This is a genomic window from Streptomyces sp. NPDC058758, from assembly GCF_042746075.1.
In the GTDB taxonomy this organism is placed as follows: Bacteria; Actinomycetota; Actinomycetes; order Streptomycetales; family Streptomycetaceae; genus Streptomyces.
In genome coordinates, this window is sequence record NZ_JBHYPS010000050.1 from 1 (window position 1) to 44084 (window position 44084).

35 protein-coding genes and 1 pseudogene are annotated in these 44084 nt (G+C 74.6%); 20 read left to right on the plus strand and 16 right to left on the minus strand.

Annotated features, from left to right (window positions below):
- Positions 1-55: 55 nt before the first annotated feature.
- From ACFW6A_RS34945 to ACFW6A_RS34955, 3 genes are all read right to left on the minus strand, one after another.
- On the minus strand, positions 56-838 hold the full coding sequence (locus tag ACFW6A_RS34945; RefSeq protein WP_386645602.1) for a nucleotidyltransferase: 783 nt from the start codon (positions 836-838) through the stop codon (positions 56-58).
- 134 nt (positions 839-972) lie between these two features.
- Positions 973-1545, minus strand: a complete 573-nt coding sequence (locus ACFW6A_RS34950; protein ID WP_386645605.1) for a hypothetical protein — start codon at positions 1543-1545, stop codon at positions 973-975.
- A 158-nt stretch (positions 1546-1703) separates the two neighbouring features.
- Entirely contained in the window at positions 1704-2354 is a 651-nt protein-coding gene (locus ACFW6A_RS34955; protein WP_351850267.1) for a CatB-related O-acetyltransferase, read from the minus strand.
- Positions 2355-2628: 274 nt separating this feature from the next.
- Between ACFW6A_RS34955 and ACFW6A_RS34960 the strand changes: the two genes are divergently transcribed.
- Positions 2629-3207 carry a TetR/AcrR family transcriptional regulator gene (locus ACFW6A_RS34960; protein WP_386645608.1) on the plus strand — a complete coding sequence of 193 codons (579 nt, stop codon included), beginning with the start codon at positions 2629-2631 and terminating at the stop codon, positions 3205-3207.
- Positions 3208-3662: 455 nt separating this feature from the next.
- Here the strand turns inward: ACFW6A_RS34960 and ACFW6A_RS34965 are convergent, their stop codons facing one another.
- Positions 3663-4703: a LacI family DNA-binding transcriptional regulator gene (locus ACFW6A_RS34965; RefSeq protein ID WP_386645611.1), complete on the minus strand. Its 1041-nt coding sequence runs from the start codon at positions 4701-4703 to the stop codon at positions 3663-3665.
- A 153-nt stretch (positions 4704-4856) separates the two neighbouring features.
- On the opposite strand from ACFW6A_RS34965, the gene ACFW6A_RS34970 reads away from it, so the two are divergent.
- The 7 genes from ACFW6A_RS34970 (at position 4857) to ACFW6A_RS35000 (ending at position 12894) form a co-directional block, all read left to right on the plus strand.
- Positions 4857-6161 carry an extracellular solute-binding protein gene (locus tag ACFW6A_RS34970; protein ID WP_351850258.1) on the plus strand — a complete coding sequence of 435 codons (1305 nt, stop codon included), beginning with the start codon at positions 4857-4859 and terminating at the stop codon, positions 6159-6161.
- On the plus strand, positions 6158-7126 hold the full coding sequence (locus ACFW6A_RS34975) for a sugar ABC transporter permease (protein WP_351850257.1): 969 nt from the start codon (positions 6158-6160) through the stop codon (positions 7124-7126). The genes ACFW6A_RS34970 and ACFW6A_RS34975 overlap by 4 nt, the downstream gene beginning before the upstream one ends.
- Complete coding sequence (locus ACFW6A_RS34980; protein WP_351850256.1) at positions 7126-7944, plus strand: carbohydrate ABC transporter permease; 819 nt, start codon at positions 7126-7128, stop codon at positions 7942-7944. The genes ACFW6A_RS34975 and ACFW6A_RS34980 overlap by 1 nt, the downstream gene beginning before the upstream one ends.
- 8 nt (positions 7945-7952) lie before the next feature.
- Positions 7953-10334: a beta-glucosidase gene (locus tag ACFW6A_RS34985; protein ID WP_386645614.1), complete on the plus strand. Its 2382-nt coding sequence runs from the start codon at positions 7953-7955 to the stop codon at positions 10332-10334.
- Between the two features lie 175 nt (positions 10335-10509).
- A complete protein-coding gene (locus ACFW6A_RS34990; RefSeq protein ID WP_351850252.1) occupies positions 10510-10854 on the plus strand; it encodes a hypothetical protein in 345 nt (114 codons plus the stop codon).
- 101 nt (positions 10855-10955) lie between these two features.
- Positions 10956-11363, plus strand: coding sequence for a type II toxin-antitoxin system PemK/MazF family toxin (locus ACFW6A_RS34995; RefSeq protein WP_386645617.1), 408 nt, complete (start codon positions 10956-10958; stop codon positions 11361-11363).
- Positions 11364-11403: 40 nt separating this feature from the next.
- A complete protein-coding gene (locus ACFW6A_RS35000; protein WP_386645623.1) occupies positions 11404-12894 on the plus strand; it encodes a hypothetical protein in 1491 nt (496 codons plus the stop codon).
- A gap of 8 nt (positions 12895-12902) precedes the next feature.
- Here ACFW6A_RS35000 and ACFW6A_RS35005 read toward each other — a convergent pair whose 3' ends face one another.
- From ACFW6A_RS35005 to ACFW6A_RS35030, 6 genes are all read right to left on the minus strand, one after another.
- Entirely contained in the window at positions 12903-13535 is a 633-nt protein-coding gene (locus ACFW6A_RS35005) for a flavin reductase family protein (RefSeq protein WP_386481320.1), read from the minus strand.
- A gap of 71 nt (positions 13536-13606) precedes the next feature.
- On the minus strand, positions 13607-15085 hold the full coding sequence (locus ACFW6A_RS35010; protein ID WP_386645626.1) for a fibronectin type III domain-containing protein: 1479 nt from the start codon (positions 15083-15085) through the stop codon (positions 13607-13609).
- Positions 15086-15209: 124 nt separating this feature from the next.
- On the minus strand, positions 15210-17180 hold the full coding sequence (locus ACFW6A_RS35015; protein WP_351850244.1) for a GAF domain-containing protein: 1971 nt from the start codon (positions 17178-17180) through the stop codon (positions 15210-15212).
- A gap of 168 nt (positions 17181-17348) precedes the next feature.
- Positions 17349-18716, minus strand: coding sequence for an MFS transporter (locus ACFW6A_RS35020; protein ID WP_351850243.1), 1368 nt, complete (start codon positions 18714-18716; stop codon positions 17349-17351).
- 90 nt (positions 18717-18806) lie between these two features.
- Complete coding sequence (locus ACFW6A_RS35025; RefSeq protein WP_351850242.1) at positions 18807-19601, minus strand: 3-hydroxybutyrate dehydrogenase; 795 nt, start codon at positions 19599-19601, stop codon at positions 18807-18809.
- A gap of 115 nt (positions 19602-19716) precedes the next feature.
- Positions 19717-21165 carry a 3-hydroxybutyrate oligomer hydrolase family protein gene (locus ACFW6A_RS35030; RefSeq protein WP_386477968.1) on the minus strand — a complete coding sequence of 483 codons (1449 nt, stop codon included), beginning with the start codon at positions 21163-21165 and terminating at the stop codon, positions 19717-19719.
- Positions 21166-21528: 363 nt separating this feature from the next.
- On the opposite strand from ACFW6A_RS35030, the gene ACFW6A_RS35035 reads away from it, so the two are divergent.
- Together ACFW6A_RS35035 and ACFW6A_RS35040 are read left to right on the plus strand one after the other, a co-directional pair.
- Positions 21529-22308 carry a CoA transferase subunit A gene (locus tag ACFW6A_RS35035; RefSeq protein WP_351850240.1) on the plus strand — a complete coding sequence of 260 codons (780 nt, stop codon included), beginning with the start codon at positions 21529-21531 and terminating at the stop codon, positions 22306-22308.
- Complete coding sequence (locus tag ACFW6A_RS35040) at positions 22308-22943, plus strand: CoA transferase subunit B (protein ID WP_386477966.1); 636 nt, start codon at positions 22308-22310, stop codon at positions 22941-22943. Before ACFW6A_RS35035 ends, ACFW6A_RS35040 begins: the two co-directional genes overlap by 1 nt.
- A 186-nt stretch (positions 22944-23129) precedes the next feature.
- Here the strand turns inward: ACFW6A_RS35040 and ACFW6A_RS35045 are convergent, their stop codons facing one another.
- Positions 23130-26120, minus strand: coding sequence for a S8 family serine peptidase (locus tag ACFW6A_RS35045; protein ID WP_386645630.1), 2991 nt, complete (start codon positions 26118-26120; stop codon positions 23130-23132).
- Between the two features lie 279 nt (positions 26121-26399).
- On the opposite strand from ACFW6A_RS35045, the gene ACFW6A_RS35050 reads away from it, so the two are divergent.
- The 3 genes from ACFW6A_RS35050 (at position 26400) to ACFW6A_RS35060 (ending at position 33325) form a co-directional block, all read left to right on the plus strand.
- Entirely contained in the window at positions 26400-27383 is a 984-nt protein-coding gene (locus ACFW6A_RS35050) for a transcriptional regulator (protein ID WP_386645633.1), read from the plus strand.
- Between the two features lie 264 nt (positions 27384-27647).
- Complete coding sequence (locus tag ACFW6A_RS35055) at positions 27648-32093, plus strand: SNF2-related protein (protein ID WP_386645636.1); 4446 nt, start codon at positions 27648-27650, stop codon at positions 32091-32093.
- On the plus strand, positions 32090-33325 hold the full coding sequence (locus ACFW6A_RS35060; protein ID WP_386477954.1) for a hypothetical protein: 1236 nt from the start codon (positions 32090-32092) through the stop codon (positions 33323-33325). Before ACFW6A_RS35055 ends, ACFW6A_RS35060 begins: the two co-directional genes overlap by 4 nt.
- 38 nt (positions 33326-33363) lie before the next feature.
- Here the strand turns inward: ACFW6A_RS35060 and ACFW6A_RS35065 are convergent, their stop codons facing one another.
- A complete protein-coding gene (locus ACFW6A_RS35065) occupies positions 33364-33738 on the minus strand; it encodes an FKBP-type peptidyl-prolyl cis-trans isomerase (RefSeq protein WP_386477951.1) in 375 nt (124 codons plus the stop codon).
- A 135-nt stretch (positions 33739-33873) separates the two neighbouring features.
- Between ACFW6A_RS35065 and ACFW6A_RS35070 the strand changes: the two genes are divergently transcribed.
- The 3 genes from ACFW6A_RS35070 to ACFW6A_RS35080 all read left to right on the plus strand — a co-directional run bounded on the left by ACFW6A_RS35070 (position 33874) and on the right by ACFW6A_RS35080 (position 36496).
- Positions 33874-34440, plus strand: a complete 567-nt coding sequence (locus ACFW6A_RS35070) for an aminoglycoside phosphotransferase family protein (protein ID WP_386477948.1) — start codon at positions 33874-33876, stop codon at positions 34438-34440.
- A gap of 235 nt (positions 34441-34675) precedes the next feature.
- Complete coding sequence (locus ACFW6A_RS35075) at positions 34676-35401, plus strand: dienelactone hydrolase family protein (protein ID WP_386477946.1); 726 nt, start codon at positions 34676-34678, stop codon at positions 35399-35401.
- Positions 35402-35539: 138 nt separating this feature from the next.
- Positions 35540-36496 carry an ankyrin repeat domain-containing protein gene (locus tag ACFW6A_RS35080; RefSeq protein WP_386645639.1) on the plus strand — a complete coding sequence of 319 codons (957 nt, stop codon included), beginning with the start codon at positions 35540-35542 and terminating at the stop codon, positions 36494-36496.
- Between the two features lie 162 nt (positions 36497-36658).
- On the opposite strand, the gene ACFW6A_RS35085 is transcribed toward ACFW6A_RS35080, so the two are convergent.
- Positions 36659-37111, minus strand: a complete 453-nt coding sequence (locus tag ACFW6A_RS35085) for an Lrp/AsnC family transcriptional regulator (RefSeq protein WP_351850230.1) — start codon at positions 37109-37111, stop codon at positions 36659-36661.
- A gap of 155 nt (positions 37112-37266) precedes the next feature.
- On the opposite strand from ACFW6A_RS35085, the gene ACFW6A_RS35090 reads away from it, so the two are divergent.
- On the plus strand, positions 37267-38181 hold the full coding sequence (locus ACFW6A_RS35090; RefSeq protein WP_386477975.1) for an SMP-30/gluconolactonase/LRE family protein: 915 nt from the start codon (positions 37267-37269) through the stop codon (positions 38179-38181).
- A gap of 36 nt (positions 38182-38217) precedes the next feature.
- Here the strand turns inward: ACFW6A_RS35090 and ACFW6A_RS35095 are convergent, their stop codons facing one another.
- Positions 38218-39174, minus strand: a complete 957-nt coding sequence (locus tag ACFW6A_RS35095; protein WP_386645642.1) for a GlxA family transcriptional regulator — start codon at positions 39172-39174, stop codon at positions 38218-38220.
- 113 nt (positions 39175-39287) lie between these two features.
- Here ACFW6A_RS35095 and ACFW6A_RS35100 point away from each other — a divergent pair, with 113 nt between their 5' ends.
- Positions 39288-40220: an NADP-dependent oxidoreductase gene (locus ACFW6A_RS35100; protein WP_386645651.1), complete on the plus strand. Its 933-nt coding sequence runs from the start codon at positions 39288-39290 to the stop codon at positions 40218-40220.
- Positions 40221-40235: 15 nt separating this feature from the next.
- Here ACFW6A_RS35100 and ACFW6A_RS35105 read toward each other — a convergent pair whose 3' ends face one another.
- Positions 40236-41741, minus strand: coding sequence for an MFS transporter (locus ACFW6A_RS35105; RefSeq protein ID WP_351850226.1), 1506 nt, complete (start codon positions 41739-41741; stop codon positions 40236-40238).
- A gap of 97 nt (positions 41742-41838) precedes the next feature.
- Here ACFW6A_RS35105 and ACFW6A_RS35110 point away from each other — a divergent pair, with 97 nt between their 5' ends.
- Positions 41839-42432 carry a helix-turn-helix domain-containing protein gene (locus ACFW6A_RS35110; protein WP_386645645.1) on the plus strand — a complete coding sequence of 198 codons (594 nt, stop codon included), beginning with the start codon at positions 41839-41841 and terminating at the stop codon, positions 42430-42432.
- A gap of 82 nt (positions 42433-42514) precedes the next feature.
- On the plus strand, positions 42515-43855 hold the full coding sequence (locus tag ACFW6A_RS35115; protein WP_386645648.1) for a hypothetical protein: 1341 nt from the start codon (positions 42515-42517) through the stop codon (positions 43853-43855).
- A gap of 148 nt (positions 43856-44003) precedes the next feature.
- Here ACFW6A_RS35115 and ACFW6A_RS35120 read toward each other — a convergent pair.
- Positions 44004-44084: pseudogene (locus ACFW6A_RS35120) on the minus strand (fasciclin domain-containing protein); the annotation flags it as partial.

Genomic DNA, 44084 nt, shown 5'->3' on the forward strand with positions numbered 1-44084 from the left:
CGCTACGACAAGACCGCCACCATCTACCTCGCCGGACTCCACATCGCCGCCATCTTCATCTGGTCGGCGAGATGATCCGAAAGAAACTTCCTAGGTCGTCGATCAGCGTGCCGAGGACCGCAGGGTCGGCCGTCGGGGTGCGGGCGGTGGCCGCGGCGAGGTACATCTGCGCGGCGCGTTCGGGGTAGTAGCGGGCGAACACCTCGGCGGACCGGGTGAGGTCGCTGGTCCAGCCGCCCCAGCGGGGCATCACCAGGGTGAGGCCGCTGCGGACGAGGCGGCGGGCGACGGCGCGGCTGAGCCTCCTGCGCCGGGCGTCGGTGGCGTCGGCGGCGTACTGTTCGCGCCAGCGCGGCAGGGCCAGGCCGAGGTCCCCGTTGGTCTCGCGGGCGAGCAGGGGGGTGGGGCGGTAGCGGGGCAGGGCGGCGGCGAGGTCGTCGCCGAGCAGCGGGGTGCACAGGCAGGCGACGAACCACCCGAGGTCGTGGCGTTCGAGGTCGCTCAGCAGGGTGCCCGTGCCGAAGAGGAGGACGCCCACGCCGTCGATCTGCCCGAACGAGGCGTCGAGCGAGGCTTCGAGCGCGTCGGCGTCCGCGCGGTCGGCACGGGTGGGCTCCCGGTGCAGGGCGAGCAGCAGGTCGAGGTCGGACACGGCGGGGATCGCGGTGCCTCGGGGGATGCTGCCGTACAGGTAGGCGCTGTGCAGCCGGTCGTCGCCGAAGGTCTCGGCGATCAGCGCCCGTGCGGCGTCCACCACGGGGGTGAACTCCTCCGGGACGCGGCTCAGGGAGCCCTCCCGGGCGATGAATCCGTCGTCGTCCAGCCCTTCAGCGGTCATGCCTGAACCCTGCCGCACCTCCCCCGCCACGGGCCAACGGGTTTCGGGGCCCCCGGAGCGGCGGGGGCGGCGGGCCGCACCGGCCGGACCCTCCCGGGTGCCGGGGGCGGCCGGGGCTCCGGCGCGCCGTGCGGTCAGTAGCGGCGGGGGTCGTAGCGGCGCAGCCGGGCGGCCAGGGCCTTCTCGGTGGCGCCGAGCGCGGCGGCGATCTCCTCGTCGGTGTGCCTCCTCGTGGCGATGCGGGTGGCGTACGGGCCGTCGGTCTCCACGACGGCGTCCAGCGCGCCGACGATCCGCAGGGCGGTGAGGGGGTCGGTGTCCTCGATGGCGTCGAGGCGCTCGCGGATCCGCGAGATGAGGCGGGCGACGTCCTCCGGGAGCGGCACCGCCGCGGCGGCGATCTCGCGGGTGTGCCTCTGCCAGTCCCCCTCCGGGCCGGAGGTGTCGTAGCGGTGGGGCTCACGGTCCGGGACCCGCTTCCAGTCGAGCGGGTACGTGCCCTCGCCGACCCAGCCGCAGGCGCACACGGCGCGCATCCGGTCCGCCAGCGGGCGGCGGTTCACGCCGTCGTAGTACCACCAGTCCGTGAAGCGGGGGACGTACGCACCGCTGCCCGCGTCGATGTACACCGGGCCCGGCACCGTGCCGTCCTCCAGCAGCACCCCGACCTTGCCCACGTGCCCTTCCGCGCCGTCCGGTTCCCACATGTCCCCGCCTCCCGTTCCGTCGGGTCGGTACGGCCGCCGCGGCTCGTCGGCCGGCGGCGGCCCCTCGCCCCTACGGTGGCGGACGGTCCCGGGCGGCCGCAGCCGATCGTCCGCATATTCCACCGGCGAGTGACAACGGTTCCGGGGGTTGGGTCGGGTCACGGGCGCGGACGGGCGGGCGCGGCCTTCTCCAGTTCGTCGACGGTGCCGGACATGAGGGTCCTCACGTGCGCGGTGATGTGCTCCGGGGGCCAGTCCCACCAGGCCAGCGCGAGCAGGCGGGCGACGTCCTCCTCGCTGTGGCGGGTGCGCAGGAGGCGGGCCGGGTTGCCGCCGACGACGCCGTAGTCGGGGACGTCCTTGGTGACCACCGAGCCGCTGGCGACGATCGCGCCGTGCCCGACGCGGACGCCGGGCATGACGGTCACGCCGTGGCCGAACCAGACGTCGTTGCCGACGACGGTGTCCCCGCGGTTCGGCAGGCCGGTGAGCAGGTCGAAGTGGTCGGCCCAGGAGCCGCCCATGGTGGGGAAGGGGAAGGTCGAGGGGCCGTCCATGCGGTGGTTGGCGCCGTTCATGAGGAACCGGACGCCCGTGCCCAGGGCGCAGAACCTGCCGATGACGAGCTTCTCGGGTCCGTAGTGGTAGAGCACATTGCGCGTCTCGAACGCGGTCGCGTCGTCGGGGTCGTCGTAGTACGTGTACTCCCCCACCTCGATCAGCGGGGACGTGACCAGGGGCTTGAGCAGGACCACCCGCGGCTGGTCGGGCAGGGGATGGAGGACGGTGGGGTCGGCGGGGACGGGCACGGCGGGCTCCCTCGTGACGGGTGACGGGTGACGAATGACGGGTGACGGGCCGGGGCACGGGGCGGAGGGGGCGTGGGCGTGGGGCGGGCTCGGGCGGGGGCCGGCGGCAGGGGTGGAGTGCGCCGCTCGGGTCCGACGGTCGCCCCGGCTTCCGCCGGTCCCGGGCTTCGACCGGACGAAACGGCACGGCACGTGCCGTTCCTTCATCCGGCAGCCTGCCCAGTTCCCGGGACCCTGTCAAGAACGGCACGTGCCGTGCCGTTAATGTGGGGGCATGAGCCCTCCCCGTCGTCGCGGCCCGGACCTCACCGAGGCCATCATGCGCACCACCCTGGAACTCGGGCAGGAGCTCGGCTACGCCAAGCTCAGCATCGAGGCGATCGCCGCCAGGGCCGGTGTCGGCAAGCACACCGTCTACCGCCGGTGGCCGTCCAAGGGCGCCCTGCTGCTCGACTCTCTGCTCTCGCGCAGCGAGTCGGCCCTGGACTATCCCGACACGGGCGATCTCCGAGCCGACCTGCGCCGGCAGGTCCACGAGGCCGTCGAGCTCCTGGGGGGCGGGCCGCTCAGCCCCCTCTTCAGGGCGCTGGTCGGCGAGGCCCAGCACGACGCCGGTGTCGCCGCCGCGCTCAACGAGCGCTTCATCGCCCCGCAGGCGGACAAGACCGTCGCCCGTCTGCGGGCGGCGCGGGAGCAGGGTCAACTGGCGCCCGACTTCGACCTGGACCTGGCGATGGCGATCCTCTCCGGACCGCTGTACTTCCGTCTGCTGATCACGCGGGAGCCCCTGACCCCCGCCTACGTCGACCGCGTCCTCGACGCCCTCTTCGCCGGAATGGGACCGCGACCGTGAGGTGCGCCGCGCCGGCCGGGAACCGCCCGTGCGACGCGCAGTCCGCGGAGCCGCGCCTTCGCGGGGCCGGCGGCGCGTTCCCCGTCGGCGTGGGCGCGGACGCACCGCAGGCGCGTGTTGAAGACCGCGACGACGCAGGGCGCCCGTTCGAGGCACCGGTCGGCCGGCGGACCGTCCGGTGAGACGAGCGGCTCCCGCGCTCCGGCCCGGCCTCACGAAGGGCTGTTCCACGCCGCTCGGAACCGGGGCGGGAAGACGGCCGAAACTCTTTCGCACGGCTTCAGGAGCCCCCGGAGACCCGACGGCCTCAGCGGCTTCGGGGGCCTCGGCTCCGAAGTGTACGCCGGGGCGTGCGCCGGAGCCCCCACCGGTCGCGGGCCGCTGAGGGCCGCCCCGCGGACGGGCGGCGGCAGCGGCGGGCCCCAGCGGGAGTCGGGCGTCGCGAGCCGGGGCCGCTAGGCGTCCGCTCCCGCCCCCGCCTCCTTCGGCGGCGGTGCCGTGCTGTTCCTGACCACGAGGCTCGTCGCGAGTTCCAGGCGGGTCACCGAGGGCTCGCCGGCGCGCAGTCGGAGCAGCATCTGGACCGCTTCCTCGCCCATCGCGCGCAGCGGCTGGTGGACCGTGGTGAGGGCGGGGCTCGACCAGCGGGCGATCATCACGTCGTCGTATCCGACGACGGAGAGGTCCTCGGGCACGCGCAGGCCGCAGACCCGGGCCGCTTCGAGGACGCCGAGGGCCTGGAGGTCGCTGCCCGCGAAGATCGCGGTGGGCCGGTCGGGGGCGCGGAGGAGTTCCATGGCGTGCCGGTAGCCGCCTTCGACGTGGAAGTCGCCGTAGCGGACGAGTGCGGCGTCGGGGGCGATGCCGGCCATGTTCAGGGCCGAGCGGTAGCCGTCGAGGCGGGCGAGGGAGCAGAGCATGTCCTTGGGGCCGGTGACGATGGCGATGCGGCGGTGGCCGAGGTCGACGAGGTGGCGGGTCGCGGCGACGCCGCCGGCCCAGTTCGCCGAGCCGACGGACGGCACGTCCGGTTCGGGGTCGCCCGCCGGGTCGACGATGACGAACGGGATGGAGCGCGCGCCGAGTTGTCGCTTGACGGCGTCGGGGAGGGAGGAGAACACCAGGACCACGCCGATGGGCCTGCGCTGGAGCACCCCCTCGATCCAGTCGGCGGCCGGGGCGTGGCGGGTGCCGCTCTCCGTGAGGACGACGCTCGCCTGGTGCGCCTTGGCGAGGTTCTCCACCCCCCGGATCAGCTCCATCGACCACGCGCTGTCGAGTTCGTGGAAGACGAGTTCGATCAGCGGCGCCTCGCCGGCCGCCCGGGTGGTCCGGCGGTAGGAGTGCGCCTCCAGGAGGCGCTCCACCTTGCCGCGGGTGACCGGTGACACGTCCTGGCGGCCGTTGAGGACTTTCGAAACTGTCGAAAGCGATACGCCGGCTTCCTGGGCGACCTCCGCGAGCGTGATCCGCCGCGTGTCCTCGTCATCTCGCATCCGAGCAGCATAAAGCACGCTCCCCACCCCCGGACCAGATCACGCTTCGATAACGCACCCCCGGAGGGTTGACCGCTTCACGGCGGCGACCCTACCGTCCCGGGCATGAAGTTTCGGAAACATCACCGAAACTCTTTCGAAAGGTGAGAGCCGATGAAGCGACCCATACAGCTGCTGAGAACCGCTGTCGTCGGTGGAGCATCGCTGGCCATGACCCTCTCCCTCGCCGCCTGCGGCGGCTCCGGCGACGCCGCGGGGGACTCCGGCACGATCCACGTGCTGGTCTACGGCGACGCGACGAACAAGGTGGAGAAGCAGCTCGTCGACACCTTCAACAAGACCTCGAAGGTCAAGGCCGTCCTCGACACCATCCCCGGCGCCGACTACCAGTCGAAGCTGCAGACGATCATCAGCGGCAAGCAGGCGCCGGACGTGTTCTTCAACTGGGGCGGCGGCAGCATCAAGCCCTACGTCGACGCGGGCCTGCTGATGCCGCTCGACGACTTCATCGCCAAGACCCCGGAGCTCAAGTCCTCCTTCCTCCCCTCCGTCTTCAACACCGCGGTCGTCGACGGCAAGCCGTACGGCGTCCCCATGCGCGGCACCCAGCCCGTCCTGCTGTTCAGCAACGAGAAGGTCCTCAAGGACGCGGGTCTGAGCGCCCCGCGCACCTGGGACGAGCTGCTGGCCGCCGTCAAGACCCTCAAGGCCAGGGGCGTCACCCCGATCGCCCTGGGCGGCGGCGACAAGTGGCCGACCCAGATGTGGTTCCAGTACCTCTACGACCGGGTGGCGGGCCCCGAGCTCTTCCAGAAGGCCGTCGGCGGCGACAAGGAGGCGTGGGCGAGCGCCGACAGCCGGAAGGCGCTGGGCATGCTCAAGGAGCTGATCGACGCCGGCGCCTTCGGCACCAACTACGACTCGGTGAAGTTCACCGACGGCGGCTCCCCCGCCCTGCTCGCCACCGGCAAGGCCGCCTTCGAGCTGATGGGCTCGTGGGAGTACTCCACCCTCCAGGACGCCCACCCGGAGTTCGTGAAGAACGACCTGGGCTACGGCGCCTTCCCGACCGTCGAGGGCGGCAAGGGCGACCCGGCCAACGTCGCCGGCAACACCAACAACTTCTACTCGGTGCTGAAGAGCACCGAACACCCCGAGGCCGTCGCCGAGTTCCTGAAGCTCATGTACTCCGACGAGTTCGTCAAGGCCCAGCTCGCGGTCGGCAACCTGCCGACCACCACCAACACCGAGAAGTTCCTGGACACTTCGGCCAACCCCGCCTACTCCACCTTCCAGTACGACCTGGTGAAGAAGGCACCCGCCTTCCAGCTCTCCTGGGACCAGGCGTTCCCGCCGGCCGCCACGACCACGATCCACCAGGCCGTCCAGCAGTTCTTCAACGGACAGACGGACGCCGACGCCTTCATCGCCGCCATGCAGAGCCTGCCCGCGGCATGACCACCGGAACGACCGCCATGACTCCTGTCACCGCCCCCGCCGCGGACGGCGCCGGGAAGCCCGGGCCCCGGAAGCGGCCGGGCCGCCCCGGCACCGGGGTGGGCCGCCCGGGCTTCGCCTGGGCGGCGCCCGCCGCCGTCTTCTTCGGCCTGTTCGCCCTCGTCCCGCTCGCCCTGGTCGTCGTGCTCTCCTTCACCCGCTGGAACGGCCTCGGCTCCCCCGAGTTCGCCGGCCTGGAGAACTGGAGCAAGCTGCTCGACGACCCCGTGATGGTCAAGAGCCTCTGGCTGAGCCTGCTCCTCACCGTCCTCGGCGTCCTCGTCCAGACCCCCCTCAGCATCCTGCTCGGCGTCTGGGCCGCCGGCCACCAGCGCAACCGGGCCGTCCTCTCCGCGATCTACTTCGTCCCGCTGCTGCTCTCCATCACCGCCGTGTCCGTCCTGTGGCGGGCCGTGCTCGACCCCAACTTCGGCGTCCCCTCCCGGGCGGCGTGGCTGTTCGGCGACGGCAACCTCTTCGGCGCGCAGGCCAGTGCCCTCGGCGTCCTGGTCTTCGTCAGCACGTGGCAGTTCACGCCCCTGCACACCCTGCTCTACCAGGGCGCCGCGCGGGCCATTCCCCAGGTCCTCTACCAGGCCGCGCAGATCGACGGCGCCGGCCGGTACCGCCAGTTCTTCCACATCACCCTGCCGCAGCTGCGCAACACCGTCATCACCTCGACGGTCCTGATGGTGGTCGGCGGGCTCACCACCTTCGACACCGTGCTGATCCTCACCCAGGGCGGACCCGGCACCGACACCACGAACAGCGCCTACTACATGTACCAGAAGGCCTTCAAGAGCTTCGACTTCGGAGGGGCCTCCGCCATCGCGCTCCTCCTCGTCCTCGTCGCCACGCTCGTCTCCCTCGTCATGGTCAAGCTGAGCGGCTACGACAAGATGCGCAGCACCATGGAGGGCGTCTGATGCGGAAGCGTCCCCACTACCTCGCCGGATTCGGCTCGCTCGTCTGGCTGTTCGTCGTCGGCCTGCCGCTGTACGTGATGCTGGTCGCCACGTTCCAGACCCGGGCGGACTACGCCGCGAACGGGCCCCTCGGGCTCCCGACGAACCTCACCCTCGACAACTACGTCAACGACCTCGACGAGGGCTTCGCGCAGTACTTCCTCAACACCGTCGTCGTCACCGTCGCCGTCGTCGCCATCGTCCTGCTCCTCGTCCCGCCGCTCGCGTACGCCATCGTCCGCAGCGACGGCAAGGCCACGGGGAGGGTCTTCCGGCTCTTCCTGCTCGGACTGGCCATCCCGTCCCAGGCCGTGATCGTGCCGATGTTCTACCTCATCAACGAGGCCGGCCTGTACGACAACCTGCTCGGCGTCATCCTGCCGACCGCCGCCTTCGCCATGCCCGTCTGCACCCTGATCCTCTCCGGTGTCATGCGGGACATCACCCCCGAGCTGTACGAGGCCATGACCGTCGACGGCGCCTCCCCCTGGAGGATCTTCCGCGGACTGGTGCTGCCCCTCTCGAAGGGCGGTCTGTCGACGATCGTCGTCTTCTCCTCGCTCCAGGCCTGGAACGGCTTCCTGTTCCCGCTCGTGCTCACCCAGTCCTCGGAGAACAAGGTCATCACCATGGGCCTGTACGACTTCCAGACCGAGCACGGCGTCGACATCCCCGGGCTCCTCGCGGCCGTCGTCCTGTCCATGCTCCCCATCCTGCTCGTCTACCTGTTCGCCCGTCGTGCCCTGGTGCAGGGCCTGATGGGGGTCGGAGGAAAGTGACCGCCACCGTGGCAACAGAGCCCCAGTCCCCGCTCCCCGCCTGGAACGACCCCCGGCTGAGCACCGAGGTCCGCGTCGACGCCCTGCTCCGGGCGATGACGCTCCGGGAGAAGGTCGCCCAGCTCTTCGGCGTCTGGGTCGGGGCGTCCGACGAGGGCGCCGAAGTCGCCCCGCACCAGCACGACATGGAGGAGGCGGTCGACCTCGACGCGCTCCTCCCCGACGGCCTCGGCCAGCTCACCCGCCCCTTCGGCACCGTCCCCGTCGACCCCGCCGTCGGCGCCCTCTCCCTCCTGCGGACCCAGCGGCGGATCGCCGCCGCGAACCGTTTCGGCATCCCCGCCGTGGCCCACGAGGAGTGCCTGGCCGGCTTCGCCGCCTGGGGGGCCACCGCCTACCCGGTCCCCCTCTCCTGGGGAGCGACCTTCGACCCCGGCCTGATCCGCGAAATGGCGGCGGCCATCGGCCGGGACATGCGCGCCGTGGGCGTGCACCAGGGCCTGGCCCCGGTCCTCGACATCGTCCGCGACGCCCGCTGGGGACGCGTCGAGGAGACCATCGGCGAGGACCCGTACCTCGTCGGCACGCTCGCCACCGCCTACGTCCAGGGCCTGGAGTCCGCCGGGATCGTCGCCACCCTCAAGCACTTCGCGGGCTACTCGGCCTCCCGCGCGGGCCGCAACCTGGCACCGGTGGGCATGGGCCGCCGCGAGCTCGCGGACGTGATCCTGCCGCCGTTCGAGATGGCGGTCCGCGAGAGCGGCGTCCGGTCGGTGATGCACGCCTACACCGACACCGACGGCGTCCCCTCCGCCGCCGACGCCGACCTGCTCACCGGGCTGCTCCGCGACACCTGGGGCTTCACCGGCACCGTCGTCGCCGACTACTTCGGCATCGCGTTCCTCAAGACCCTGCACGGCGTGGCCGGCACCTTCGGCGAGGCCGCCGAGGCCGCCCTGACCGCCGGCGTCGACGTCGAACTGCCCACCGTGAAGACCTTCGGCGCCCCGCTCCTCGACGCCGTCGAGAAGGGCGAGGTCGCCCAGGACCTCGTGGACCGCGCGGTACGCAGGGTGCTCACCCAGAAGACGGAGCTCGGCCTCCTCGACCCCGACTGGTCCCCCGTGCCCGCCGCGCTGGCAGGCACCGACACCACCGCGGACCCCGAGACGCTCCGCGGCGCCGTCGACCTCGACCCGGCCGCGAACCGGGAGCTGGCCGCCCGGGTCGCCGAGCGTGCGGTCGTCCTCCTGCGCAACGACGGCACCCTCCCCCTCGACCCCGACGCCCCCCGCCGGATCGCCCTCATCGGCCCCAACGCCGACGAGCCGACCGCGGTCCTCGGCTGCTACTCCTTCCCCGTCCACGTCGGCGGACAGCACCCGGACGTCCCCCTCGGCATCGGCCTGCCGACGCTCCGCGACGCCCTCCTGGCCGCCTTCCCGTCCGCGGACCTCGTCTCGGCCCCCGGCTGCGGCGTGGACGACCCCGACACGTCGGGGATCGCCGGCGCCGTCGCCCTCGCCCGCGGCGCCGACCTCGTGATCGCCGCGCTCGGCGACCGCGCCGGCCTCTTCGGCCGCGGCACCAGCGGCGAGGGCTGCGACGCGGAGTCCCTGGCCCTCCCCGGAGTCCAGCAGCGGCTCCTCGACGCCCTCCTCGACACCGGCACGCCGGTCGTGACGACGCTCCTGGCCGGACGCCCGTACGCGCTCGGCCGGGCGACCGGCGAGAGCGCCGCGATCCTCCAGGCGTTCTTCCCCGGCGAGGCCGGCACCACCGCCCTCGCGGCCGTCCTCAGCGGGCGGACGGAGCCGAGCGGCCGGCTGCCCGTCAGCGTGCCCCGCCACCACGGCGCCCAGCCGTCCACCTACCTGGCCGCCCGCCTCGGCCAGGCGAGCGAGGTCTCCAGCATCGACCCGACGCCGGCCTACGGCTTCGGCCACGGGCTGACCTACACCACCTTCGCCTGGACGGACCTGGCCGTGGAGAACGGGACGGCGCCCACGGACGGGGCGTTCACCCTGGCCCTCACGGTCCGCAACACCGGCGCCCGCCCCGGCACGGAACTCGTCCAGCTCTACCTCCACGACCCGGTGGCCTCCGTGGTCCAGCCCGTCCAGCGCCTCATCGGCTACCACCGGCTGGACCTCGCCCCCGGCGAGAGCAGCCGTCTGCGCGTCACCGTCCCCGCCGACCTGGCCTCCTTCACCGGCCGCGACGGAGCCCGCCGCGTCGAACCGGGCGCCCTGGAGCTCAGGCTGGCCGCCTCCAGCACCGACCCCCGCCTGACCGCCGCCGTCACCCTCACCGGCCCGGTCCGCACCCTGGACCACACCCGCCGCCTGCACGCGGTCTTCGCGCCCCTCCGGACGGAGGCCACCGCCTGACCCGACGGAACGGCCCGGCCCGGCCCGCGTCCCACGGGCGGGGCCGGGCCGTTCCCGCCGTTCGAGGGCGGACGAATCGATTCCGCAACGGCCTTACGGGTGACGGCTGGACTACCCCGCCGCCACGAGGGGCAGCGCTCGCACGTACCGCCCACCCGTGCGAACAAGGAACCCCATGCGTCTTCGCTCCGCCCTCGCCGCCGCCACCGGCGCCGCCCTCCTCCTCGTCACCGCCCCCGGACCGGCCTCCGCCGCCGACGGCCAGTTCCGCTACACGTACCGGACGTCCGACGGGTACGAGGCGGTCGGCTTCCTCAACGACCCCGAGAGCGGCACCTGCATCAACGTCCAGGGGCCCGGCTCGGAGCCCGGCTCCGCCGCCTACGCCCCGAAGAACCGCACGAACGCGACGGCCGTGGTCTTCCTGGAGGCCGACTGCTCGGGGGACGCCTTCTACAGCCTGCGCCCGGGCGGCGGCGCCTCAGATCGCCTCCTCGTCCGGTCGGTCGTCTTCTCCTGACGGACACCGGGTGCGGCCGGCCCCCGGCCGGCCGCACCCGGCGGGGCTACGCTGGGGCCTCCCGGTCCGTGTCCGCCCCACAGCCCCTGTCAGGAGGACCCATGCGTCGCGGCGAGGTCTGGTGGGCCGTGTTCGACGAGCGGCGGCCGGTGGTGCTGCTCTCGGACGAGGAGCCGTCCGGCTTCCGGGCCGTGCAGGTCGTCGCTCCGGCGGGAGTCGACCTGGGCGACCTCGGCGTCGAGGTGCCCGTGGGTCCCCCGGAGGGACTGCCCTTCGACGGCGTGCTGCGATGGGCCTTCCCCCGCCCGGGCTTCACCCCGTGCACCTGGACGACCACCGTGACCCGCGACGACCTGACCGAGCGGGCCGGCGCGCTCTCCCCCGCCAGGCTCGACGCCGCGGAGGCGGCTCTCCGGCGCGCCGCGCGGCCGACGGAGTGGACGCCGACGGCGGCGGCCGGGTTCGACGCGCTGAAGACGGCCCTCCGTCGCGGAGCGGTCGACGGCTGACCCGCCGCCACCGTCTCCGCCGAGGTGACACGATGGCGCGGTGTCCGCATCCCTCCGCCCACTGTGGCTGCGCGGCGTCGCCTTCAACCCGGCGGCGCCCTCCGACGTCCTGATACGCCTGATGGACCGGACGGCCGGTGAGACCGGCCCGGCCATGTGCCAGGGGCGCGACCTGCCCGCCGCCGCGCTCGACGCGGCACTGCGCCATCCGGACCGGACCATCCGCGGCGCCCTCGCCCGCAACCACCACGTCGACCCCCAGGCTCTCGTCCCGTTGGCGAAGGACCCGTCGGGGCTCGTCCGCGCGTGGCTCGCCGACGGCCCCCGCCCCCGGGCGCCCCGACGGGTCCGGCCGCTCCCGGACGAGATCCTCGTGACCCTGCTGACCTCCGAGGACGGCGGCGAGGACGGCCGGGTCACGGCGAACGAGATCGTCGGGGGGCTCGACGGGTCCGGCCAGGTACCCCTGTCGTTCCGCCACTCCCTGGCCGACCGCGAGCACCCCGGGCTCCGGAGGCAGGCCACCTGGGGCTGGGGTTCGCTCCCCCCGGAGCAGCGGGCGAAGCTGCTCGACGACCCGGACCCCACCGTCCGCCGGTCGGCACGGGAGCACAGCTGGGTGCTGGACCCGGAAGAGGTGGAGGCCAGGCTCCCGGGCTACGAGGCGCGCGGGTGGGGCTTCGTGTTCGGCGAATGCGCGCTGACGCCGGCGCTGGTCGAGCGGTGCTTCGGCGAGGACCTGCTGCTGTTCGCCCTGGCCGGGAACCGCCACGCCCCGCACGACGCCGTCGCCCGGCTCGCCCGCCACCCCGAGGCGAGGTTCCGCGCGCTGGTCGCCACCCGGCCCGACCTGGGGCCGGAGCTGGTCGCGGAGTTGAGAGAGGACCCGCACGAGGAGATACGCACGCGCGCACGCGTCCAGTCCTTCTCGCGCACCTGGGCGGAACACGACGTGATCGGCAGGATCGTCGGCCACGGCCGGGACTGCACCTGCCCGATCACCGAGTTCGCCCCCGAACCGCCCGCCGAGTGGTTCGCCGCCTGCGCGGCGTCCGAGGAGCCGGTGCTCCGGCGGGTCGCGGCGAGCTGGCCCGGCCTGCCCGCCGCACTCGCCGCGCCCCTCGCGCGGGACGAGGACGAGGAGGTGCGGATCCGGCTGGCCTGCCACCACCCCCTGGCCCCGCCGCGCCTCCTCCTGGACGTCTTCGTCGCCCATCCCGTCCACCGCCCGCACCTGCTGACCCTGCCCGCGTTCCCCCGCACCGGCACGGCCCACCTCGTCGGCCACCCGGATCCGCAGGTGCGGGCCGTGGCCGCGGGCGATCCCGCCCTGTCCGACCCTCCGGTGACGGACTCCGACCCGTCGGTGCGCCGGGCGGCCGCCGCCAACCCGGGGCTGTCGCCGGAGGTCCTGGAGATCCTCCTCGCCGACCCGGACACCGCGGAGGGGGCCGCGGCCAACCCGTCGCTCCCCGTCGCCCGCATGCACGCCCTCCTCGACGACTGCCTGGGCGGCACCGCCCCCGCGTGAGGCCGGAGTCAGCCGGTGCGCACGGCGGTCCCGGGGGTCTCGGAGCGGAAGCCGTGCCCGAGTTCGGGCGCGAGCCCGTGGTAGTGCCGGAAGTTGTAGATGAGCGGGCTCCACACGCCCGGGTCGACGTGCTGGGTGCCGGGGACGACGATCCGCTCGTCGGCGTGGACGCGGAGCACCTCGCACTCGACGGAGAAGAAGCTCCCCTCCCCTCCCGGGGTCAGCGCGACGGCTCTGGCCTCCAGTTGGAGGGGGGCCTCGGCGACCCTCGGAGGCCGGACGAGGTGGGAGGGCCGCGGGCTCAGTCCGGCGGCGGCGAACTTGTCGGGCTCGTACCGGTACGCCGCCCGCTTGGCCTCCGGCACCGGGTCGGCGCCGGTGAGCGGCGCCAGGCGCTCGACCCGCTCCCAGAGTTCGGGCGGGGGGAGGCTGATCACCAGCTCGGGCCGCTCCGCCAGGTTCCGCACCGTCCGGCCCTCGGAGCCGAGGCCCAGGACGACGCGCTGTCCCAGGGCCCAGGCGGAGGAGACGGGGGCGAGGTTGAACGTACCTGAGGGGTTCTCCGTGGTGAGCAGGGCCACCGGCGTGCCGAAGTAGAGGATGCTCGGGCGGATCACCCGGTGGGTGTCGGTCGTCGTCATGCGGAGAACGCTAGGCGCGGAACCCTTCGGCCGGCGCCGAAGGAACGGCGGCGGGCCGCCTCGGGGCCGGGTCAGCAGGTGACCCAGTAGCCCGGGGAGGTCTGCTTGAGGGTGCTGGTGACCAGGACGTTCCACAGGCCGAGGTTCTGCTGGGAGCCGTTGGCGTAGGTGTAGCCGCCGGACTGGTGGGCGCGGTCGGCCGTGGTGTGGGCGTAGTTGCTGGCGGTCACGCAGACGGCCGCGGCTCCGGTGGTGGTGGCGTCGACGGCGGCGCTCCTGGGGCCCGCGGTGCCGGTGGCGTCGACGGCGGCCACGGCGTAGCCGTAGGTCGTGCCGGCGGTGAGTCCGGGGTCCGTGTAGGAGGGGGTGGTGACCGGGGCGCCGTTGGCCTTGGTGCCGTCGCGGTAGACGTCGTAGGAGGCCGCGCCGGCGACCGGCGTCCAGGACAGGGAGGCGGTGGTGTCGGTGGTGCCGGTGACGGCGAGGCCGGCCGGCGCGGGGAGCGTCGGGGCCGGGGTCGTGGTGGTCGCGCCGGCGCCGAGCGCCTTGGCCATGTTCGTCACGGCCGTCATCTGCGGGCCGCTCTTCTGGGCGTAGTCGGCGGACTTGTAGCCCCACCAGTCCCAGCAGCCGCGCGGGTTGCCGGTCATGGTGGTGGTCTGCGGGTAGAGCACGACGAGGTCGTTGGTGTCGGCGTACTCGTTGAGGTACGCCTTGTCCATGAGGGCGTTGCCGACGAGGCCGAAGTACTGGTAGCAGCCGTGGAGGGTGACCATCAGCTTGCAGGAGGCGCCGTTCCGGCAGGACCGGGGGACGTAGGCGAAGCCCTCGTCGCCCATGCCGATGGCGCTCGGGTTCCCGCCGGGCGCGTACGCGCCCTGGTCGAAGCGGACCAGTTCGCCGGTGAGGGCCGCCGTGCTCGCGGGCTTCACGCTGCCGAGCAGGTGGGTCAGCATCTCCTTCACCGGGTCGCCGCCGCAGTTGTTGACGTAGGGGGAGCTGGTGGAGGTGCAGGAGTTGGGGCCGATGGGGCTGACCCAGGCGTGGCCGGACGCGGACGTGTTGCGGTAGACCACGTCGGCGCCGAGGTCGCGGTAGTAGGTGGCGAGGTCGTCGTTGACGGGCGCCTTGACCGTGCTGTCGTTGGTGCCGTGGAACAGCCAGACCTTGTCCCCGGACAGGTTGGCGACCGGGTCGACCTTGCCGGCCGCGGCCCGGTCGCGGGTCAACTGCTCCAGCTGGGCGGGGGTCTTGCGGGCCATGAAGGTGTCCATGCACCCGTACAGGGCGGTGTTGAGGTTGTTCTGCGCGCAGTCGTAGGGGCCCGCCGAGAAGATGCCGGCGCCGTCGAAGACGTCGGAGTAGGCGACGTGCAGCTGGTTGGCCATGAACCCGCCGGACGAGAGTCCGCTCACGTACGCCGCGTCGATGTCGTACTGCCGCAGCGAGCCGGTGGTCGGCTCCGGGACGGCGGCCGTCGCGCCGCCGGTCGTCGTGGCGGCGATGCCGACGGCCGCGAGCACGGCGGCGAGGAACGTCCTGATCTTCATTCGCGTCTCCAGGAGGGGTGAGGGATGGCGTCATCCTGGGGAACGACCGGGGCCGCGGCCCACGTGTCGTCCCACCACTTCCACGGGCGGGGTTGTGTCGCGCCTTGCCATGGAAGGGGAAGGATCAGGCCGTCCGGCCGGGCGCCTCCGGTGCCGGGGCGGGTGCCCCGGGGGCCGCGCGGGACAGCCGGTGGAGGCGGAGGGCGAGGTGGATCTCCAGGGCGCTGTCGGGCGTGTTCCAGTCGGGGCCGAGGAGTTGGGCGACGCGGTCGAGGCGCTGGACGACCGTGTTGACGTGGACGTGGAGGGCGTCCTTGGCGCGGGCGAGGCTCGCTCCGTGGTCGTAGTAGGCGTGCAGGGTGCGGACGAGTTCGGTGCCGCGCTCGGCGTCGTAGGCGAGGACGGGGCCGAGGACGCGGTCCACGTACGCGGCGATGTCCGCGCGGTCTCCGAGGAGGACGCCGACGAAGCCGAGGGCGGCGGCGTCGGCGCCCTCCCCGGTGCGGCCGAGGGCGTGCAGCGCCGTCAGGCACCGCACGGCCTCGGCGTGGAGGGCGGCGTGCCGGTCCGGGGCGGTGCCGGGCCCGGCCGTGCCCACGGTGACCGGTGCGCCGGTGCCCCGGGCGAGGCCGGCGGCGAGGTCGTGGGCGAGGGTACGGGCCCGGTCGCACGGCACGAGCAGGACGGTACGGCCCTGGCGCGTGCCCGCCAGTCCGCCGAGTCGGCGCGCCACGCGGCCGGCCTCCGCGGCGAGCCGGGAGCGCAGGGCGGGCTCGCAGTCGGCGACGGCGACGGCGTGGGGGCGGGCGAGGTCGACGCCGAGGCGCCGGGCGCGCAGGGTGAGGCTGCCCGGGTCCCAGCGGGCCGAGGCGGCGGGGCCCGCGAGGAGGTCGTCGAGGAGTTCGCCGCGGACCCGGTCCTCGGTCTCGGCGACCGAGCGGCGGATCAGCAGCAGCATCGCCGTGACGAGCGCCGAGCGTTCGAACAGGCGCCGGTCCGCCTCGGGCAGGTCTCCCCGGCCGGTCAGCACGATGCTGCCGAGGGGTTCGGCGCCGGCGAGGACGGCGCAGGTCCACAGGCCGTCGGCGCGCACCGCGCGGCCCTCCGTGCGCGAGGCCGCCAGGCCGGCCGGGGAGGGGGTCACCGGCGCGGTGCCGACGCGGGCGAGCTCGCTGCCGTCGGTGTCGTGGACGGCCACTCCCCCGCCGAGCAGCGCCGCGATCTCGGCGGCGACCTCGTCGGTGCCCGCTCCGCGCAGCACCAGTTTCGACAGCCGGTCGTGGGCGTCGGACGCCTGGTGGAGGGCCTCGCCGTGGGCGCGGGCGGTCGCGTTGGCGGCTTCGAGCCGGGCGAGGGCGGTGCGGGTCTCGTCGAGCCGGCGGGCGCTGTCGATGGCGACGGCGGCGTGGTCGGCGAGCGAGGCGAGGAGGGCGATGGCCTCGGGGGTGAACTCGCGGGGGGTGCGGTCGGCCGCGAACAGGACGCCGATGACCTCCCCGCCCAGCCGGAGCGGGACGCCGAGGATGCCGCGCAGCCCCTCCTCGGCGACGCCGTCGTCGATGGGGCCGGTGTGCCGGTAGCGGCGGTCGGTGCGGTAGTCCGTGCTCGCGTACGGGCGGGCGGTCTGGGCGACCAGGCCGCCGAGGCCCTCTCCCATGCCGAGGCGGAGCTGCTGGAAGGCCGCCGAGACGGACCCCTCGGTGACCCGCATGAACGTGTCGTGGGCGGCGGGGTCGTTGAGCGTCAGATAGGCGACGTCCGAGCCGAGCAGCGTACGGGCCCGCCGGACGATGGCGCGCAGCACGGCGTCGAGGTCCCGCAGCCCGGCCAGGTCCCCGGCGGTGTCGTACAGCGCGACCAGTTCCGCCTCCCGGCGCCGGTACTGGTCGAGGACCCGTCGCACCGCCAGCGCGGCCTCGCAGGTCTCCTCGATCCAGGCCGCCTCGGCCGGGGAGGCGCCTCCCGCCCGGGCCCGGGCGGGCTGCGCGGCGAGTTCCTCTCCGGGGGCGCCGGAGGCCAGGAGGTCGAGCATGCGGCGCGCGGCGGCCTCGGTGGGCGACGGTCTGCGGGTGTCGGCGCGACGGCCGGCGGTCATGGGGCCTCCTGACGGACGGGCGGTGCGGGTGGTGCGGGTGAAGACGGCGGCGCGGGTGGTGGCGGGACGACGCTGCCGGCCGCCGTCATCAGCCCGTGATGACGGCGGCCGGGAGCGGTCCGTGCGTCCGGCGCGTGCGCCGGACGCCGGGGGGCGCGTACCTCGGTGCTACGCCCGGTCGCCGGCGGCCACCGGGGCCGGCGCGGTCCGCTCCTCCCGGCCGTCGCGGGCGAGGTCGCGGCCGAGGGTCTCCCGGGTGACGGCCACCGTGAGGGTGGTGACGACGGCGGCCGCGCAGAGGTAGAGGGCGATCGGCGTGGAGCTGCCGTAGTCCTTGAGCAGCTCGACCGCGATGATCGGGGCGAGGGCGCCGGCGAGGATGGAGGCCAGCTGGGAGCCCATGGAGGCGCCCGAGTAGCGGACCTTGGTGTCGAACATCTCGGAGATGAACGCGGCCTGCGGCCCGTACATCGCGCCGTGCAGCAGCAGACCGGCCGTGACCGCCAGGGTGATCACCACGAACGACTTCGAGTCGACGAGCCCGAAGAAGACGAACGCCCACACCGCCATGCCCGCCGAGCCGATCAGCGTGACCGGGCGGCGGCCGAGCCGGTCGGAGAGCGCGCCCCACAGCGGGATGGTGACGAAGTGGACGGCCGAGCCGATCAGGACGGCGTTGAGGGCGGTGCTCTTGGGGAGTTCCAGGTGCACGGTGACGTACACGAGGAGGAAGGAGGTGAGGATGTAGTACGAGATGTTCTCGCCGAAGCGGGTGCCGATGGCGGACAGGACCTCGCGCCAGCTGCGCCGGAAGACCTCGACGACCGGCGCCTCCTCCTTGGCGCCCGCCGCCGCGGCGGCCTCCGCCCTGGCCTGGGCCTCCAGGAACACCGGGGACTCGGAGACCGAGACGCGGATCCACAGGCCGATCATGACGAGCAGTCCGGAGAGCAGGAACGGGATGCGCCAGCCCCAGGACTGGAAGGCGGCGTCCGACTGGACGGCGGCCAGCAGGGACAGGACGCCGGTGGCGAGCAGGTTGCCGCCGGGGGCGCCGGCCTGCGGCCAGGACGCCCAGAAGCCGCGGTGCTTGTCGCCGCCGTGCTCGGAGACGATCAGGACGGCCCCGCCCCACTCGCCGCCCAGGGCGAAGCCCTGGACGAGGCGCAGCACCGTCAGCAGGATCGGCGCCCACACGCCGATGGACTCGTAGGTGGGCAGCAGGCCCATCGCGAAGGTGGCGCCGCCCATCATCAGCAGGCTCAGGACCAGCAGCTTCTTGCGGCCTATCTTGTCCCCGAAGTGGCCGAAGACGATGCCGCCGAGGGGGCGGGCGGCGAACCCGATGGCGTACGTGATGAAGGCGATCAGCGTGCCCACCAGGGGGTCGGCGCTGGGGAAGAAGAGCGTGTTGAAGACGAGCGCGGCGGCCGAGCCGTAGAGGAAGAAGTCGTACCACTCGATGGTGGTGCCGATCAGGCTCGCGGCGACGATGCGGCCGATGCGGCCTCTCGGCTGGGTGGTGGTGTCGGACATGGGGTCACCGGTTTCGCGTACGGAGGGGACGGGGGTGAAGGAGGAAGGGGACGGGGGGGAAGGGGGAGGAAGGGGCGGGGGAAGCGGGTGTCAGCCGGCGGTCCAGCCGCCGTCGAGCGGCAGGGACGTTCCCGTGAGGTAGCCCGAGTGGGGGCCGCACAGCCACAGCACCGCGGCGGCGACCTCCTCGGCCTCCAGGAGTCGCTTGACGGGCGAGCGGGCCAGCATGACGTTCGTGAGCACGTCGCCCTCGCTGATGCCGTGCGCGGCGGCCTGGTCGCGGACCTGGCCCTCGACCAGCGGGGTGCGGACGTAGCCGGGGTTCACGCAGTTGCTGGTGACCCCGTGGGGGGCGCCTTCGATCGCGGCGACCTTGCTCAGGCCCTCCAGGGCGTGCTTGGCGGCGACGTAGGCGGACTTGTAGGCGCTGGCCCGCAGGCCGTGGACGCTGGAGACGTTCACGATCCGGCCCCAGCCGCGGGCGTACATGTGCGGCAGCGTCCTGCGCATCAGCAGGAACGGGGCGGTGACCATCACCTTCTGGAGGAGTTCGAACCGGTCCGGCGGGAACTCCGTGAGCGGGGCCACGTGCTGGAGGCCGGCGTTGTTGACGAGGATGTCGGCCTCGGTGGGCAGGAGGTCGATCGCGTCCGGGTCGGCGAGGTCGGCCACGTGTGCCCGGCCTCCGGCGGTCTCGGCGACGGCCTTCGCCGCGTCGGCGTCCCGGTCCACCACGTGGACGAGGGCCCCCGCCCGGGCCAGGGCGAGGACGCAGGCCCGGCCGATGCCGCTGCCGCCGCCCGTGACCAGCGCGGTGCGCCCGCTCAGGTCGTTCGCGGCGGCGGGTGACGGCAGCCGGTCCGGCGTGGGAAATGTGTGCGTCATGGGCCGAAACAGTAGGGAGGGCCTCCCGTCCGGCCCATGGACGAGTCCGCCACACTGTCGGGCGGTTCCATGGTGTCGGACACCATGGGCCGCTCCGGCGAGGGGTCCCGGGGGCTCAGGACGGAGCGCCGGCGTCCTTCGCCGTGCCGAGGGAGCACGCGTTCGCCAGGGTCACGGGGTCCTGGCCGACGGGCTGTGCGACGGTGCCCGAGGCGGGCGGGCGGTGACCGGCGGAGAGCCAGTCCTCCAGGGCCGTGAAGGCGGTGCGGTGGCAGGGCGTGAGCGGCCGGAGCCGGTCCGGGAAGGCGTCGACGAGGGAGTCGGTGTGGGTGCCGCCCTCGATGCGGTAGTAGCGGTGCAGCCGGCCGCGGCCCGCCTCGCGCACCATGCGGGCGTAGACGTCGGAGTCCTCGCCGATCGGCAGCAGGACGTCGAGGGTGCCGTGCAGGGTGATCAGGGGCTTCCCGATCCGGCCGGTCAGGGCGATCTTCGCCACGGCCTGCCGGACCTCGTCGGGGCGGGCCGCGTAGTCGTAGTCGGCGTCGCAGCCGGGGGTGCCGGGCGGGCAGTACGGGGTGCCCGCCTCGACCGGGCCGTCGAAGCCGGGGTCCAGCTCCTCGCGGTAGATGCGCTGGGTCAGGTCCCAGTAGACCTTGTGGTGGTACGGCCACAGGAACTCCGACCCGGCGGGGAAGCCGGCGGCGTGCAGCCGCTCCCGCGCGGCCTCGGCGCCCTCGCCGCCGGCCGCGTACACGGGGTAGGCGCGCATCGCCTTCGGCAGGAAGTCGAGCAGGTTGGGGCCGTCGGTCCTCCAGAGAGTGCCCTCCCAGTCGACGCCGCCGTCGTAGAGCTCGGGGCGGTTCTCCAGCTGCCAGCGCACCAGGTAGCCGGCGTTGGACAGGCCGGTGACGAGGGTGCGGGCCGGAGGACGCCGGTAGCGCTGGGCGAGGGTGGCGCGGGCGGCCCGGGTCAGCTGGGTGACCCGGTCGTTCCACTCGGCGATGGCGTCGCCGGGGGTCTTGCCGTCGCGGTGGAAGGCGAGGCCGGTGTTGCCCTTGTCGGTGGCGGCGTACGCGTACCCCCGGGCCAGCACCCAGTCCGCGATGGCCCGGTCGTTGGCGTACTGCTCGCGGTTGCCCGGGGTGCCGGCCACGACGAGGCCGCCGTTCCATCGGTCGGGCAGGCGGATGACGAACTGGGCGTCGTGCTGCCAGCCGTGGTTGGTGTTGGTGGTGGAGGTGTCGGGGAAGTAGCCGTCGATCTGGATCCCGGGGACCCCGCTGGGGACCGCCAGGTCCTTCGGCGTCAGCCCCGCCCAGTCGGCCGGGTCGGTGTGGCCCGACGCGACGGTGCCGGCCGTGGTCAGTTCGTCCAGGCAGGCGGTCTGCTGGTGTGCGGCGCCGGGGACGCGGAGCTGCGCCTGGCGGACGCAGTGGCCGACGGGAGCGGCGGAGGCGGTCGTCGCGGGGACGGTGGTGAGGGTGAGGGCGGTCAGGGCGACGGCCGCCCGGGCGCGTCGGTGCCAGGGGCGTGGTGAGGGACGGGAAGCGGGACGACGGCGCATCGGTGCGCACCTCCGGGCTCGCGGGGTGGAGAACGGGACTCGCGGGAGGCTATGCCGACGGCCGGCGGCCGGACATGGCTGCGCGGCCCACCGTCCACGGTCCGCCGGTGGGCGCCGGCACCACTGCCCCGCGGGGGTGAGGGGGACGGCGGTGCGGGGGCGGGGCCGGTGGCGGGCCGGGGACGGGGCACGGCACGGGGAGGCGGTGGGGGCGGTGGTCGCCACCATGCCGGAGGGGGGTGGTGTGGGGAATACCGCCATGGCCGGTCCCGGCGCCCGCTGCCTAGGCTCCGTGCCTGTCGCTGCTATCGGCACCGGTTCCGGCCCGCGAGGTCGTCCGGCTGCCTGAGGGAAGGGATCCGCATGGGTCTGGACAAGACGGTCGCGAGCGCGGCGGAGGCGGTGGCCGACATCCCCGACGGGGCCTCGCTCGCCGTGGGCGGCTTCGGGCTCTGCGGGATACCGGGGACGCTCCTCGACGCGCTGTGGCAGCGCGGGACGGAGGGCCTGCGCGTCGTGTCGAACAACTGCGGCGTCGACGACTGGGGCCTCGGCCTGCTGCTCGCCGCCGGACAGATCTCCCGGATGACGAGCTCGTACGTGGGCGAGAACAAGGAGTTCGCCCGCCAGTACCTGAGCGGGGAGCTGGAGGTCGAGCTGGTCCCGCAGGGCACGCTGGCCGAACGGCTGCGGGCCGGCGGCGCGGGCATCCCCGCCTTCTACACGCCAGCCGGCACGGGGACGCAGGCCGGCGAGGGCGGACTGCCGTGGAGGTACGCCCCCGGGGGAGGGTCGGTCGCGGTCGCGTCACCGGCCAAGGAGACGCGGGACTTCGACGGGCGCCCGCACCTGCTGGAAGAGGGCATCACGACGGACTTCGCGCTGGTCCACGCCACCGTCGGCGACCGGCACGGCAACCTCGTCTTCCGCTCCTCGGCCCGCAACTTCAACCCGCTGGCCGCCATGGCCGGACGGGTCACCATCGCCGAGGTCGACCACCTCGTCGAGCCGGGCGAACTGGACCCCGACGAGGTCCACCTCCCCGGGATCTTCGTCCAGCGCGTGGTGCGGGTCGTCCCCGGCGACCCCGCCGCCGAACGGCGCGTCGAGCGCCGTACCGTCCGACAGGAAGGCGACGTCTGATGGCCCTCACCCGCGAGCGGATGGCGGCCCGTGCCGCCCTGGAACTGACCGACGGCAGCTACGTCAACCTCGGCATCGGGCTCCCCACGCTCATCCCGAACCACCTCCCGCCCGGCATCGAGGTGGTGCTCCAGTCCGAGAACGGCATCCTCGGCACCGGCCCCTACCCCACCGAGGACGAGATCGACCCCGACCTCATCAACGCGGGCAAGGAGACCGTCACCGTCCTGCCCGGCGCCTCGTTCTTCGACTCCGCCCTCTCCTTCGGCATGATCCGCGGCGGCCACATCGACACCGCCGTCCTCGGCGCCATGCAGGTCTCCGCCAGCGGCGACCTCGCCAACTGGATGATCCCCGGGAAAATGGTCAAGGGCATGGGCGGCGCCATGGACCTCGTCCACGGCGCCCGCAGGGTCGTCGTCCTGATGGAACACACCGCCAAGGACGGCACCCCCAAGCTCGTCGACACCTGCACCCTCCCCCTCACCGGCCGCGGCGTCGTCCAGCGGATCATCACCGACCTCGCCGTCGTCGACGTCACCCCCGAAGGCTTCGTCCTGGCCGAACTCGCCCCCGGCGTCACCACCGACCAGGTGGTCGCGGCCACCGCCGCGCCCCTCCGCGTCCGGGTGTGAGCAACGGCGAGCGCGAGGCGCGGCATCTCGTGCGGCTCGTGCTGCACGGCTTTGCCGACGCCGGCGTCCGCAGCGAACGCGGCGGCGTGCTCGACGACCTCGCGGTTCGAGTGGCCGGCGTGTGCGGAGCACCCGTGCGGGGGCGGCACGCGTGTGCGTGCCGCCCCCGCCGGTGGGTGCCGGGATTCAGTTGAGGGTCAGGAAGGAGCCCGCCCCGTTGCCGTACTCGATCCAGGCGCCGGACCGGGTGTCCGCGGGGAGGCCGGACCAGGCGGCGGTCAGGTCGGTCGGCACGCCGGGGGTGACGCGGACCCGGTCGGGCGTGACCGTGACCCTGCCGGTGGCGGGGCTGTCCGCGGTGATGTGGTTCGCCTGGTAGGTGTACGGGGTGACGGTCTCCCCGTCGGCCCCCATGGCGACCAGGGACACGAAGAGGGCGTCGGCCGTGGGATGCGGCACGGTGATGGTGACCACTCCGTCGCTGTCGGGGACGGCGATGTGGACGTCCTGGAGGACCCCGCCGACCTTGTTCCCCCACAGGACGCCCGTGATCGTGTCCGCCGCCGCGTCGAAGCGGACCGTGATCTGCGACGCCTTGGCGCCGGAGGGGATCTCGGCGTCGTAGGAGATCTGCTGCATCTGGGTCAGGGTGCCCTCGGTGACCGGCGAGGTGACCGGTCCGTAGGCGGTGGCCGTCAGGGTGCTGGTGGCCGGGGTGACCTGGAACTCGGTCGAGCCTCTGGAGCCGGAGCCCTTGACCTCGGCGGGGGCGCGGACGATCTGCGGGGTGACGACGATCGGGCTGCGGACGGCGGTGCGGCCGGAGGTCCAGGTGAGGGATCCGGTGTCGACGCGTCCGGCGGGCGCGGTGGTCACGTCCAGGGTGACGGTGAAGGTGCGCTTCTGGCCGGGGCGGCTGAAGTGCAGTACGGACGGGCTCACGGTGGCCCTGATGCCGGGGAGGTCCACCCGGGCGCGGTAGGTGCCGGCCGTGGTCGCGGTGACGGTGCGGGTGACGGTCTGCCTGCCGAAGAGGTCGCCGATGGCTATGGACGGGTAGTTGAGGTCGCTCGGGTCGATGGCCTTGACGCCGCTTCCGGTGTCCACGCCGGAGCCTTCGAGGTACGCGAGCCAGTCCCGCTCGCCCGAGTCGTAGACGAGTCCGGGCCGCAGCATGGCCCGTGCGTCCACCTCGCCGGCGCCCTGCGCGAAGGCGTCGCCGCTGTTCTCGCCGTCCGGGGTCTTCGTCGGGGTGGCGGTGGTCATCATGGCCGACTTGATGCTCATCGGGGACCAGGTGGGATGCTCCGAGAGGTGGAGCGCCGCCAGGCCGCTGATGTGCGGGGTGGCCATGGAGGTGCCGGAGTAGTAGTCGAAGTCGCGGCCGTGGTTGCCGTCCGGGGACACGGCCGCGAGGATCGTGACGCCGGGCGCGGTGATGTCGGGCTTGAGCAGGTCGCCGTTGCCGACGAGCGAGGGGCCGCGCGAGGAGAAGCCGGCCACCTGCGGGTAGGCGTCCGAGGCGCCTCCCCCGGTGAGGGTGGCGGTGGCTCCGCTCGTGGCGGCGTAGGCGCGCACGGGGGCCGCGGCCGCGTGGCCGAGGTGGACGGCCGGCACGCTGTGCAGGTCGCCGTCCGTGCTCTCGTCGCCGGGGTTGACCAGGACGAGGCCGATGCCGCCGGCCCGCTTGACCTCGGCGGACTTGTCGGCGCGGCCGTTGAAGCCCCGTTCGCAGACGACGATCTTCCCGGCCGTGCGGGCGGGGTCGAGGGAGTCCGGCATGCAGTGGTCCGCGTAGACGTCCACGGTGTCGGGGACCCGGACCGCGGAGCCCCGGACGAGCGGGGCGGGGCCGACCTGCCGATGGACGGTGGTGCTGATGCCGGTGTGGCCGGAGCCGTTGCCGAGGGTCACCGTGCCGGTGTGCGACTTGACGGTGCCGGCGGCGACCGTGGTGGTCCAGGGCGCGGTGTTGGAGAGGCTGGACGCGCCCGGGCCGGAGTTGCCCGCGGCGGTGGCGACGAAGACTCCGGCCGCGGCGGCGTTGCGGAGGGCGACCTGCGCCGGGTCGTCGTACGCGCTTTCGGACGCGGCGCCGAGCGAGTAGTTGACGACGTCCACGCCGTCGGCGACGGCCTGGTCGATGGCGGCGACGATGTCGCTGGTCAGGCCGCCGTCCGCCTGGCCGTCCTTGCTCTGCCAGAGGGCCTTGTAGACGGCGATGGTGGCCGCGGGGGCCACGCCGGAGACGGTGCCGAGGTCCTCGCCGCCGGCCGTGGCGCGGACGTCGGCGTTGCCGGCCGCGGTGGCCGCCGTGTGGGTGCCGTGGCCCTGGCTGTCGCGCGGGGAGACGTATCCGGCCCGGTTGGACTCCGGGACGGCGTCGAGCCACGCCCTGCCGAAGTAGCGGGCGCTGATGACCTTCTCGTTGCAGGCCGCGGCGGTGAAGCTGTCGCCGGTCTGGCAGGTGCCCTTGAAGGTGGCGCCGTCCGCCTTGTGCATCACGGTGGTCGTGCCCACGCGGTAGGGGCGGTGACGGTCCTTCGGGCCGGGCTTGCGGGAGCTCAGGGCCGGGGCGTCGAAGGAGGGGTTCTCGGGCCAGATGCCCGTGTCGATGTCGCCGATGACGATGCCCTTGCCGGCTTCGGCGGTTCCGCCCAGGGCCTTCCACAGCCCCTTGCGGCCGGAGAGTCCGAGGAAGTCGGTGGAGTTCCGGTCGTCGGTGGCGTGGTGGAAGCGGTCGGGGGCGATGTGCACGACGCTCCCCGTGCGGGCGAGGCGCACCAGTTGGCGGGCGTCGAGCCGGGCGCTGAAGGTGTTGGTGGTGACCGCGTAGTGCTGCCGGACGGTGGCGCCGACCTTCCCGGCGACGCGGGTCTGCTGGTCCGTCAGGTGGGTGCGGTACCGCTTGGCGGCGTCCGATGCGACATCGAGCTTGCCGCCCTCGGCGGGCTTCGTGGCGGGGAGGTCGCCCACCCCTCCGTCGTAGGTGACCAGGGGCTCGTCGGCGAGGGTGACCAGGTAGGTGCCCGTGGCGGATTCGGTGACCGGAGCGGCGGCGGGGTCGGCCGTGGCGCTCGTGGCGAGGGGAAGGCTGAGCGCGGCGAGGGCGGTGGTGAGCGAGCCGGCCAGGGCGGCTCGCCGGTTGCGCGGTGTTCTACGCGGCAGGAGTGACACGGACTCTCCTCATGGATCTCCACGCACGCCGGAGAGACGAGCGTGGGGGCTCGCCTGCGGCGTGCGCTGGGGGTGGGAATCTCCGAACCGTCTGGCACCGGGGGTGGCTGACGGGTGGTCCGGGATGAGTGAACGCCGCGCGAATACCGACTGTCCAGATAATGTGATGGCGTCTTTGGCGTGGTGACCGAACGCGCCACGCGGGGGAAGAGCGGTCGGCCCCGCACCGGGGCATGGGCCTCCCGGCGCTGTCTTCTCGTGTGGCAAGGAGGGCCGGCTGTGCTGGAAGCCGTGGGTGTGAGCGCGTTCGACGAGGACGTGTACCGGGCGGTGTTGTCGGGACAGCAGTGCACGGTGGCCGATCTCGCGGAGAACGCGGGCGCCGGAGTGGCGCGTACCGGGCAGGCGCTGAAGCGGCTGGCCGACCTCGGTCTCGTGCGGCGGGTGGGCCGGGGCCGCTGGGAAGCGGTAAGCCCCCGGTCGGCGCTCTCGGCCCTGCTGCACCGGCGTCGGTCCGAGGCGGAGACGATGTACGGCGAGGTGGAGGCGGAGCTGTCGGCCCTTCATCGCCTGTACTGGGCGAATCAGTTGACGTCGGACCCGGAAGCCCTGATGGAGGTGCTCTCGGACCCGGAGACGATCGCCCGGCGGATCGACGAGGTGAACCGGTCCGTCACCACCCATTTGTGGACGCTGGACAAGCCGCCGTACCTGGACGCGGTCGGCCAGCCGCACTTCCACGAGCAGGAGAAGACGACCACCCGCGCGTGGGTGGAGCGCGGCGTGGACATCCGGGGCGTGTACTGCCTGGAGTCGATCGATCCGCCCGGCCGGATGGAGACCGTCCTGCGGCTCGCCGCGCTCGGCGAGAAGTCACGGCTGCTGCGTCATCTCCCCTTCAAGGCGCGGATCGTGGACCGCAGGGTGGCGATGGTGCCGCTGACCGGCGGCAGCAAGGAATCCATCGTGCTCGTGCATCCGTCGGGCCTGCTGGACGGGCTGATCGAGCTGTTCGAGGCGTACTGGGAACGCGCCGAACCCCTGCTCGCCCCTCAGGTGGAGGAGGTGGAGGAGGGGCCCAGCGAGGAGGAGCTGGTGCTCGTGCGCCTGCTGCACGCCGGCTTCAAGGACCAGGCCATAGCCCGGCAGTTGGGGGTCAGCGTGCGCACGGCGACGCGGCGGGTGGCTGCTCTGATGCGCACGCTGGACGCCGATACGCGGTTCCAGGCGGGGGTGCGGGCGCGGGAGCGCGGCTGGATATGAGCCCGTCCGGGGTGGTGCGGATGGCGCCGGCGGCTCCCTCGCGGCCTCGGGCCGGCGACCGAGAGGTGTCGGCCCGGGGGAGGCGAAACGCGCCGCCCTCCGAACTCCCGACCGGAAGATCACCCGATCGAGTCGGCGTGGCGCCCCGCGCGGCCGAAGCGGCCGGTCCGGGCCGTTCGGTCGCCGATTCGGCACGGTGGGTGACGGAGCGTTCGTATGCTGTGTGCGAGCGCCTGGTCACGCACCGCCACGGAGGGGGCCTTCTTGTCCGTACAGTCCGATATCGCCGCGTACGCCTCGTCCTCGGCCGGGGGCCGCGACGCCGGCGGGCCGTGGCACGAGCGGGCGCGGAGCGTCGTCGCGTACGGAGGGTTCGATCCCCGGCTCGCCGCCGAGGCGGAGCACCGGGCGGACGAACTGACGCCCAAGGACCTGCGGATGCTCCTGCTCGTCACCGGCGACCATCCGGGGTGGCTGCCCGCCAGGCGGCGGGCGCTCGCGGTGGCGGGCGGACGGCCGGACGGGGCGCTGCGGGTGCTGGCCGCGCACTGCCAGGTGGAGGTCTGGCCGCCGCCCTCGTACGAGGAGTCCGTCGAGCGGTCGCCGGACGGCGGAGTCCTCCATGCGGCGGCGGTCAGGATCGGGCCGGCGGGCGAGGTGACGACCGGGCCTTCGCGGACGGGGTCCTCGCCGGACCTGGCCCGCCGGGCCGCGGCCGACGCCCTGCTGCGCGCGCTCGCCGGCCTCGGCGACGCGGCGGAGCCGCGGCGGCGGCTGCCGGGGATGGGGACGGAGGTGTTCGAGTCCCTGCTCCAGGTGCGGGTGGACGGGGGCGCGGAACCGGGCGACGAGCTCCAGGGCGAGCTCGCCCGGCGGGCGGCGGCGTCCCGGCTGCGCCACCGCGACGTGCTGGTGCTGCTGTTCGACGCGACGGGCCCGGGGTGGCGGTCGGTCCGCGAGCGCGCGCTCGACCAGACGGCACGGATGCCGCCGGCCGCCGAGACCCTGCTGCGCTGGCAGGCCCGGAGGCGTACCGCGACGCTCTCCCCCCGCACGGCCCCGGCCGATCGGGGGTTCGTCTCGGCCTGGACCTGGGAGGAGGCCGGCGGGGAGACCGTCACCGGACCGGCGCGAACCGGCGACGACCCCCGGACGGCTCAGCACCGCGCGGCGGTCGCCCTCCTCGCCCGCATGGGCGGGCTGCCCGAGCCGCAGGCCCCCGCCGCCACGACGGGCGGCACGCCCAGGGCGTCCGCGCGGATCCAGCCGGTGCCCCAGGGCATGGACCCGGTGAAGTACCTGAACAAGTACACCCAGTTGGGCCTGATCACGAAGCCGGAGTCGGCCCTCTCCCCCTCGCGGAAGACGGTGACCTGTACGTACACGTGCGGGCACGTGGCCTCGGCGACGACGGTACGGGCCGGGGGCACGGCGAAGAGCAAGGCGGACGCGCGCAGGGCGGGCGCCGCCGCGCTGATGCAGAAGCTCGTCGCCCTGGACACGCGGTGGGCCGAGGAGGCGACGGCAGCTCCGGCGGCTTCACCGGCGGCCTCGTCACCCGCTCCCCCCGGGCCCACGGATCCTTCGAAGGCTCCGGAGCCGCCGGCGGTCCCGAGGCCGGGTGCCGTCACGCTGCCCCGCCCCCGGCCGGGGGCCGTGCCGCCGGCCGGGGAAGGGCTGTCGGCGGGGGAAGGGCTGTCGGCCGGGGAAGGGCTGTCGGCGGGGGAAGGGCTGTCGGTCGAGACGGTGGTGGGGGAGGCGCTCGCCGCCGGCTGCGCCCTGTCGTTCGTGCCCCCGGCCGGAGGCGAGCCGGCCCGGATGCTGCTGTACCGGACCGACGGCCTGCCGATGCCCGAAGTGCCGCTCCCCGCCCCGCTCGCCCCGTCCGTCCGCCGGCTCGCGGTCCCCGGGGCAGGGGCGCCCGTGCGGGTCGCCGGCTGGCTGCTCCCCGTCGGCCGGGCCGTACCGGTGCTCCTCGCGCGGGGACGGATCTCCTCGTGGCACCCGACGGCGGTGGAGTGGGAGTGGGTGGCCCGGCTGGGCGCGCGCCTCGTCGCCGCCGGGCTCGTCCACCCTGCGCTGACGCCCGAGGGCGCCGCCCGGTGGAGGGTCGGGCCCCTCCCCGCCGACGCGGTGCGGGCCGCGGGGGAGTTCGCGCGGCACATGTCACCCCACGCCCACGCGGTCCTCGCTGAAGGCGACACTGGGGCCTCGGCCGGGGGCGGGGACGGGACCCAGGCCGTCGCCGAGGACGGGGCCTGGGCCGGGGCCGATGCCGAGGACGGGACCCGGGCCGGTATGCCCGCGTCGGAAGCGGTCCTCGCCTTCCTGCACGCCGTCGCCGACGGGCTGGTACGCACCCCGGCGGCGGCCATGTTCGGCTCCGGCGCCTTCCTGTCCCCCGACGGGGGCCTGGTCCCGCCCGCCGACGCGGACGCGGTGCGCCCCTGGCTCGACGCGCTCGACGACCTCCTGGACGACGGGCCGCCGCCCGGCCTCGTACTCGACATCCGGACCCCGTCCGAACCCACCGACGAGAACGTCCGTCTGACGTGCCGTCTGCTGATCGACCCCGACCCCGACCCCGACCCCGTCCTCCACCCCGATCGACGGGGAGCGGCCGAGGCCTCGGCCCGTCCACCAGAAGAGGAAGAGGGGGACGACCACCTCACGGGCGTCGACCGGCACCGGCTGCGCGAGCGGGCCGGGCGGCGGCTGGAACGGCTGGCGCGCCACTGCCCCGTGCTCGCCGGGCTGGCCGCGCAGCCCGAGGCGCTCGCCCTGGACGCCGAAGGGATCGCCCAGCTCCTCCGCGCGGAGGAGGACCTGTCCGCCCACGGCCTGCGGATGCGCTGGCCGGTCCGGCTCCGCGAGGGCTTTTCCGCGTACGCGGTGGTCGGCACTCCCCCGGCAGCCTCCCCGGCCGCCGCCCCGGCCGGCGCGGCGCCGAGGTTCAGCCTCCAGGCCCTGCTCGACTTCCGGTGGCAGGTCGCCCTCGGGGACGACGGTCTCAGCGAGGCCGAGATGGACTCGCTCGCCGAGGCCGCCCGCCCCCTGGTCAGGATCCGGGGCCGGTGGGTGCTCCTCGACCCCGCCCTGCGCGCCCGCGCCCGGAACCGGCGGATCGGCCGGCTGTCCGGGATCGAAGCGCTCACGGCCGCGCTCACCGGCACCGTCGACGTCGACGGCCGCCAGGTCGCGTGCCGGGCGGCCGGGGAACTCGCCGACGTGGTGACGGCCCTGCGGCGGGGCGAGAACGCCTCCCCGGTCGCCGCGTCGCCCCGGCTGACGGCGGTGCTGCGCGGGTACCAGGAGCGGGCGCTCGCGTGGCTCGCCCACACGAGCGCGCTCGGGTTCGGGGCCGTCCTCGCCGACGACATGGGCCTCGGCAAGACCCTCACCGCCCTGGCGTACGCGCTCCACCGGCAGGAGGCGGGGCACCGCGGGCCCGTCCTGGTGGTGTGCCCGTCCTCGCTGGTCGCCAACTGGCAGCGGGAGATCGGCCGTTTCGCCCCCGACCTGCACGTGGTCCGCTACCACGGCCCCGCCAGGAGCCTGGACGCCGTCGGGGAGCGCACGGTCGTGCTCACCACGTACGGCGTCCTGCGGCAGGACCGCGACCTCACGGTCCCGGCCTGGGACCTGGTCGTCGCGGACGAGGCCCAGCACGCCAAGAACGGTTCCTCCGCGACCGCCCGGCACCTGCGCGCCCTCGCCTCCACGGCCCGTCTCGCGCTGAGCGGCACCCCGGTGGAGAACAACCTGTCCGAGCTGTGGACGCTGCTCGACTGGACCAACCCCGGTCTCTTCGGCACGCTCAAGGCCTTCCGCTCCCGGTACGCCGCGGCGGCCGAGCGCGATCCCTCCGGCCCTGCCGCCCGGGCCCTCGCCGGGCTCGTCGCCCCCTTCCTCCTGCGGCGCACCAAGGCCGACCCGGGCATCGCCCCCGAACTGCCCGCGAAGGTCGAGGTCCGCAGGGTCGTCGAGCTGACCCCCGAGCAGGTCGCCCTCTACGAAGCCGTCGTCCGCGAGACGACGGCCCAGATCGCCGACTCCCCCGCCACGGCGCGCTCCGGCCTGGTCCTCCGGCTGATCACCGCGCTCAAGCAGATCACCAACCACCCGGCCCACTACCTCCGCGAGCCCCATCCGGGACCCGCCGGCGCCGACCTGTTCGCCGGGCGGTCGGCCAAGCTCGGGGCGCTCGCCGAACTCGCCGGGACGATCGCCCGGCGCGGCGAGTCCGCCCTCGTGTTCACGAGCTACGTCGCCATGGGGCGGCTCCTCCAGGAGCATCTGGAGCACCTGGGGCACCGGCCGCTGTTCCTCCACGGCGGCCTGGACGCCCGGCGGCGGCAGGAACTCGTCGACGCCTTCCAGAACGGGCGGACCCGCCTGTTCGTCGTGTCGCTCAGGGCCGGCGGCACCGGCCTCAACCTGACCCGGGCCAGCCACGTCGTCCACTTCGACCGCAGCTGGAACGCCGCCGTCGAGGACCAGGCGTCCGACCGCGCCCACCGCATCGGGCAGCGGCGGACCGTCACCGTCCACCGCCTCGTCACCCGCGGCACGATCGAGGACCGGATCGACGAACTCCTCGCCCACAAGCGCGCCCTGCAGGACTCGGTGCTCCCGGCCGGCGACGGTTTCCTCGGCCGGCTGACCGACCGCGAACTGGCCGACCTCGTCCGTCTGGGAGCACCCGAGTGACCTCGCACCTGGCCCACCAGCACACGACCGCGGGCTGGGCGACCGCCTTCGCCGACGCCTTCCGGGCGACCGCGGTCTCCACGGCGGTCCCGGCCGCCGGGCGCCGGCTCGCCGACGAGGGCGCCGCCGGGCCGGTCACCGTCGGCGACGGCTTCGCCTCCACCACGATCCGGCGGCCCGACGGGACGTCCCTGCGGGCCCGGCTGCTCGTGCCCGTGCTGACCGAGCGCCAGTGGGACGCCGTCTACGCCGCGATCGCCGCCGACCCCCGGGTCCGCGACGCCGCCGCCCCCGGCAACGTCACCGACCTCCTCACCGATCCCGCCTACACGGGCGGGATCCCCCTCGTCCCCTCACCCGCCGACTTCCGCTTCGACTGCGGGTGCGGGGAGCGCGTCCTGTGCGCGCACACGGCGGCGCTCGGCCACCTCCTCGCGGACCGCGCCCGCACCGCGCCGGGCCTCCTGTTCGCCCTCCGCGGCCGGGGCCACGGCAAGCTCCGCGCCCACCTCCGGGCCCATCCGCGGGTCCCGCCGCGCGTCGGCGCTCCCGGCTCCGCGCCCCGCGACACGCGGACGGACTCCCCCGCGGGGCCGGCCCCCGGGGCCCGCTCGCCGGTCCCGGACGGGAGCGTGCGGACCACCGCCCTGCCTCCGCCGCCCGCCGTCGACACGGACGGCACCACGTCCGTGTGGGAGGCGGTCACCGACGATCCCCCCGCGGCGCTGCCGGACCTGGCCGCCCTGCGCTCGCTCGTGCGGGACGCCGCCCGGCGCGCCGCCGCGCTCCTCCAGGGCCACGCTCCCCCGGCCCTCGACACGGCCACCGACATCGCCCGCTTCACCGCCGAGGGCGACGGCGCCCATCTGGCCACCGCCGCCGCGCACCTCGGCCTGACGCCGCCGCAGATGCGGGACCTCGCCGCCGCCTACCGACACGGCGGGCCCCCCGGGGTCGCCGCCCACCTCACCCCGGGGGACGCCGATCCGGCCGTGCTCGCGGACGCCGAAGCCGCGATCCAGCCGCTGCGGCCCGCACCCCGCGCTCCCGTCGAGCGGCGCGGCAACGAACTCACCGACCCCTCCGCGGGCGTCCGGCTCCGCCACGGCCCCGACGGGCGCTGGTACCCGTACGTCGGGCGTCACGGCGATTGGCAGCCCGCGGCCGCCCCCAGCCGGGACCCCGCGACCGCGTACAAGGAGGCCCGCCTGGCGGCCCGAACGCTCCGCTGACCCCTCGGGCCGCCGTCCGGCACGGGCCGCCGTCCGGTTCAGACGGAGAGGAGGTCCACGACGAAGACCAGGGTCGAGCCCGGCGGGACCAGCGGCGAGGGCGACTGCTTGCCGTAGCCGAGGCGCGGGGGGACGACGATCTCGCGCCGGCCGCCGACCCTCATCCCCCGCACGCCCCGGTCGAAGCCCTTGACGGCCCGTCCGCCGCCGAGGGCGAACTTGAACGGTTGGCCCCGGTCCCAGGAGGCGTCGAACTCCTTCCCGGACGCGAAGGTGACGCCGACGTAGTGGACCCTGGCCACCATGCCCGGCTTCGCCTCGGCGCCGTCCCCGACGACCAGGTCCCGGATGGTCAGCTCGGTGGGGGCGTCGCCCTCGGGAACGCCGACCTCGGGCTTCGTCGGTTCGGTCATCGCAGCCTCTTCACTCTCCACGGGCGGCCCTGGCGCGGGCCGGCCGGACGCGTGGACGCTCCACGCAGCCGACGGTCACGCTACCGAGCGCGCCGCTGCCCGGCGCGCGGCGGCGTCGGCGGAGGAGGCGACGAGGTGGTGACGGTCGCCGGGCGGCTCAGTCACCGCCTGGCCGTCCCCGCGCCGCCCGGCCTGCCCCCGCTGCGCGAGCGGGCCGACGCCTGGGACGAGCGGCTGCGCGCGGACGCCGTGTCGCTGCCGCACGCCGTGCCGCGTCGCGTCCTGGACGCCGCCGTGGCGACCGTACGGGAGCTGGGCAGGACCCAGCCGGACACGCTCGTCCACGGCGACCCGCACGCGCGGAACATCCTGCGGGCCGACCGGGAGCCGTGGCCGGCCGTCGACCCCAAGGGGTACGCGGGGGATCCCGCCTACGACGGCGGCACCCTGCTCAAGTCCCGCGCGCTCGCGCTCCTCGGCTCGGACGACCTGGCCGGGTCCGTCCGCCGGCTCCTGGACGGCTTCGCGGACGCCGCCGAACTCGACCGCGAGCGCGTACGCCGCTGGGCCCGGTTCCCTGCCGTGCGGGCCTCGTTCTGGGGGCGCCGGCACGGTTTCCGCGTCGCGCGCACCGGTCCGCTGCTGGACGGGATCACCCGGTTCGCCGACCACCTGGCCGAGGTGCTCACCGAGCGGGCGTGACCCGGGAGGACACCGGCTCGGAGCGCGAGCGAGGGCGGGGGGAGGGACAAGCGGCGGGCGGGAAAACGTTTGGCGGAGCCCGGTGGGCCTTGCTAGCTTTCGGGAGGCCGTGCGAGAGAACGAGGAGGTGGTACCCGTGAACGCAGTTTCGACATGGGTGCTCTCCTCCGGGGTCACGGTCGGGCGATAGGTCGTCCGGGAGCGCCGTTCCCTCGCACTCCCGAAAGGCACGCTCGTGCACTTCACCTCCGAACAGCGCCTCGACGACGGCGTCCTCGAACGCGAATTCGTCCTCGGCGAGATCCCCGGCACCCTGTGGACTCCCGGGTCCGCCGCGCCGGTGCCGCTGGTCCTCATGGCCCACAACAACGGCCTGCCCAAGGCGGACCCCCGTCTGGTCGCCCGGGCCCGCCACACCGCGGCGCGCGGCTACGCGGTGGCCACCATCGACGCCGCCGGATGCGGCGACCGGCCCCGCTCCGCCGCCGCCGAGCGGGCCCGCGACGAGCTCCGCCGGGCGATGCGGGCGGGCGAACCGGTCGACGAGATCTTCGAGTCGTTCATCGGCCCGATGGTCGAAAACGCCGTCCCGGACTGGCGGACCACGCTGGACGCCCTCCTCCCGCTGCCGGAGATCGGCGGCCCCGTCGGCTACTCCGGAGGGTGGACGGCCCTCGGCATCCGGCTCGCGGTGACCGAGCCGCGCATCGCCGCCGCCGGCTTCTTCGCCGGGGGCTACGTGCCCCGCGCCCAGCGCGAGGAGGCCCGGCGGGTGACCATTCCCCTGCTGTTCCTGCTGCAGTGGGACGACGAGGGCAACCCCCGGCAGCGGGCCCTGGACCTGTTCGACTCCTTCGGCAGCGAGGAGAAGACCCTGCACGCCAACCTGGGCGGACACACCGGCACTCCTGCGTTCGAACTGGAGGACGGCTGCCGGTTCCTGGACCGCCACCTGAAGTGAGCCCCCCTCACGGTGGCGCGCGCACGGTGCGCGGCGTCCGTCCCCGCCGGGCGGCTGCCGCGCACCGTGCGCTGTCAGAGCCGTGTGCGAGCGTGAGGAGGTGAGGAAGCCGGGTCGTGAGGCGGGGAGGGGAGAGCGGTGACCGCTCTGGAGGACGGGTGGGACGGCATGGGGTGGGACTGGTCCGACCACGCGGACGTCCGCCGGCGCCTCGACGGGGGCGCCGATCCGGAGAGGTGGAGCGGGGGGCGCCCGCTGCACCGTGCGGCATGGGCCGGCTCCGCGGAGGTCGTGGCGGAACTGGCCGGCCGGGTGGCGGACGTGGACGCGCTGGAGGGCGGGGTGACGGCCCTGTGGGTGGCCGTCCTCGACGGAAAGACGGAGAACGCGCGGGCCCTGGCCGCCGCCGGGGCCGATCCCTGGCGGGTGTCGCTCGGCGGCTGGTCGCCGGGGCGGCTGAGCCTCGCGGGGCCGACGCCGGAGCTCTTCGCGGTCCCGGCGGGGGTGGGCCTGAGCCTCGGGGAGCGCGCGGCGGCCGAGGAGGGCCGCCGGCTCGTCGCGGCGCTGGGCGAGTTCCCCTACGACGGCTTCGGGTTGGCCTGCGTGGCCGGGATCGACACGGCCGAGGCGGTGCGCCGCCTCGGCGCGGAGCCGGTGCCGGACGACGTCATGGGGGAGTTCCTCGACGACCCGTACGGGTACGACATGGACGAGAGCCTGCGCCTCGTCGGCGTGACGACCGTGCCGGGCGGCTGCGTGGTGACCCAGCCCTGGGGGTACGCGCCGCAGATGCGCGGCGTGCTGGCCCCGCTGTCCGCCGGCACGTTCTGCTACGGCCTGTACGCCAACCCCAAGAGCGGCAACCAGGGCGGCATCGCCCGCGACGGGGCCGTGGAGGCCGGGGACCTCCATCCGGGCGGCGGGCCCAACGAGGACGACGGGCCGGAGGAGGTGCTGAACTCCTATCTGTACCGGTACCGGGCGGTGGCCTACGCGTACGCCTTCGCGGGACTGCGCCCGACGGACGCCCGCTCCGCGCTCGGACCGCCGGACGTGTGGGTCGAACTCCCGGACCGCGACCACCGGCACCCCTGACGGGCCCGTCCCGGCCGACCGGCCGGTGACGAGGCCGGCCCGGCTCCGCCCCGGGCGCGGCCCGGAGGCTGACGGCGAGGCGTTCGGTGTCGACGAGGACCCCGTCGCAGTCGGATGTCACCGGCCCTCTCGGCCTGGCCGTTCCCGCGGAGGGGGCGGGGCTCACGTCCCGTCCGGCGCCAGCGGCGACAGGGGCCGCTCGAAGAAGGTCTCCAGGACCACCGTGGCCCGGGTGCCGCCGACGCCGTCGATGGCGTAGATCCGGCGCAGCACGTCCTGTAGCTGCTCGGTGGTCGCGGTCCTGACCTTCACGAGCACGGAGGCGCTGCCGGCGATGACGTGCGCCTCCAGGATCTCGGGGAGCGCGGCGAAGTCCCGCGCCGAATCCCCCATCCAGGAGGTCGAGTCGACCATCACGTAGGCCAGGACGGCGCTGCCCACGGCGGCCGGGTCCACCTCGACGGTGGTGCGCCGGATGACGCCGCGCTCCTTCAGCTTCCGCACCCGCTCGTGGGCGGCGCCGGCGGACAGTCCGACGGCCTGCCCCAGGGCGGCGTACGGCTGGGTGGCGTCCCGCTGGAGCTCGGCCAGCAGGGTGCGATCGATGTGATCCACGACTCTCCATTCGAGATTTCCCGTGCGGAACCGTATCTCATCTTCCAGTATGGGATTCGAGCCGACTGACATTCAGTTTCCGGCTCGGGTACGGCATGTGACGTCTCTCGTGAGGAGTGGACCCTGTGAGCAGCGAGCGCCCCGGGCTGTACGAGATGTTCGACGAGCGGTTCCGGACCGGCCGGTGCATGAACGGCGACGACGCGCTGGAGGTGCTGTTCACCGGCTGCCGCTGGGCCGAGGGGCCGGTCTACGTGCCCGCCTGGCGGCAGGTGGTCTGGAGCGACATCCCCAACGACCGGATGCTGCGGTGGGACGAGGAGACCGGAGCGGTCGGCGTCTTCCGCCGCTCCGCCGGCCACACCAACGGCAACACCCTCGACCGCGAGGGCCGGTTGGTCACCTGCGAGCAGGGCAACCGCCGGGTGACCCGGACCGAGCACGACGGCACCCTCACCGTGCTGGCCGAACGGTGGCGGGGCAAGCGCCTGAACAGCCCCAACGACGCGGCCGTGAAGTCCGACGGCTCGATCTGGTTCTCCGACCCGGACTTCGGCATCACCAGCGACTACGAGGGCCACCGCGCGCAGAGCGAGATCGGTTCCAACAACGTCTACCGGATCGATCCGGTCACCGGCGAGGTGCGGCTGGTCGCGGACTGCTTCGGCGCGCCCAACGGGCTGGTCTTCTCGCCCGACGAGCGGCGGCTGTTCGTCTCCGACACCCGCGCGGGCCTCATCCGGGTCTTCGACGTGCGCGAGGACGGCACCCTGTCCGAGGGCACGGTCTTCGCGAAGGCGGGCGACCGCGAGAAGGCCCGCTTCGACAACCTGCGCTTCGACGACGACGGCCGGCTCTGGGTGGCCGCGATGGACGACGGCGTGCACTGCTACGACCCCGACGGCACCCTGATCGGCCGGCTCCGCGTCCCCGAGGCGGTCGCCAACGTCTCCTGGGGCGGCGCCAAGCGCAACCGGCTCTTCATCGCCGCGGAGACCAGCCTGTACTCGGTGGTCATGGCCGTCACCGGCACGCACCCGACGGGTCCGGGACGGCAGCCCTGGCGGTAGCCGGCCTCCCGCCGCCCCTCCCCCGCGCCCGGACCGTCACCCCGTCGGCGCCGCGGTCCCCCGGAAGGTGCGGCGGTAGGCCATCGGCGAGACACCGATGGCCGCGTGCAGGTGCTCCCGCAGGGAGGTCCCGGTGGCGAAGCCGACCTGGCCGGCGATGTCGTCGACGGCCAGGTCGGTGGTCTCCAGGAGGTGCTGGGCCCGGGCCACCCGCTGCTGGATCAGCCAGCGCCCCGGGCTCGTCCCGACCTCCTCGCCGAAGCGGCGCGCGAAGGTGCGCAGGCTCATCCGGGCGTGCCCGGCGAGTTCGGCCAGCGTCAGCGGCTCGTGCAGGTTCTCCAGCGCCCACTGCCGGGTGGCCAACGTGCCGCTCCCGGCCTCCGGCGGCACGGGGTGCTCGATGTACTGGGCCTGCCCGCCGTCCCGCCACGGCGGTACGACGCAGACCCGCGCCACGTGGTTGGCGACGGCCGCGCCGTGGTCCCGGCGCACGAGGTGGAGGCAGACGTCGACGCCGGAGGCGGCGCCGGCCGAGGTCAGCACGGAGCCGTCGTCCACGAACAGCACGTCCGGGTCCAGCCTGACCTCCGGGTACCAGGACCGGAAGACGTCGGCGACCGCCCAGTGGGTGGTGGCGGGCCGGCCGTCGAGCAGTCCCGCCGCCGCCAGCACGAAGGCGCCCGTGCAGATGGACACGATCCGGGTCCCGGGACGGATGGCGGCGAGGGCCTCGCCCGCCCCCGGCGGCAGCTCGCGCGAGAGCCGGGAGAGGTCGAAGGGCGGCAGCAGCACCGTGTCCGCCGTCGCGAGGATCCCGGGGCCGTGCCCCACGGTCACCGAGAAGTCGGCGTTCGTGGCGACGGGACCGCCGTCGACCGAGCAGGTGAGGACCTCGTAGCGGTCCTGGAGGGCCCCGAAGACCCGGCTCGGGATGCCGAGCTCGAAGGGATACACCCCGTCCAGGGCGAGGACGACGACGCGGTGGACACTCATGGCACGATCCCGTCGGAAGTTGGCATTCATGCCATGGTACCGGGGCGGGCCCTCCGGCGAGGCTGGACGGCATGACGAACCCCACCACCGCCCCGGACCCCACCACCGCCACGATGCGCGCCATCAGCCAGAACGCCCACGGCGCCCCCGAGGTCCTGGAGCAGGTCCTCCTGCCCCGTCCCGTTCCCGGCCCGGGCCGGATCCTCGTCGCCGTCCGCGCGGCGGGCGTCAACCCGACCGACTGGAAGCACCGCGCCGCCGGGCTCTTCCTCGACCGGCTGCCGCTCGTCCTCGGCTGGGACGTGTCCGGCGTGGTCGAGGCCGTCGGCTTCGGCGTCACCCTGTTCAAGCCGGGCGACGAGGTCTTCGGGATGCTGCCCTACCCGGACGGCGTCGGCTCCCACGCCGAGTACGTCACGGGTCCCGCCCGCGCCTTCGCCGCCAAGCCCGCCGCCCTCGACCACGTCCAGGCCGGCGCCCTGCCGCTCGCCGCCCTCACCGCGTACCAGGCGCTCGTCGACACCGCGGCAGTCCGCGCCGGGCAGCGCGTCCTGATCCACGCCGCCGCCGGCGGGGTCGGCCACCTCGCCGTCCAGATCGCCAAGGCCCGCGGGGCGTACGTCATCGGCACCGCCAGCGCCGCCAAGCACGAGTTCGTCCGCTCGCTCGGCGCGGACGAGGTGATCGACTACCGCACCACCGACTTCCGCGACGCCGTCCAGGACGTCGACGTGGTGCTCGACCCGCTCTCCGGCGACACCCGGGCCCGCTCCCTCGACGTCCTGCGCCCCGGCGGCGTCCTCGTCTCGATCCTGCCGGGCTCCGACCCCGACGAGGCCGCGAAGGCCGCGGCCCGCGGGATCCGCGTGGAATCGCTCCTCGTCGAGGCGGACCACGCCGGCATGAACGCCGTCGCCGGGCTGGCCGCCTCCGGGGCCCTGCGCGCCCATGTCGAGGCCGTCTTCCCGCTCGCCGAGGCGGCCGAGGCCCACGCCCTGGGCGAGACGAACCGCACGACCGGCAAGATCGTGCTGACCGTCCCGTAGGCACCGGCCCGCTCGTCACCCCTCGCGCCGTGCCGTCGCGCGGCCGGGGGCCGGGGCGGCCCCCTCCGACCGCGAGACCCGGGCGACGGCGAGGAGCAGCACGCCGCAGGCGGCGACCACCGTCCAGCCGGGGCGGGCCGCCCGGGCGAGGTCCGCCGGGCCGGCGCCCGCCACCAGGCCCCCGGCGAGGGCGATGCCGAGGGCGGCGCCCAGCTGCCGTGCGGTGGAGGTGATCGCCCCGGCCACACCGGCGCGGGCGGGCGGCAGCCCCTCGACGGCGGTGTGGGTGATCGGGGCGTTGGCGAAGCCGAACCCGACGCCGACGAGCCCGTACGCCGCGAGCAGCAGCACCACGCTCGTGTGCGGGGTCAGCCGGACCAGGCACAGCCCGCCGGCCGTGAGGAACGCGCCGGCCAGGAGCAGCGGCGGGCGCGGCCCCGCGCGGCCCACCATGCGACCGGACCACGGCGCGCAGACGGTCGCCCCGAGGGCGAGGGGCAGGGTCGCCGCCCCGGCGGCCAGCGGCGTCCAGCCCCGGGTGTGCTGCAGGTAGAGGGTGTTGAGCAGCAGCGCGGTGTTGAGGGCGACGAAGACCGCCACCGCGCCGACGACGGCACCGCTGAACACCGGACGCGCGAAGAGCCGCGGATCCACCAGCGGCTCGGGGCGGCGGGACTCGACGCGGACGAACCCGGCCGCCGCCGCGACGGCGCCCGCGCACCCCGCCAGCGCCGCCGGCGACGTCCAGCCGACGCGCGGCCCCTCGATGAGGACGCCGACCACGAGCGCGAGGAGGAGGGCCAGCAGGACCTGGCCCGGCGGATCGAGCCGCCGGGCCCGCGGCGCCCGGGACTCCGGCACGAACACCGCGCTGAGCAGCAGGGCGGCCACGACGACGGGGACGTTGACCCAGAACAGCGCCCGCCAGTCGAGCCCGGCGAGCAGCATCCCGCCCGTGACGGGGCCGGCCGCCATGCTCAGGCCGAAGACCGACGCCCAGACGCCGATCGCCCGCGCTCGTTCCTTCGGGTCCGGCATCGCGTTCACCACGATCGCGAGGGCCACGGGGCTGAGCATCGAGGCCCCCGCCCCCTGGAGCGCGCGGGCCGCGACGAGCACGCCCGCCGACGGGGCGAGCGCGCAGAGGAGCGAGGCCGCGCCGAACACGGCGAGCCCGCACTGGAAGACCCGGCGCCGCCCGAACCGGTCCGCCAGCGCGCCCGAGGAGATCAGCAGGGCGGCCAGGACGAGCGTGTACGCGTCCACGACCCATTCGAGAGCGCGCGTGTCGACGCCCAGGCCGCGCCCGATGGCCGGCAGGCCCACGTTGACGACGGTGGTGTCCAGGCCCACCACGAACATGCTCAGGCAGCAGACGGCCAGGACCGTGCGGCGTCTGCGCGCGCTCAGCCCGGCGGACCGGGCCGGGGGCGAGGGCGGCCCCGGGGGCGGCGGCGCGGTCGGGTGCGTCTTCCGGAGCGCGCTCCGGCGCGCGTTCGGGTCTGCGGGCGTCGTGGTCACGGTCCACCTCTTGTCGTCCGGGAACGAAGCCCCGCAAGACTCGCCCCCGACCGCGACCGCTTCCCACGGTTTTTGCGAACACTGCAAAACTGGGGTCGTGGACACAGGAGCCAAGGACGCGGAGCTGGAACGGATCCTCGACGGCATCGGGCCGCGGTTGCGCGCCCTGCGCCGGGAGCGGGGGCTGACGCTGGAGGCGCTCGCGGCCACGACGGGGATCTCGGTCAGCACCCTGTCCCGGGTCGAGTCCGGCAAGCGGCGGCCGACGCTGGACCTGCTCATCCCGCTGGCCCGGGCCCACCGCGTCGCGCTCGACCAGCTGGTGGCGGCGCCGGCCAGCGGGGACCCCCGGGTGCACCTCCGGCCCCTGCGGAAGAAGCGGGGAAGCGTCCTCGTCCCCCTGACGCAGTACCCGGGCCGCGTGCAGGTCTTCAAGCAGGTGCCGGCACCGCGCGAGCCGGAGCCGGTCACCCACGCGGGGTACGAATGGCTCTACGTCCTCGCGGGCCGGCTGCGGCTGGTCCTCGGGGACCGGGAGTTCACGCTGCGCCCCGGCGAGACGGCCGAGTTCGACACCTCCGAACCCCACTGGTTCGGGCCGGCGGACGCGAACGCCGTGGAGATCCTGCACCTGTTCGGCCCCCACGGGGACCAGGCCGTCGTCCGCGCCCGGCCGTCCGAGGGGCCGTAAGCCCCCTGGAGGGCGCCGTGTCCCTTCGCGGGCCGCGTCGTTCGCATAGGCGGTCTTCGGTCGATCGGTTGCGAGGTGGGTCATGCGGGTCCGAAGGGTGTCGGGGAGCGTCGGCGGGTCCCGGGGCGGGGCAGCGGCCCCGGGCGGGCGGACGAACGCGCTGGACCGGGCCTTCGCCCTCTTCCACGCCCGGGGCGCCGTGCCCGTGGTGGTGGGGCACGTCCTGGACTTTCCCGCCGCGTCGTTCACGCTCGACGGGCTCCGCGCGCGCGTGGCCGAGCGGGCGCCCGGCCTGGACGCCCTCCAGGTCGTGGCGACCCCGGGAGCCCGCTCCTGGACGCGTTCCGCCTCTCCCCGCACCGGGGCGCACGTCACCGAGGAGCGGGTGGACGGCCGGCTCGCCGAGGCGACCGACGCGGTGTGGCGCCGGCCGCTGCCCGGCCGTCCGGCGCCGGGCTGGGACCTGCGGGTGCTGACCTGCGGGAGCGAGCGGGTGCGGCGGATCTGCTTCCGCGTCGACCACTCCGTCGTGGACGGCGTCGGCGCGGCGCACCTGGTGGCCGCGCTGCTGGCCGACGAGCCCGTCGCCGGGCCGTACCCCTACCGGCCGCCGGCTCCGGGGCGCACCTCCCTGGCGTGGCTGCGCGCGTCGCCGTTCAAGAGGTTCCCCGAGGACGAGACGGTGCCCGCGGGATGCGCCTCGGCGCCGAGCGGGGTGCCCGCCACGGCGTACGCGGACGTCCCGGACGCGGAGCTGCGGGCGGTGGCGTCGCGGTGGGGGTCGGGCGTCAACGACGTGTACCTCGCCGCCGTGACGGGTGCGCTCGCCGCCCTCCAGGTGCGGCAGGGGGAGCCGGTGCGTGACCTGAGGGTGGTCATGCCGATGTCGGTGCGCACGCGGGAGGCCCGGCTCTCGCCGGGGAACGCCGCCCTGCCGGCGGTCCTGCGGTTGCCGTGCACGGTGCCGGAGCCGGGCGGGCGGCTGGCGGCCGTGGCCGCGCAGACCCTCGCGCACAAGGGGTCCGGGCTGCGCGAAGGCGGCTGGAAGGCACTGCTGCGCGTCCCGCCCGCCCTCCTGCACCGGGGGATGGAGCGCCCCGCCTTCCGGCTGGCCACCAGCCACATCGACATCACGGGCGCCTATCGCGTCCTGGGGGCTTCCCCGCTCGGCGCGAGCGTCTTCGGCCTCAACAGCCCCGGCATGCTGGGCTACTTCTCGCTCACGCGGGCGGCGGCCACCGCCCGCGTGACGGTCGTGCACGACCGCTCCCACCCGGCGGCGGCGGAACTGCCCGGCCTCTGGGTGGACGCCCTCGCCGAACTCGCCGGACCCGCCCGGATCTCTGAACACGCGGGCCCCGTGGCGCGCCTCGCGCCACCGCCCGCGACGGTGCCCTGGCCCCCGCCGGGAGCCCCGGCGTAGTCCCCGCCCGCCCGCGGTCGGCCCGGGTGCGGCGCCCCGCCGCGGCCGGGCTTCCGGTTCTGCCGCCGGGCCGTGGTCGTGCCGGCGGCCCCGCACCCCTCCTCCTCAGAGGGGTGCGGGGCCGCCGTGGCTCAGGGGCCGGACAGCCCTACTTGGGCATGAGGACGGTGTCGATGATGTAGACGTTGGCGTTGGAGGTCTTGACGTTGCCGCAGACGACCTTGGAGGT

Coding starts and splice junctions, on each gene's coding strand:
- ACFW6A_RS34945 (WP_386645602.1), bottom strand. CDS start 838: ATGACCGCTGAAGGGCTGGACGACGACGGATTCATCGCCCGGGAGGGC.
- ACFW6A_RS34950 (WP_386645605.1), bottom strand. CDS start 1,545: ATGTGGGAACCGGACGGCGCGGAAGGGCACGTGGGCAAGGTCGGGGTG.
- ACFW6A_RS34960 (WP_386645608.1), top strand. CDS start 2,629: ATGAGCCCTCCCCGTCGTCGCGGCCCGGACCTCACCGAGGCCATCATG.
- ACFW6A_RS34965 (WP_386645611.1), bottom strand. CDS start 4,703: ATGCGAGATGACGAGGACACGCGGCGGATCACGCTCGCGGAGGTCGCC.
- ACFW6A_RS34970 (WP_351850258.1), top strand. CDS start 4,857: ATGAAGCGACCCATACAGCTGCTGAGAACCGCTGTCGTCGGTGGAGCA.
- ACFW6A_RS34975 (WP_351850257.1), top strand. CDS start 6,158: ATGACCACCGGAACGACCGCCATGACTCCTGTCACCGCCCCCGCCGCG.
- ACFW6A_RS34980 (WP_351850256.1), top strand. CDS start 7,126: ATGCGGAAGCGTCCCCACTACCTCGCCGGATTCGGCTCGCTCGTCTGG.
- ACFW6A_RS34990 (WP_351850252.1), top strand. CDS start 10,510: ATGCGTCTTCGCTCCGCCCTCGCCGCCGCCACCGGCGCCGCCCTCCTC.
- ACFW6A_RS34995 (WP_386645617.1), top strand. CDS start 10,956: ATGCGTCGCGGCGAGGTCTGGTGGGCCGTGTTCGACGAGCGGCGGCCG.
- ACFW6A_RS35005 (WP_386481320.1), bottom strand. CDS start 13,535: ATGACGACGACCGACACCCACCGGGTGATCCGCCCGAGCATCCTCTAC.
- ACFW6A_RS35010 (WP_386645626.1), bottom strand. CDS start 15,085: ATGAAGATCAGGACGTTCCTCGCCGCCGTGCTCGCGGCCGTCGGCATC.
- ACFW6A_RS35015 (WP_351850244.1), bottom strand. CDS start 17,180: ATGACCGCCGGCCGTCGCGCCGACACCCGCAGACCGTCGCCCACCGAG.
- ACFW6A_RS35020 (WP_351850243.1), bottom strand. CDS start 18,716: ATGTCCGACACCACCACCCAGCCGAGAGGCCGCATCGGCCGCATCGTC.
- ACFW6A_RS35025 (WP_351850242.1), bottom strand. CDS start 19,601: ATGACGCACACATTTCCCACGCCGGACCGGCTGCCGTCACCCGCCGCC.
- ACFW6A_RS35030 (WP_386477968.1), bottom strand. CDS start 21,165: ATGCGCCGTCGTCCCGCTTCCCGTCCCTCACCACGCCCCTGGCACCGA.
- ACFW6A_RS35035 (WP_351850240.1), top strand. CDS start 21,529: ATGGGTCTGGACAAGACGGTCGCGAGCGCGGCGGAGGCGGTGGCCGAC.
- ACFW6A_RS35040 (WP_386477966.1), top strand. CDS start 22,308: ATGGCCCTCACCCGCGAGCGGATGGCGGCCCGTGCCGCCCTGGAACTG.
- ACFW6A_RS35065 (WP_386477951.1), bottom strand. CDS start 33,738: ATGACCGAACCGACGAAGCCCGAGGTCGGCGTTCCCGAGGGCGACGCC.
- ACFW6A_RS35090 (WP_386477975.1), top strand. CDS start 37,267: ATGTTCGACGAGCGGTTCCGGACCGGCCGGTGCATGAACGGCGACGAC.
- ACFW6A_RS35095 (WP_386645642.1), bottom strand. CDS start 39,174: ATGAGTGTCCACCGCGTCGTCGTCCTCGCCCTGGACGGGGTGTATCCC.
- ACFW6A_RS35100 (WP_386645651.1), top strand. CDS start 39,288: ATGCGCGCCATCAGCCAGAACGCCCACGGCGCCCCCGAGGTCCTGGAG.
- ACFW6A_RS35115 (WP_386645648.1), top strand. CDS start 42,515: ATGCGGGTCCGAAGGGTGTCGGGGAGCGTCGGCGGGTCCCGGGGCGGG.